The sequence below is a fragment of the Streptomyces sp. enrichment culture genome (genome assembly GCF_964273145.1).
Lineage (GTDB): Bacteria > Actinomycetota > Actinomycetes > Streptomycetales > Streptomycetaceae > Streptomyces.
Genome location: NZ_OZ186873.1, coordinates 4,359,291 through 4,415,307 on the forward strand (window position 1 = coordinate 4,359,291; position 56,017 = coordinate 4,415,307).

A 56,017-nucleotide genomic window follows, 5' to 3' on the forward strand; every position below is an offset into this window, starting at 1 on the left:
CCCGGTCACCGAGGCCCGTACGTCGTCGATCATCGCGATGCGTACCGGCGAGGAGGACCAGGGCGTCATCGGCCTGCGGGCCACCGGCATCCCCGACGAGATCGAGCCGAGTCTGTCGGTGCGCTTCATGGGCATCAACGAACAGGCCATCATCAAGTACCTGGTGACGGCCTACTACTCGGCCGCGGTGCTGGTCCCGGACGCGCTCGGCGTGCTGGAGAACGTCGAGATCGGCCGCTGGCAGTGATCGATTCCCTCCCGTACGCCGTGTCCCCGCCCTCCGGTGCGGGTAGGTCTTCGCCGTACGTGCGCACGGGCCGCAGGAGCGCCGCGGTCCGCTCACTGCCGAAGGGGGCCCATGGGTGAACCCATGACGGAGACGAAGCAACGCACCACCGACGCGCGCCGCCCCGCCGGCGCGCGGGCCGGCCACCGGCCCGCCGGGAGGGACCGGGACGACGGGGAGGGGCCCCTCGACGAGTACGAGGCGGAGACGCTGCTGCGCCGCGCCCGGGAGGTGGTCGATCCCGAACTGCGGGCGGCGATCGTGACGCTGCCGGAGTCGATGCGCCGGGTCGCCCTGTACCACTTCGGCTGGGAGCACGCGGACGGCACCCCGGCGACGGACAACGCGGGCAAGGCGATCCGCCCCGCGCTCGTCCTCGCCGCGGCCGCCGCGCTCGGCGGGCCCGCGGCCCGGTCGGCGGCCGTACGGGCGGCCGCGGCGGTGGAGCTGATCCACAACTTCACCCTGCTCCACGACGACGTGATGGACCGCGACGCCACCCGCCGCCACCGGCCCACCGCCTGGACCGTGTTCGGTGACGCCGACGCGATTCTCGCGGGGGACGCCCTGCAGGCGCTGGCCCTGCGGCTGCTCGCCCAGGACCCGCATCCGGCCTCCGCGGCGGCGGCCGCCCGGCTCGCGCAGTGCGTCCTGGAGCTGTGCGCCGGGCAGCACGCGGACACGGCCATGGAACGGCGCGCACCGGGTGAGGTCACCCTCGACGAGGTGCTCGCCATGGCCGAGGCCAAGACCGGCGCGCTGTTGGGCTGCGCCTGCGCCCTCGGCGCGCTGTACGCGGGCGCCGAGGCCCGGGACGTCGACGCGCTGGACGCGTTCGGCCGCGAGGCCGGGCTGGCCTTCCAGCTCATCGACGACGTCATCGGCATATGGGGCGACCCGCACCGCACCGGCAAGCCGGCCGGAGCGGATCTCGCCGCCCGCAAGAAGTCCCTGCCGGTGGTCGCCGCGCTCACCTCCGGCACCCCGGCCGCCGCCGAACTGGCGGAGCTCTACGAAGCCGGCGGCGCCGGAGGGGAGAAGTACCTGGAGCGGACCGCGCTGGCCGTGGAACGGGCGGGCGGGCGCGACTGGGCGCAGGCCCAGGCGTCCGACCGGATGGCCCGCGCGATGCAGGAACTGGCCCGTGCGGTGCCCGACCCGGAGGCGGCGGGCGGACTGCTCGCGCTCGCCGAGTTCGTCACCCGGCGCAGTACCTGAGCGCCCGGCCCCAGGCCCCGGAGCCCTGCCAGGACCGTACGGCACCTGACCGGCGTACGGTCGCACCGCCCAGGGCTCCGGTCCGGCGGGTCCCGCACCGCCCCACGAAGTGCGGGGCCCGCCCCCTGCCTCCCGGCCGCACCGCGGCGGCCCCGCCACGCCCACCCGCCGGTCCTCGACGGCCATGCGCGAGAGGAGCCGGCCGGGTCCTCGACCTGCCGGACGGCCCCCGTGTGCGGCCGGTGTGGCGCGAGCCGCGCCGGCCGGCCCGCTGGTGCCCCGGCGGGGCTCGAAACGCCGGAACGGCCCGGCCGCGGGAAGCGGCCGGGCCGTTCGGTTCACTGCTCCGACCTGCGATGGTGCACCGATCGCGGGTCGCGGAGGCAGATCCCCGGGTCAGGCCTTCTTGGTCTCCCAGAAGATCTTGTCGATCTGGGCGATGTAGTCCAGCGCCTTCTGGCCGGTGGCCGGGTCGGTCGACGCCTTGGCGGCCGACAGGGCCTTCAGGGTGTCGTTGACCAGCTGGTGCAGCTCCGGGTACTTCTCGAAGTGCGGAGCCTTGAAGTAGTCGCTCCACAGCACGGAGACGTGGTGCTTGGCGAGCTCGGCGCGCTGCTCCTTGATGATCGCGGCGCGCGTCTGGAAGTGCGGGTCGTCGTTGGCGGCCATCTTCTCCTGGACGGCCTTCACCGACTCCGCCTCGATGCGGGCCTGGGCCGGGTCGTACACGCCGCAGGGCAGGTCGCAGTGCGCGCTGACCGTGACCTTGGGGGCAAACAGGCGGGAAAGCATGGAGCAATCCTTCCTCGTGATCGTCTTCTCAGGGGGGACATTACTCCCTGGGGGACGTGTTTTCGCGGGTGCCCCCGGGGGCTTAGGACAAAAGTCCGGGGTGAGACTGGGACTGGTGGAGGAAAGACAGGGGAGGTGCCGGGTGATGCCGGAACTGTCGCAGGGGACCGAACGCCCGAGGGGAGCGCTGCCGTTCGGGCCGGCCGAGGTGACGGGGCCGTCGATGGTGCCCACGCTGCACCACGGGGACCGGCTCCTGGTGCACTGGGGCGCCCGGGTCAGGCCGGGTGACGTGGTCGTGCTGCGGCACCCCTTCCAGCAGGACCTGCTCGTCGTCAAGAGGGCCGCCGAGCGGCGCGAGGGCGGCTGGTGGGTGCTCGGGGACAACGCCTACGCGGGCGGGGACAGCACCGACTACGGGGTCGTCCCCGAGGAGCTGGTCCTCGGCCGGGTCCGCTTCCGCTTCCGGCCGCGCAAGCCCGCTCAGCGCTCCCCGTTCGCGCTGGCCGGCTGGGTGCTGTCGGCCGTCAGGCCCGTGCTGTCGAGCCGGTCCGCCTCCAGGCGTTTGCGGGCGCGGTAGGCCGCCACGTTGGCGCGGGTGGCGCAGCGGTCGGAGCAGTAGCGCCGGGAGCGGTTGGTGGAGGTGTCCAGGTAGGCGTTGCGGCAGGGGGTCGCCCGGCACAGGCCGAGGCGGTCCACGCCGTACTCCGTCAGGTGGAAGGCCAGGCCCATCGCGGCGATGGCGGCGTAACCGGCGGTGGCGTTCGACGGGTGGTCCGCCAGGTGCATGTGCCACAGGGGGCGGCCGTCGTCGTCGCGAAAGTCGTGGCCGGAGATCTGCGGGCTCACCGGGAACTCCAGCAGCAGGGAGTTCAGCAGGTCAACGGCGAGGGTCTCGTCGCCGCCGTCCGCCGCCTCGAAGACCGCGCGCAGCCGTGCCCGGACCGACCGGAAGCGGGTGACGTCGGCGTCGGTGGCGCGCCGGGCCGCCGACCGGTTCTCCCCGAACAGCCCGCGGACGGCCTCGACCGAGGTCAGGGAGTCCTTGCCCCGGGCCGGTTCCTCCGTGTTCACGAGGCGTACGGCGTAATCCGAGTAATAGGCCAGTTGCACTTGTAATCCTTACGGAGGGGCTCTATGGTCGCGCCTGTGCCCGGTAACAGCCGAGCGCGCTTCCAGGGTATTACGTGACCTATGTGAGGGAGGCTCGATGACGGACGCGGACACCACCGCGGCCCCCGCCGACTGGCACGCCTGGCAGGAGAGCTGGGACCGGCAGCAGGAGTGGTACATGCCGGACCGCGAGGAACGCTTCCGGATCATGCTCGACATGGTCGAGGCACTCGTCGGCCCCGCCCCGCGCGTGCTGGACCTCGCGTGCGGCACGGGAAGCATCACGGCCCGGCTGCTCGCGCGGTTCCCGGACGCCACCAGCACCGGCGTCGACCTCGACCCGGCCCTGCTCGCCATCGCCCGGGGCACCTTCGCGGGCGATCGACGGGTCACGCTGGTCACCGCCGATCTCAAGGACCCCGACTGGACGGCGAAGCTGCCGCACGACACGTACGACGCCGTGCTGACCGCGACCGCTCTGCACTGGCTTCACCGGGAACCCCTCGCCGCCCTCTACGGCCGGGTCGCGGACCTGGTCCGCGACGGCGGTGTCTTCATGAACGCGGACCACATGATCGACGAGACGACGCCCCGCATCAACGAGGCCGAGCGCGCCCGGCGGCACGCGCGCATGGAACGGGCCAAGCGGGACGGCGCCCTGGACTGGGCCGACTGGTGGCGGCTCGCGGCCGAGGACCCGGTCCTCGCCGAACCGACGGCACGGCGCTTCGAGATCTACGGCGAGCACGCCGACGGTGACATGCCGTCCGTCGCGTGGCACGCGCGCGTACTGCGCGAAAAGGGGTTCGACGAGGTGCGGCCGGTGTGGTGCTCCCCGTCCGACACCCTGCTGCTCGCCCTCAAGTGACCCGCCCGGAGCGCCGCGGAGCCACATCGCCGGGCCCACCGGCGACAGGCGGTACCACGCGGAGCCGCTTTCGCCGAAGGCGGCTCCGCACGCCTTCGCCGAAGGCGGACGCACGGCGCCGCGGCCGAAGCCGCCGCTTCGCGCCCGAGCCGCGGGAAGGGGCGGTACGGACGTGCCGTACCGCCCCTTCCCGTCGGTGCCGTCAGAGCACCTTGGACAGGAACGCCTTCGTCCGTTCGTGCTGCGGGTCGGTCAGGACGTCGCGCGGGTTGCCGGACTCGACGACCACGCCGCCGTCCATGAAGACCAGGCTGTCGCCGACCTCCCGGGCGAAACCCATCTCGTGGGTGACGACGACCATCGTCATGCCGGTCTCGGCCAGGTCGCGCATGACGTCGAGGACGTCGCCGACCAGCTCCGGGTCCAGGGCCGAGGTCGGCTCGTCGAACAGCATCAGCTTGGGCTCCATGGCCAGCGCCCGGGCGATCGCCACGCGCTGCTGCTGGCCGCCGGAGAGCTGCGAGGGGTAGTTGCCGGCCTTGTCGGCCAGGCCCACGCGCTCCAGCAGCTGCATCGCGCGCTCCTTGGCCTGCGCCTTGCTCACGCCCTTGACCTGCACCGGCGCCTCCATGACGTTCTCGACGGCCGTCATGTGCGGGAACAGGTTGAAGCGCTGGAAGACCATGCCGATGTCCCGGCGCTTGAGGGCGACCTCGCTGTCCTTGAGTTCGTGGAGCTTGTCGCCCTTCTGGCGGTAGCCGACCAGCTCGCCGTCGACGTACAGGCGGCCGGCGTTGATCTTCTCCAGGTGGTTGATGCACCGCAGGAAGGTCGACTTGCCGGAGCCGGAGGGGCCGATGAGGCAGAACACCTCACCGGGCTTCACCTCCAGGTCGATGCCCTTGAGGACCTCGACCTGGCCGAAGGACTTGTGGACGCCCTCGGCCTTGACCATGGCGGGGGAGGACTGCGTCATGCCGTGACCCCCTTCGGGCGGCGGGTGGGAAGAACGGCGGCCTTGAAGCGCTGCAGCGGCGTCGGCGGCAGGGTGCGGCTGGAGCCGCGGGCGTAGTACCGCTCGACGTAGTACTGCCCGGTGCTCAGGACCGAGGTCATGATCAGGTACCAGACGGCGGCGAGGAAGTACATCTCCACCGTCGAGCCGGCGTTCTGGCCGATGTCCTGGGCCTGCTTGAAGAGGTCGGCGAACTGCACCGCCGAGACCAGCGAGGTGGTCTTCAGCATGTTGATGACCTCGTTGCCGGTGGGCGGCACGATCACCCGCATCGCCTGCGGGATCACGATCCGGCGCAGCGTCTTCGCGTGGCTCATGCCGAGCGCGTGCGAGGCCTCCGTCTGGCCCTCGTCGACCGAGAGCAGGCCGGCGCGGCAGATCTCGGCCATGTACGCGGCCTCGTTGAGGCCCAGGCCGAGCAACGCCGTCAGCAGCGGCGTCATGAAGGACGACCAATAGTCCTTGTAGATCGGACCCAGGTTGATGTACTCGAACACCAGGCCGAGGTTGAACCAGACGAAGAGCTGGACCAGGACCGGCGTACCGCGGAAGAACCAGATGTAGAACCAGGCGACCGACGAGGTCACCGGGTTCTTCGACAGGCGCATCACGGCGAGCAGGACGCCGCCGGCGATGCCGATCACCATCGACAGCACCGTGAGCAGCAGGGTGTTCCAGACGCCGTCGAGGATGCGGTCGTCGAAGAAGTAGTCGGGGATCGCGTCCCAGTTGATCTTGCCTTGGGCGAAGGCGTAGACGACCGCGCCCAGGAGGGCGAGTGCGACGGCCGCGGACACGTACCGCCCCGGGTGCCGGACCGGAACGGCCTTGATGGCCTCCGGTCCGGCGGGGGGCGTCGCGTCGGAGCCGTTCGTCTTGCTGACGTCGACAGTCACGGGTGGAACCTTTCGGGCCGGGTCGAACGGGGCGGGTCAGGAACCGCCGTTGATCTTGGCCTCGGTGACCGCGCCGTCCGCGACACCCCACTTGTCGAGGATCTTCTTGTACTCGCCGTTGTCGATGACCGCCTGGACGGCCGCCCGCAGCGCGTCGCGCAGCTGGGTGTTGCCCTTGGCGACGGCGATGCCGTACGGGCCCGCCTCGACCTGGTCGCCGACGATCTGGAAGTACTTGCCGCCGCCGGAGTTCTTCACGGAGTACGCGGCGATCGGGAAGTCGGCGGAGACGACGTCGGCGCCCTTGGAGCGCATCCGGGTCTCGGCCTCGGGGTTGGTCGCGAAGTCCTCGATCTTCAGGGCCTTCTTGCCGTCCTTCTCGCACTTCTCCGCCTGCTCCTTGGCGAGGTCGTGGGAGAAGGTGTTGCGCTGCACGGCCATGGTCTTGCCGCACAGGTCGTCCCAGGTCTTGATGCCCTGGTCGTCACCCTTGTTGGTGTAGAGCGAGACGCCCGCGGTGAAGTAGTCGACGAAGTCGACGCCCGTGCCGACGCTCTTGCCGGTGTTGGCGTCGATGCCCTCCTGGCGTTCCTTGGTGTCGGTCATGGCCGACATGGCGATGTCGTAGCGCTTGGAGGCGAGTCCGCCGATGAGGGTGTCGAAGGTGGCGTTCTGGAACTCGAACTTCACGCCGAGCTGCTTGCCCAGCGCCGCGGCGAGGTCCGGGTCGATGCCGACGACCTTGCCGGAGTCGTCCTTGAACTCGACCGGGGCGTAGGCGATGTCGGAACCGACCCTGATGACGCCCTTGTCGCGGATGGCCTGCGGCAGCTTGCCGGCGAGCGGAGCCGCGTCCGCCGCCGTGCCCGTGCCGCCGGAGTCCTTGCCCTTGGTCTGGTCACCGCACCCGGTGAGCAGCAGGGCGCCTGCGACCGCGATCGCACCGACCACTGCTGTCCGGGAGTGCGCTGCGGTCGTACGACGGGTGGAGCGTGCGGTCATGGTGGTTCCTCCGGCGGATGGGTGGGACGTGCCGATGGGACGGGGCGCCCGCCGAGCGGGCCCGGCGGGTGCCGTGCCGTGGGCCGACGGGAGCACACGGGGGTCGACTGGCGCACACACCTTCGAGTGTCGCGACCTCGTGTGATGACGGCATCTTGCCATTCGGACTGAGCCGTTCAGGGGGCTCGCCATGTCAAAATCGGATAACGGGTGCCACCTCGAACCCCGACAGGTCGGTACATCGCGACCGAACCCTTCCGGTGAACAATTGCTTCGGCAGGAAAATCTGCGGCGCATCTCGGAATGCGGACGCCTTCCGGTGAGCCTGCCTTTTTCTAGGTCTTCCTTTTTCGGGTTTGTCAAGAGTCTGACGGGGCCTTGTCCGGATGTCCGGGTATGAGGGATGTCACCGGCATATGACCACGTCGTGATCCCGGAGTGACCTGCGGGTGATCTTCGGGCCCGCGATGTGAGCCTGCTCCGAATGGACTCGTCGGCGGGGGCATCCGTCGGGTAAGAAGGTTCTTTACACCCCTCATCCGGGGCTCCAGGGCGCGTGTGCGGCGCGCCCGTCGCGCAGGCGCTCGCGCGCATCCAACGGTCAGGGCCTTGCGCGGTCCCGCCCGCTCCTCACCAGGAGCGGACAAACCCTCACGACAAGAAAAGCTAAGGGGTAAACGAAGTGGCAGCGGAGATCGTCAATCCTCGCAGCGCGAGCAGCCAGGACAACGACAAGGGCGACAAGGGCCAGGAGGGCGGTGCGGAGCCCCTGGATTCCTTCGACCCGGCTTTCGCGTTGCATCGCGGCGGCAAGATGGCCGTGCGGGCCACCGTGCCGATCCGCGACAAGGACGACCTGTCCCTGGCGTACACACCGGGCGTCGCGAAAGTGTGCAGCGCGATCGCCGAGCAGCCGGAGCTGGTCCACGACTACACGTGGAAGTCGTCGGTCGTGGCGGTCGTGACGGACGGTACGGCCGTCCTGGGGCTCGGGGACATCGGGCCGCGGGCCTCCCTCCCGGTGATGGAGGGCAAGGCCATCCTGTTCAAGCAGTTCGGCGGCGTGGACGCCGTTCCGATCGCGCTGGACTGCACGGACGTGGACGACATCGTCGAGACGGTGGTGCGGCTCGCGCCCTCGTTCGGCGGCGTGAACCTGGAGGACATCTCGGCGCCGCGGTGCTTCGAGATCGAGCGCAGGCTCCAGGAGCGGCTGGACATCCCGGTCTTCCACGACGACCAGCACGGTACGGCGGTCGTGACGCTGGCGGCGCTGCGCAACGCGGCGCGGCTGAGCGGGCGGTCGCTGGGCGAGCTGCGGGCGGTGATCTCGGGCGCGGGCGCGGCCGGTGTCGCCATCGCGAGGATGCTGGTGGAAGCCGGTGTCGGGGACGTGGCGGTGGCCGACCGCAAGGGCATCGTGTCGGCCGACCGGGACGACCTGACGCCGGTGAAGCGGGAGCTGGCGGAGTTCACGAACAAGGCCGGGCTCACCGGATCGCTGGAGACCGCGCTGAAGGGCGCCGACGTCTTCATCGGCGTCTCCGGCGGTACGGTGCCGGAGCCGGCGGTGGCGTCGATGGCCGAGGGCGCGTTCGTGTTCGCCATGGCCAACCCAAACCCCGAGGTCCACCCCGACGTCGCGCACAAGTACGCGGCGGTGGTGGCGACCGGGCGGTCGGACTTCCCCAACCAGATCAACAACGTGCTGGCGTTCCCCGGGATCTTCGCCGGGGCGCTGCAGGTGCGGGCGTCCCGGATCACCGAGGGCATGAAGCTCGCGGCGGCGGAGGCGCTGGCCTCGGTCGTCGGGGACGACCTCGCGGCGGACTACGTCATCCCGTCGCCGTTCGACGAGCGGGTCGCGCCGGCGGTCACGGCCGCGGTGGCGGCGGCCGCGCGGGCGGAGGGCGTCGCCCGCCGGTGAGCCGGCGTCGTGACGCGGCACCGTGAGCGGATGACGCGACGTGATGTGCCGAGGACGGCTTCGCCCGGGTGGGCGGGGCCGTTCTTCTCGTGGGGCTGGGGCCGCGAGGTGGCGCGGACGCGGCTTCCGGCGGGCCGCAACAGGGCGTGTGTCACAGGGACGGACGGTTCCGGACGGCGGGCGCGGACCCTACCGTCAAGGTCATGTTCGCTGTCTACGCCGCCCGACTCGACCGCGACCGGCCGCTGTCCGGCCTGGAACTGGGGGAGCGCCCGGCCCCCGAGGCCCGTCCCGGCTGGAGCGTCGTCCGTGTCAGGGCCGCTTCCCTCAACCATCACGACCTGTGGACCCTGCGCGGGGTCGGTATCACGGAGGACCGGCTGCCGATGATCCTCGGCTGCGACGCCGCCGGGGTCGACGAGGACGGCAACGAGGTCGTCCTGCACTCCGTCATCGGGCAGAGCGGGTACGGGGTCGGGCCCGGGGAACCCCGCTCGATCCTCACCGAGCGCTATCAGGGCACGTTCGCCGAGCAGGTCGCCGTGCCCACGTGGAACGTGCTGCCCAAGCCGAGGGAGCTGTCGTTCGAAGAGGCCGCCTGCCTGCCGACGGCGTGGCTGACGGCGTACCGCATGCTCTTCACCAACGCCGGGGTGCGTCCCGGCGACTCCGTGCTGGTGCAGGGGGCCGGCGGCGGTGTCGCCACGGCCGCGATCGTGCTCGGCCGGGCCGCGGGGCTGCGGGTCTTCGCCACCAGCCGGGACGAGGCCAAGCGGAAGCGGGCCGTGGAGCTGGGGGCGGTGGAGGCGGTGGAGCCGGGCGCCCGGCTGCCGCAGCGGGTCGACGCCGTGATCGAGACCGTGGGGGCCGCCACCTGGTCGCACTCGGTGAAGTCGCTGCGGCCCGGCGGCACGCTCGTCATCTCCGGGGCGACGAGCGGCGACCGGCCCTCGCACGCCGAGCTGACCCGGATCTTCTTCCTGGAACTGAGGGTCGTCGGGTCGACGATGGGGACCAAGGACGAGCTGGAGGACCTGCTGTCCTTCTGCGCCGCCACCGGGGTGCGTCCCGTCGTCGACGAGGTGCTCCCGATGGAGCGGGCCCGGGAGGGCTTCGAGCGGATGGAGTCCGGGGAGCACTTCGGCAAGATCGTACTGACGGCGTCTTCCTGACGGGAAGTCACCACTCGCTTGGCCTGTGGCGGTCCCGGGCGGGGTGCCCGGGACCGCTGTGCGCTTTGTTCCGCGGCGGCCCCGCCGTCCCCGGCGGGACCGCCGGCCGGCAGGCGTGCCGGGTGCGGCCGTGTCAGGCCTTCGGGGTCCGGAGGATCGCCCCGATGCGGGCCGCCGCCGCCGTCAGGTGGCGGCGGGCGTCGCGGAGCTGGTCCGGGGTGACGCCGTGGTCGCGGGCCGTGTCGCGGATGTCGTCGCGGAAGCGGTCCAGCAGGCGGTCGAGGTCGCGGGCCGGGTCGCCGGAGGAGTCGGCGGCGTTCTCGTGGGCCCAGGCCGGCAGGTAGTCGGCCGGGAAGTCCTCCGGGGTGTGGGAGTACTCAGGGGTACGGGAGTGTTCCGGCCGGGACGCCGGCGTGCCGGTGCCGCCGCCCGTGCCGGGCCGGCCGGAGGTGGACTCCTTGCCGAAGTCGCCGAATTCCCTGGCCAGTTCGGCCAATCCCTCGCGCAGCCCTGTCGGCCAGTCGCCCCGCGCGAAGTGGCTCTGCACCTGCTCCTGGACGCGCCGGGCGATGCGCTGGACCTCCTCCTGTGCCTGGGCCCGGGCCCGTTCCTGCGCCTCCTTGGCCTGGCGCCGGGCGCGTTCGGCCTCCTCGCGGGCCCGGCGGCTCTCCTCCTTGGCGCGCCGGGCCTGCTCCTTCCACTCCTGCTTGACGCGCTGCATCTCCTCCTTGGCGACCCACCAGGCCGCCTTGTCGCCGAGGTCCGCGAAGTCGCCGAAGGAGTCGCCGGACCCGCCGGAGGGCGAGCCGGCGCCCCGGCGGGCCGCGCCGGCCGCCGCCCGCATCTCCCGGCGCAGGTCGCCCGCCGCACCGCGCACCTCCGCGCGGATCTCGGCGGCGAGCTCGGCGACCGACTCGCGGATCTCCAGCTCCAGGTCGGCCAGTTCGCCGCTGCGGTCTGCCAGCTCGGCCCGGCCGGCGTCGGTGATGGAGTACACCTTGCGTCCGCCTTCGCTGGTGTGGGTGACCAGCCCCTCGGCCTCCAGCTTGGCCAGGCGGGGGTAGACCGTGCCCGCCGACGGCGCGTACAGGCCCTGGAAGCGTTCCTCCAGGAGCCTGATCACCTCGTAACCGTGACGTGGGGCCTCGTCGAGCAGCTTCAGGAGGTAGAGGCGCAGGCGGCCGTGGGCGAAGACGGGGGGCATGTCAGAGCACCTTCTTGTCGGTCGAGCCGTCGGCCGGGGCGCCGGTGGGTCCGTCGTCGCGGCCGGAGACGGAATTGTCCCCCGGGCCGCCCCGCGCGCCGTCCACCGGCCCGGCGTCCTCCGGCGCCCGGTCCCGGGGCTCCTCCCCGGCCGGCCTGCGCAGCAGGGCGATGGAGCCGGTGACCGTCGTCACCTTCAGCCGGCCGTTGCCCGCGCCGAGCCGGCCGGTGATCCGCTTGGCGCCCCACCGGCCGGTGACCCGCAGGTCCTCGAAGGCGTTGGAGACCGTCCCGCCGGTCGTGCCGGCCTCCACCTCCGCGTCGGCCGGGTGGGGCAGCCGGATGGCGATCTCACCCGAGACGCCGGCCAGGGAGACGTCGGTGGGGCGGCTCGCCGGGGCCAGGTCGAGGATCATCGAGCCGCTCACCGATTCGGCCCTGACCGAGGAGCCAGCCCCCACCACGGTCAGGTCCCCGGAGACGGAGTGGAAGCGCAGGTCCCCGGTGAGGGCCTGGGCCTCCAGGTCCCCGGAGACGGTGTCGGCCCGCACGGGGCCGGTGAGGCCCACCAGCGTGGTGTCCCCGCAGACCCCCCTCACCTCGGTCCGCCCCCGCGTCCCGGAGACCACGGCCGTGGCGTCGACCACGCCCACCTCCACGTCCGTGTGCACCGGAACGGCCAGGGAGACCACCGCGCTGCGGCGCCGGATCCCGCGGTCCGGCCGTGCGAGGAAGTCCTTCCAGGTGAGGTCCTCGTAGGCCACCGTGAGCGTGCCGCCCCGCCGGGTCACGATCAGGGGCGGGCCCTCGACCCTGGAGACCTCCAGGCGGGCGGAACCCTCCTCCGTCCCCACCACGTTCACCGTTCCGCCGACGACGCGGACCCGGAGCTCGCTCACGGGCTCCGTGAAGGCGAGTCGCCGCGGCTCCGCGACGGACCACTCGGACATGGCGCAGACCTCCTGGAAGCAGAACGGGCCGGGCCGGACCGCGCCGGGCCAGGTGAGCGGATATGACACGACGAGCCATATCGCGTCTTACAGCAATACGATATATCGCGGAAGGGGGTTGTCAAGGCACCCGTTCGGGTGAGTAGTGATCGGTTCGGCCGGATGGATTGCCCTAGTTTGTGGGCATGTCGTCGACGCAAGAGCCCTCGGTCGGCCGTCCCGCCGGGCCCGCACCGGGCGCGCTGCTGCTGTGCCGGGCGGCACCGGGCTCCGTCGCCCCCGTCGCCCCGCTGCTGCGCGAGCCCATGCTGCTCACGGCCGCCGGCGAGGGGTGGAGCGTGCTCGTCCCGGAGGGCACGCCGTGGCGGCACGGGGGCGAACCGGTCGACCGTGTCCTCGCCGGCTGGGCCGCCGCCCTCGCCGTCGGCGCGCCCTGGCCCGCCCTGGCCCTGTGGTGGGACGCCGACCGGGCCGGCTTCACCCTCGCCTCCGGTTTCCGCCGCCCCGTCGGCTACGTGTGGCTCGCGAACGGCACCCCGGCCGGCGAGGAGGAGGCGATGCGCACGTTCGCCGCGTGGCTCGGCCTCGACCCGGTGCCGGACGTGCGGGCCCTCGACCGGCTCGCGGCGCCCGATCCCGCCTCCGACGCCCGGGCCCGTCTGCGCGGCCTGCTGGCCGTCCTCACGCGCGTGGGCGTCGCCCTGCCCGACGGGCTGGAGGCCGGTGAGCCCGCCGACCGTCTGTGCGCGGCGGCCCGGGCCCGGCCGGGCGTCCTGGAGGCCGGGGGAGACGGGGGGACGGCACGGCGCGCCGCGGTCGGCGCCGGCCCTCCCGGCCCCTGGACGCCCCGGGCGGACGACCCCGGGGCCCGCGCCCTGGCCCTGGCCCAGCTGGCCGCGGGCGCCCCGCTCCTGGCGTGGGGCGTACGGCACCGCAGCGGCGGTTGGACCACCGCCGGGGCGCTGCTGCTGGTCCACGGCGTACTGGGCCTGGTCCACGGCTTCGCGCGCGGGAAGGCCGGAGCACCCCGCTCCGGACCGAGCGGGGACCACCGGGTTCCGTCCTGAACGGCGCGCGTGTCCACCCGCCCCGTGCGGGCACCGTTCCCGGGCGCCGCACGTGCCCCGAGGCCCGCTCCGGCGCCCCGCGTCCCGCGGAGCGGACGGTTGCATAGGCTGTGGGACGGAAGTCGGACACGGACGCACGCAGGAGAACAGCCCCATGTACTTCACCGACCGCGGCATCGAGGAACTGGAGAAGCGGCGCGGCGAGGAGGAGATCACCTTCGAGTGGCTTGCCGAGCAGCTGCGTACGTTCGTGGACCTCAACCCGGACTTCGAGGTGCCCGTCGAGCGGCTCGCCACCTGGCTGGCGCGGCTGGACGACGAGGACGAGGACTGAGCCGAACGGGCCGCCCGGGCCGCGCGGGCCGCCGTCCGCGCGGGAGACGGCCGGAGGCGCCGCGCGGCCCGTTCGTGGGTCCTCGCGTCCGCCTGCACCCGGCGTCGGCCTTCCGCTCCCACGGGACGGGGGGTTCCCTCCGAGAGCGGGGAGCCGCAGTGGACGACGCCCGCTGCGTCCGGCGGAGCGATCGCCCCGACGCCCCCGCCCCGGCCGGCCCGTACGGCCGGTCGCGGCGGACCGGCGCCCTCGGCGCGCGGCACCGGCGAGGCGGGCGCCCGGACGGCAAGGCGTCACCGCTCAGCGGCAGCCTCCCGGTCGAGGGCGTCCGGGGCGGCCCCGTCGTGCCCTGTCTCGAACGGGGGGAACGCGAACGGGCCCGGCCCCGAGTCCGAGGGACTCGGGGCCGGGCCCGTTCGCGCGGTGGGGAGCCGGGTTCAGCGGCTCACGCCTCGAACACCTCGCGCACGAGCTGCTCCTGCTCGGCCTGGTGCCGCTTCGCGGAACCGACCGCCGGGGACGAGCTGTGCGGGCGCGAGATGCGGCGCAGGCGCTCTCCGGGCGGGATGTCGGCGCCGACGGCCAGGTCGAGGTGGTCGATCAGGTTGAGCGCGATGAACGGCCAGGCACCCTGGTTGGCCGGCTCCTCCTGGGCCCACAGGTACTTCTCGGCGTTCGGGTACTTGGCGATCTCCGCCTGGAGCTCGGCACCCGGCAGCGGGTACAGGCGCTCGATGCGGATGATGGCCGTGTCCGTCACGCCGCGCTTCTTCCGCTCGGCGTCGAGGTCGTAGTAGACCTTGCCGGAGCAGAAGACGACCTTCTTCACCGCGGACGCCTCGACCGAGGTGTCGCCGACGACCGGGCGGAACTGGCCCGTGGTGAAGTCCTCCGCCTTCGAGGCCGCCGCCTTCAGGCGCAGCATCGACTTCGGGGTGAAGACGACCAGCGGCTTGTGGTGCGGGTTGTGCACCTGCCACCGCAGGAGGTGGAAGTAGTTCGCCGGCGACGTCGGCATGGCGACGGTCATGTTGTTCTGGGCGCAGAGCTGGAGGAACCGCTCCGGGCGGGCCGAGGAGTGGTCCGGGCCCTGGCCCTCGTAGCCGTGGGGCAGCAGCAGGACGACGCCGGAGGTCTGGCCCCACTTCTGCTCCGCGGAGGAGATGAACTCGTCCACGACCGTCTGCGCGCCGTTGACGAAGTCGCCGAACTGCGCCTCCCACAGCACGAGCGCATCCGGGCGGGCCAGCGAGTAGCCGTACTCGAAGCCCATGGCCGCGTACTCGGACAGCAGGGAGTTGTAGACGTTCAGCCGCGCCTGGTCCTCGGAGAGGTACTGCAGCGGCGTGTACTCCTCGCCGGTGTTGCGGTCGATGATGACCGCGTGGCGCTGGCCGAAGGTGCCGCGCTGGGAGTCCTGGCCGGCCAGGCGGACCGGGACGCCCTCCAGCAGGAGGGAGCCGAAGGCGAGGGTCTCGCCCATGCCCCAGTCGATCGTGCCGTCCTCGACCATCGTCGCCCGGCGCTGCAGCTGCGGCAGCAGACGCGGGTGGACGGTGATGTGGTCGGGGATGTTGACCTGGGACTCGGCGATCCGCTTGACGACCTCCGTGGACACCGCGGTGTTCACGGCGACCGGGAACTCGGCCTGCGGGTCGGGGGGAGCGGCGGCCGACGGCTGCGAAGTGGCCTCGCGGACCTCGGTGAAGACCTTCTCCAGCTGGCCCTGGTAGTCCTGCAGGGCCTGCTCGGCCTCTTCCAGGGTGATGTCGCCGCGACCGATCAGGGACTCGGTGTACAGCTTGCGCACCGAGCGCTTCTTGTCGATCAGGTCGTACATCAGCGGCTGGGTGAAGGCCGGGTTGTCCGACTCGTTGTGACCGCGGCGGCGGTAGCAGATGAGGTCGATCACCACGTCCTTGTTGAACGCCTGGCGGAACTCGAAGGCCAGCCGCGCCACGCGGACGCAGGCCTCCGGGTCGTCGCCGTTCACGTGGAAGATCGGGGCCTCGATCATGCGGGCCACGTCCGTGGCGTACATGGAGGAGCGCGAGGACTCGGGGGCCGCGGTGAAGCCGACCTGGTTGTTGATGACGATGTGGACCGTGCCGCCGGTGCGGTAGCCGCGCAGCTGCGACATGTTCAGGGTCTCGGCCACCACGCCCTGGCCCGCGAAGGCCGCGTCGCCGTGGATCGCCACCGGCAGGACGGTGAAGTCCGTGCCGCCCTTGTTGATGATGTCCTGCTTGGCGCGGGCGACGCCCTCCAGGACCGGGTCGACGGCCTCCAGGTGGGAGGGGTTGGCGACCAGGGAGACCTTGATCTGCTCGCCGTCCAGGCCGGTGAAGGTGCCCTCGGCGCCCAGGTGGTACTTCACGTCGCCGGAGCCGTGCATCGACTTCGGGTCGAGGTTGCCCTCGAACTCGCGGAAGATCTGCGCGTAGGACTTGCCGACGATGTTGGCGAGCACGTTCAGGCGGCCGCGGTGGGCCATGCCGATGACGACCTCGTCCAGGCGGGACTCGGCGGCCGAGTCCAGGACGGCGTCCAGCAGCGGGATGACCGACTCGCCGCCTTCGAGGCTGAAGCGCTTCTGGCCGACGTACTTCGTCTGCAGGAAGGTCTCGAACGCCTCGGCCGCGTTCAGGCGGCGCAGGATGCGCAGCTGCTCCTCGCGCTCCGGCTTGGCGTGCGGGCGCTCCACGCGGTCCTGGATCCACTTGCGCTGCTTGGGGTCCTGGATGTGCATGAACTCGATGCCGGTGGTGCGGCAGTACGAGTCGCGCAGCACGCCGAGGATGTCGCGCAGCTTCATCATCGACTTGCCGGCGAAACCGCCGACGGCGAACTCGCGCTCCAGGTCCCACAGGGTGAGCCCGTGCTCGGTGATGTCCAGGTCGGGGTGCTTGCGCTGCTGGTACTCCAGCGGGTCGGTGTCGGCCATGACGTGGCCGCGGACCCGGTAGGAGTGGATCAGCTCGAAGACGCGGGCGGCCTTGGTGACGTCGTCGTCGTGGGAGGCGTCGATGTCCTTGAGCCAGCGGACCGGCTCGTAGGGGATGCGCAGCGCCTCGAAGATGTCGTCGTAGAAGCCGTTCTCGCCGAGCAGCAGGTTGGCGACGACGCGCAGGAACTCGCCGGAGGCGGCGCCCTGGATGACCCGGTGGTCGTAGGTGGAGGTCAGGGTCATGACCTTGGAGATGCCCAGCTTGTTCAGGGTGTCCTGGGAGGTGCCCTGGAACTCGGCCGGGTAGTCCATGGAACCGACACCCATGATCACCGACTGGCCGGGCATCAGGCGCGGCACGGAGTGCACGGTGCCCAGGCCGCCGGGGTTGGTCAGGGAGACGGTGACGCCGGTGAAGTCGTCCATCGTCAGCTTGCCCTCGCGGGCGCGGCGGACGATGTCCTCGTAGGCCTGCCAGAACTCGAAGAAGTTCAGCGTCTCGGCCTTCTTGATCGCCGCGACGACGAGCTGGCGGTCGCCGTTGGGCTTGACCAGGTCGATGGCGAGGCCGAGGTTGACGTGCTCCGGCTTGATCAGGGTCGGCTTGCCGTCCTTGACCCCGTAGGACCAGTTCATGGACGGCATCGCCTTGATGGCCTGCACCATCGCGTACCCGATGATGTGCGTGAAGGAGATCTTCCCGCCGCGGGCGCGCTTGAGGTGGTTGTTGATGACGATGCGGTTGTCGAACAGCAGCTTCACCGGGACGGCGCGGACCGAGGTGGCCGTCGGCATCTCCAGCGAGGCGTCCATGTTCTTCGCGACGGCCGCGGCGGGGCCGCGCAGGGTGACCAGCTCGGGACCCTCGCCGGCCTCCTTGGCGGGCGTGGCCTTGGCCTGCGGCTTGGCCGCCGGCTTCGCGGCGGGCGCGGCCGGAGCGGCGGCGGGCTGGGCGGCGGCCGGCTGGGCGGCGGCGGGCTTGGCCGGAGCCTGGGGGGCCTGAGCCTGGGGGGCCGGAGCCTGGGCCTGAGCCTGGGGGGCCGGAGCCTGCGTCTGGGGGGCCGGGGTGGACTGAGCCGTGCCGGGGGTCTGCGCGGCCCCCGTGGCCGCGGCGCCCGACGCAGCCTGGGCGGCGGCCGCCCCCGGCTTGTAGTCGGTGAAGAAGTCCCACCAGGCTCGGTCCACCGAGTTCGGGTCCTGGAGGTACTGCTGATAGATCTCGTCGACGAGCCACTCGTTGGCACCGAACGCGGCGGCGGGGTCCTTGCCCGCTCGGTCGGTGTCGGGCGTGGGGGTACCACCCGGCCGGAGGCTGGGGGAGCTCGGGTTACTGGGGGACTGTGGCGACACGGCGGCAACCGCCCTCTTCCGCTTCACAAGGTGATGGACAGCGGGAATAAAGGCTACGCCTCCAAGAGCGGGAAGGTCAGACCGGGCCCGTTCATCGTCGCGTAAGTCACATCTCGGAGCGTGTTTCGGCGCTTGAAATGGCGGGAAACAAGCGGGGTTCCGCTTCTGCGGGCAAGGGGGAACCGCCACCCGGCGCCCTCACGGCGCGGGCCCGTGCCCGATCGCGGGGGTCCCCGCCGCCGATCGGCGGGGACGCTTGCGGATCTTGAGGCTCCGCTTCGAACTGTACGTCAGCTCGGCGGAGATGAGGGGCCCGGAAGGGTGACGAGGATCCGGCAGCCCCGCTCGGATTCGGCCACACCGATCCGGCCGCCGTGCAGATCCACCGCCCAGCGGGCGATCGCCAGGCCCAGTCCCGTGCCGCCGTCGCTGCCGGGACCGTGCGGCCGGGAGACGGCACCGCGGTTGAACCGCTCGAAGACCCGGTGCCACTCCGACCGCGGAATGCCCGGACCCTCGTCCAGGACCTCCAGTTCCAGCGACTCCGGCCCCGGCCCGCGCCGCGCCTTGACCGTCACCCGGCCGTGCGGCGGGCTGTGCTTGACCGCGTTGTCGATGAGGTTGGCGACGACCTGGTGGATGCGCTCGGGGTCCGCGTGCGCGGTCAGCCCGGGCGGGGAGACGTCGAGGTGCAGGTGCACGTCCGTGCGGGTGTGCCCGCCGGAGCCCGACGCGATGCCCGCCCGCACGGAGGCGACCATGTTGGCCTCCTTCAGCACCCCGGACAGGTACGGCCACACCTCGAAACGCCGCCTCTTCAGCGGCACGACGCCGTTGTCGAGGCGGGAGAGGTCCAGCAGCGTCTCCACCAGCCGGCCGAGCCGCTCCGTCTGCCCGAGGGCCGTCCGCATGGTCTCGGGATCGGCCTCCGTGACCCCGTCGACGATGTTCTCCAGCACCGCCCGCAGGCCCGCGATGGGCGTGCGCAGCTCGTGCGAGACGTTGGCCACCAGCTCCTTGCGCTGGCGGTCCTGGGCCTCCAGCTCGTCGGCCATGCGGTTGATGGTGACGGCCAGGTCGCCCAGCTCGTCACGGCGGTTCTCCCGCACCCGGCGGCTGTAGTCGCCGTGCGAGATCGACCGCGCCACCGCGTTCATCTCGTCCAGCGGCGCGGTGAGCGAGTGCGCCACGAACTGCGTGATCAGCAGGGTGGCGATCATCGAGAAGACCGTGATGAAGCGCAGCTCGGTCTCGGTGCGCATCGCCACCAGCATCAGGCCGGTGGTGATGAACACCGAGATGACGACCAGCGCACCCAGCTTGGTCTTGATCGAGAACGGGCGTACGCCGCCCCAGGGGTCCCCGGGGCTCCTCCGTGCGGCCTGACGCCCCTCACTCATGGCGTCGGGGTCTCCAGGGCGTAGCCCACGCCGTGCACGGTGCGGATGCGCTCGGCGCCGATCTTCCGGCGCAGCGCCTTGATGTGGCTGTCGACGGTGCGGGTGCCGGAGGCGTCCGCCCAGTCCCACACCTCCGCCAGCAGCTGCTCGCGGGAGAGCACCGCGCGCGGCGTGTTCGCCAGGCAGACCAGCAGGTCGAACTCGGTCGGCGTCAGGTGCACGTCCTCGGACCTGACCCGCACCCGGCGCTGCGCGTGGTCGATCTCCAGTTCGCCCAGGCGGAGGATGCCGCTGCGCGGGGTGGCGGCGGCCAGCGCCGCCCGCTCCACCCGGCGCAGCAGCACGTGCACGCGCGCGGCCAGTTCCCGCATGGAGAAGGGCTTGGTCATGTAGTCGTCGGCGCCGACGCCGAGCCCGACCAGCATGTCGGTCTCGTCGTCGCGGGCGGTGAGCATCAGCACCGGCACCGGGCGCTGGGCCTGAACGCGCCGGCAGACCTCCAGGCCGTCGAAGCCCGGCAGCATGATGTCGAGGATCAGCAGGTCGGGCTGCCAGGCCTCGGCGGTGTCCACGGCCGCCGGCCCGTCACCCGCCGTTTGCACCAGGAATCCCTCGGCGCGCAGACGGGTCGCGATGGCGTCCACGATCGTCTGGTCGTCCTCGACCACCAGCACCCGGCGCTGTGCGCCCGGGGTAGCCGCCGTCGTGCCGTTGTGGGAGGTGTGTGTCTGCTCCATCGCCCGCCCCTGAGGTGTGCTTACCGGAATCAGTGGGGTGATCCCTCGTCTGCGCATGACTGCGATTGACGCTTGAATGATCGACGTCAGAGCAGCAGCGTACGGGGATCCGCGGGGCCTTTGCTATCCAGGTCGGACGCCGATGTGGACGACGTCCGGCACGCCTCGGGCAACGGGGATCTCTTCGGTATGCACCTGTTGGAACCCGGCATTACGCAAGGTTTCTTCGAATTCCGGAGAGGGTTGCGCCGACCACACCGCGAGCACTCCGCCGGGCCTCAACACCCTTGCGCAGCTTGCGATTCCGGACTCTGCGTACAGTGCGCCGTTGCCCTCGGTGACCGTCCAGCCGGGTCCGTTGTCGATGTCGAGGCACAGGGCGTCGAATGTGGTGCAAGTCTCATTGACGAAATCGGTGAGGTCCGCCGCGACGACCTCGGTCCGCGGGTCGGCCAGGGCCTCGCGGGTCAGCTCCGCCAGGGGGCCGGAGCGGTGCCAGTCGATGACGGCCCGCTCGCGTTCGACGACCGTGATCCGGCCCCAGCGGGAATTCGCGGCCGCGTGTGCGAGTGAGAAGCCCACGCCGAGGCCGCCGATCAGCACGTGCGGCGCCGGGTGTCCGCCGGAGGCGTCCAGTGCGGCGAGGGCCGCGTCGATGAGGCGGCGCTCGGAACGGCCGTCGGAGGTGTCCATCAGGAAGCAGCCGTTCGCGATGATCTGCAGCAGCCCGCCGTGCCGGCGCAGCACCACCTCGCCGTAGGGGCCCTCGCGGCGGTCCAGCACTTCGGGGAGGTCGGGTACTTCGGGAAGGTCGTACGCCATGGACATTCCGCCATCCTGGCACTTCGCCTGCGGCTCGGGACGGAATTTCGCGGGCGGGTGACAGGGGGACGGGCGGTGGACGCGGAGGTCCCGGTCCGGCCGGCGACCGCGGTCGCGCCGGTCGGGGTGTTGCGGCCGTCCACTCGGGCTGCACGACGTCCGGCGCGGCACCCTCCCCACTGGGTAATGGTTGGTTATTGATTCCGACCATTACACAAGCAGCGCATGAGTGTCCTCTTGGCTTCGGCAGTCCTGATCGCCCAGAGCGAACAGGGCTGGGGGAACAATCACCGGCTCATGAGCATTGAGTCGGCATAACTCAACTTGACTGCCGAAGGGGAGATCATGGCTGTTGACTCCGCAGCGTCCGCACCGCTCACCCTGCCCGTGCTGCCGCTGGACGACGAGGTGGTGCTGCCCGGGATGGTGGTCCCGCTGGACCTGAGCGACTCCGAGGTGCGCGCCGCGGTGGAGGCCGCGCAGGCCGCCGCCAAGTCCGACCCCGGAAAGCCCAGGGTCCTCCTGGTGCCGCGCATCGACGGGACGTACGCCGCCACCGGCGTGCTGGGCACGGTCGAGCAGGTCGGCCGGCTCGCCGACGGCGACCCCGGCGCCCTCATCCGGGGCCGGAGCCGCGTGAGGATCGGCGCCGGCACCACCGGCCCGGGCGCGGCGCTGTGGGTCGAGGGCACCCGGATCGACGAGAGCGTGCCGGACCCGCTGCCCGGCCACGTCACCGAACTGGTCAAGGAGTACAAGGCCCTCGCCACCGCGTGGCTGAAGAAGCGCGGCGCCTGGCAGGTCGTCGACCGCGTCCAGGCCATCGACGACGTCTCCGCGCTCGCCGACAACTCCGGCTACTCGCCGTTCCTTTCCACCGAGCAGAAGGTGGAGCTGCTGGAGACCGCCGACCCGATCGCCCGCCTGAGGCTCGCCACCCAGCAGCTGCGCGACCACCTCGCCGAGCAGGACGTCGCCGAGACCATCGCCAAGGACGTCCAGGAGGGTGTCGACAAGCAGCAGCGCGAGTTCCTGCTGCGCCGCCAGCTCGAGGCCGTCCGCAAGGAGCTGCGCGAGCTCAACGGCGAGAAGGAGGGCGAGGAGTCCGACGACTACCGCGCCCGCGTCGAGGCCGCCGACCTGCCCGAGAAGGTCCGCGAGGCCGCGCTGAAGGAGGTCGACAAGCTGGAGCGGGCCTCCGACCAGTCCCCCGAGGGCTCGTGGATCCGCACCTGGCTCGACACGGTCCTGGAGATGCCGTGGAACGAGCGCACCGAGGACGCGTACGACATCCAGGGCGCCAAGGAGGTCCTCGACGCCGAGCACGCCGGGCTGGAGGACGTCAAGGAGCGGATCACGGAGTACCTGGCGGTGCGCAAGCGGCGCGCGGAGCGGGGACTCGGCGTCGTCGGCGGGCGGCGCGGCGGCGCCGTGCTGGCGCTGGTCGGCCCGCCCGGCGTCGGCAAGACCTCCCTCGGCGAGTCGGTGGCCCACGCCATGGGGCGGAAGTTCGTCCGGGTCGCCCTCGGCGGCGTCCGCGACGAGGCCGAGATCCGCGGCCACCGCCGGACCTACGTCGGCGCCCTGCCCGGCCGGATCGTGCGGGCGGTCAAGGAGGCCGGGTCGATGAACCCGGTGATCCTCCTGGACGAGATCGACAAGGTGGGCTCCGACTTCCGTGGCGACCCGGCCGCGGCCCTGCTGGAGGTCCTGGACCCGGCGCAGAACCACACCTTCCGGGACCACTACCTGGAGGTCGAACTGGACCTGTCGGACGTGGTCTTCCTGGCCACCGCCAACGTCCTGGAGGCCATCCCGGAGGCGCTCGCCGACCGCATGGACATCGTCCGCCTGGACGGCTACACCGAGGACGAGAAGGTCGTCATCGCCCGCGACCACCTCCTCCCGCGCCAGCTGGAGCGGGCCGGGCTGGACAAGGACGAGGTCACCGTCGACGAGAGCGCCCTGCGCAAGCTGGCCGGCGAGTACACGCGCGAGGCCGGCGTGCGCAACCTGGAGCGGTACGTCGCCCGGCTGCTGCGCAAGATCGCGGCCCAGCACGAGCTGGGCGACCGCGAGCTGCCCTTCACCGTCACCGACGCCGAGCTGCGCGACCTGGTCGGCCGGCCGCACCACGTCCCCGAGTCCGCGCAGGAACCGGCCGAGCGGCGCACCTCCGTCCCCGGCGTGGCGACGGGGCTGGCGGTCACCGGCGCGGGCGGCGACGTGCTGTACGTCGAGGCGTCCCTCGCCGACCCCGAGACGGGCGCGGCGGGCCTGACCCTGACCGGTCAGCTGGGCGACGTGATGAAGGAGTCCGCGCAGATCGCCCTGAGCTTCCTGCGCTCCCACGGCGCCGAGCTGGAGCTGCCGGTGGGCGACCTGAAGGACCGGGGCGTGCACATCCACTTCCCGGCCGGCGCGGTCCCCAAGGACGGTCCGAGCGCCGGCATCACGATGACCACGGCCCTGGCCTCCCTCCTCTCCGGCCGCCTGGTCCGCACGGACGTGGCGATGACCGGCGAGGTCTCGCTGACCGGCCGGGTGCTGCCGATCGGCGGGGTGAAGCAGAAGCTGCTCGCGGCGCACCGGGCGGGCATCACCACGGTGATCATCCCCAAGCGCAACGAGCCGGACCTGGACGACGTCCCGGCCGAGGTGCTGGACAGGCTCGACGTCCACGCCGTGACCGACGTCCGCCAGGTGCTGGAGCTGGCGCTGACGCCGGCCACCAGCGGCGCGGAGCCGGAGGTCCCGGTCGCGGTGTGACGGATGCGGCGGGACGAGCGAGGACCCGGGCCCCGCGAGGGAGCCCGGGCCTTCGCCGTGCGCGCGGGAGGGCCGGTCAGCCGTTGGCGAGCGCGACCACCCGGTCCAGCGCCCCGTTGAACCGGTTGTGGTCCCCGACGATCGGGCCGGAGGACGTGTACTGCCACATGGTGTAGTAGCTCCAGCCCGCCGGCAGCGTCCCCACCGTGGAGGCGTAGCGGGCGATCCACAGCGGGTTGGCGGTGGCGAAGCCGCCGTAGTCGCCGGTGCACTGGGTCCACCAGCTGGTGGCCGTGTAGATCACGGCGTCGCGGCCGGTGCGCGCCTTGTAGGTGTTCAGGAAGTCGCGGATCCAGGAGACCATCTGGCTCTGCGTCTTGCCGTAGCAGGCGGCCCCGTAGGGGTTCCACTCGATGTCGAGGGCGCCCGGCAGCGTCCTGCCGTCGCGGGACCAGCCGCCGCCGTGGTCGACGAAGTAGTTGGCCTGGGCGGCGCCGCCGGCGGTGTCCGGGGTGGCGAAGTGGTACGCGCCGCGGATCATGCCGACGTTGTACGAGCCGTTGTACTGCTGGGCGAAGTAGGGGTTGGTGTAGTACGTGCCCTCGGTGGCCTTGACGTAGGCCCACTTCACGCCGCTGCTCCACAGGCTGGACCAGGCGACGTTGCCCTGGTGGCTGGAGACGTCGACGCCCTCGGTCTGGGTGGCGTCGCCGGGGACGGGAGTGCCGTGCTGCCCGTCGTGGGCCAGGACGCCCATGCCCATGTGGGCGGAGCCGCGGGGCGGGGTGGCGGCGTCCGGCGCGGACCGGGCGGGCGTGGTGAGGAGCAGCGAGAGGGCGGCGAGCAGGATTCCGGCGGCGGTCAGACGCCGGGTGCGGGCCGTTCCGGATCTGTGCACGGGCATGGACGTGCCTCCGAAGGCTCGGTGGTGCTCGATGGGGAGTGCGGGCCTGCCGGGATCGCGGCGGGGGGAGGACGGGGCGTCGTCGGCCCGTCCGCCACCCGGTGGCGTGGGCATGCCGGTCGTTGCCTGACGAAGAAGCTACGCACGTAGACGACCCGGGGGAAGGGGGCCGGGAGCCGCCGTTGGTCTACGCCTGCGAAATACTTGCGGAGCTGCGGTGCAGACGGCGTGCGGCGGAAACTTTCAGGAACGGAACCACCGAGGCGGGGACCGACGTGCGGGAAGACGGAAACGACGGCGGACACAGGGGTGAACCCGGGGCCGCCCCCTCCGGAAGGGCGTCCGGCAGTGGTGTGAACCAGCCCGAGTTCCTGGCGCTGGAGCGCGAACTGACGGTGCTGCTGCGGCGCGCCCGGGCCAGCCAGGGCGAGATGGCGCGGCAGGTCCACCCGGACCTGGAGCCGGCCGCGTACGGCATCCTCGTGCGGCTGGACGAGTGCGGCCGGCAGCGGGCCACGGATCTCGCCGGTTACATCGGCGTCGGCAAGGCCACGATCTCCCGCCAGCTGCGCGCCCTGGAGGAGCTGGGCCTGGTCGCCCGCGAGCCCGACCCCGCCGACGGCCGCGCCTGGCTGGTCGCCCTCACCCCGGAGGGCCACGACCGGGTCTCCCGGGTGCGGCAGGCGCGCCGCGCCCGGTACGCCGGCCGGCTCGCCGACTGGGAGCCGCGCGAGGTCGGGGAGCTGGCCCGGCTGCTGCACCGGCTGAACCGGGGGATGGAGAAGTAGCCCCGGCCGGGGACCCGCCGGGCGGCCTCCCCGCCCTCGGCGGCTACAGCTCCACGTACACCACCGTCGCGTCGTCGTGGGTCTTGCCCCGGCCGAGGAAGACCCGCTCCGCGTCGGCGCGCTCCAGCTCCCGCACCCGGTCCACCAGGGCCTGCGCCCCCGCCTTGCGCACGAACCGGAAGCAGTCCGTCCAGTCGCCCTCCCGGAACGTCTCCACCCAACGGGCCGCCCCGTCGGTCAGCGCGGCCAGGGCGTTCACCTCCCCGCGCGGCAGGACCCCCGTCACCGCGCGCGCCGCCACCGACGGATCGGCGGCGGCCGTGAAGAAGCCGCCCTCCCTGTTGCGCAGGGTGGCGTCGATCAGCGCGTCCGTGGCCAGGGCGGCGCGGGGCAGGCGGGCCAGCCGGTCGTCCAGGAGCGGGGTGACCGCGCCGTCGGGGGACCCGGCCAGCAGGACCGAGTCGGACAGCACCAGGTACTCCACCGCCTCCGCCGACCAGCGCGCCAGGACGACCGTCGCCTGCGGGGTCCGGGGGTGAGAAAGGTCACAGGATGCGGCGTGTGTCTCCGCGGTACGCGCGATCGCGCGGGACAGGGCGTCGGCGAGGGGAACATCCGGGAGTGAAACGGTCAGTTCGGTCAGGGCTCCGCCGAGGCGCGCGGTGAACCAGGGGACCGTGTGCGAACAGCCGGTGTCGCCCCGGGGCGGCGTGACCCCGTCCAGCACGACGAGCGAACCGCCCTGTCCGCAAGCCGGTAGTCCGACACCGGCGAAGTCCTCGTTGGGCCGATCGGGGTCACCCGGCCGCGTGATGAGTTCCGTACGCACCGGGCCAGTCTGCACGAGGTCTTCACGCTGTCCGCGAAAGGCCCGCGACGGTTGTGCGAACGACATGGAAGCGCAGGTCAGGTGCCGGATTTGGGCTGGAACGCGATACTCTGGCAAGACGTGGCGGCAAATATTGCCACCGCCCGCCGTGGACGTCCAACCGGCGTACCGCGCAAGGCCGTCGCGTCGGCCGGGGAAACTTGCTCCCCAACTCGCCTCCGATGTTCACTCCTTCGGGTGGCGGGACAGGCGATGCGTGTGCAGCGCCCACCGGCACTGGGAGGGTCGGGGACCGGTTGGGGGGCCGCCCCGCTCCTGCCGAGAGCTTGGGGGAGGGTGTACGCGCCGACCGGTCGGTTGACGGAGCGCCACCCGGGTCCACGGGTACACGAGTTCAGGAATGCGAGCACCGGTGCAGAAGACGCGGCCTCGTCGCACAGGCAAGCAAACGGCCCCCGCGCAGGGGGCGGAGCAGACCTCCGGCAGCCACGGCCCCGGCATCCCGAGCGCTCCCGTCGGCAAGGGTCGCCCGACACACGTGCGCAACCGCCTCATCGTCGCCGTCGCGGTGGTGGCCGCCGCGATCGCCGGGGCCGGCGTGCCGTCGGTGGTGGCCGCCTCGGGGCAACTGAGCGACAGCCAGGACCTGGTGACCCTGGCCGAGCGGACCGAGGACGCCCTCGCGCTCGCCCACTCCCTCGCCGACGAGCGGGACGAGGTCACCCCGTACATCGCCGCCGGCCGCCCCCGGTCCAAGGCGCCCTCGGAGCAGCACAGCGCCCGCGTGGATCGGCAGGTGGAGGAGTTGCGCGCCGACTCCGGCACGCCCGCCTCCCTGCGCGAGGAACTCGACGGCATCGCCGCCCTGCGCCGGTCCGCGCTCACCGGCAAGAGCACCGCGCTCCAGGCGCACGAGGCGTACTCCGCCGTCATCACCGACCTGCACCGGCTCGCCGAGCGGCTGGCGGAGCGGATGCCACCCCGGGCGGGTGCCGGAGCCCACGCCCTGGCCGAGCTGGACTCCGCCGTCCAGCAGGCAGCCGCCGCCCGCGGTCTGCTCCTGGCCGCCCTCGACGTGCCGCACAGCACCCAGACCGTCATCGACCCGATGACGGGACTGCCCACGACCACCGGCGCGTCCTCCGACGCCGACACCGAGCTGCGCGCCGCCCTGGCCGCCGCCGCGCAGCAGGCCCGGGTGCGCTCCGACGCCGCCCTCGCCGCCTTCCGCGAGGCCGCGCCCAAGCCGGCCCGGGAGAGCTTCGACTCCACGGTCACCGGCCCCGAGGTCAACTCCGCCGAGAAGTACCTGGACGCCCTCACCGACGCCCCCACCCTCTCCGACGACGACCTCGGTACCAGCGTCAAGCGGCTGGACGCGGCGCTGTCCGCCCGCATCGACGCGATGCGCGGCGCCGAGGCCGCTCTGTACGACCGCCGCACCAAGGACCTGGAGCGGCTGCGCGACGACGACGTCACCGCGCTGGAGATCCGCATCGCCGTCCTCGGCGCCCTGATGCTGCTCGCCGTCGGTGTCGCCACCGGCATGGCCCGCTCGCTCACCCGGCCGCTGGCGGTGCTGCGCCGCGGCTCGGCCCGGCTCGCCCAGGCCGAGAACCCCGCCACCCAGGAGCCCGTCGCCTTCACCGGCCGCAACGACGAGTTCGCCCAGGTCGTCCGCTCGGTCAACGCCCTGCACGCGCACGCCGCCGCCCTGGCCGAGCGCGTCACCACGCTGGAGGCCGACCGCAAGCACCTGGTCGGCCAGCGGCAGAAGATGGCCGACGCCCGCGAGGAGCTGCGCGCCGAGCTCGCCGAATCCACCGCGCGGCTGGAGACCCTGCGCAAGAGCATCGGTTCCACCTTCGTCAGCCTCGCCCTGCGCACCCTGGGCCTGGTGGAGCGCCAGCTCGCCGTGATCGAGGGCCTGGAGGAGCGCGAACACGACCCGGAGCGCCTGTCCGTCCTGTTCAAGCTCGACCACTTCGCCACGGTCATGCGCCGGCACAACGAGAACCTGCTCGTCCTCGCCGGCACCGAGCACATCCAGCACACCGCCCACCCGGTTCCGCTCGTCGACGTCGTCCGCGCCGCGGTCAGCGAGATCGAGCGCTACGAGCGCGTCCGCATCGCCTCCCTGCCGCCGCACGCGCACGTCGCCGGATTCGCCGCCGACGACCTGTCCCACCTGCTGGCCGAGCTCATGGAGAACGCCACCTCGTTCTCCCCGCCCGACGTGCCCGTCGAGGTCTCCGGCTGGCTGCTGGAGAACGGCGAGGTCATGCTCTCCGTCCAGGACGAGGGCATCGGCATGACCGGCGAGCGGCTGGAGCGCCTCAACGCGCGCCTGAGCGACTTCGACCCGGAGGCCCCCTACGACCAGGACGGCGAGGACGGGCTCGGGCTCGGCCTGTACGTCGTGGCCCGCCTGGCCCACCGGCACGGCGCCCGGGTGCAGCTGCGGGAGCAGAAGCAGGGCGGTGTCGCCGCGGTCGTCGTCCTGCCGACGGCGCTGCTGGCCGCCGAGCCGGCCTCCCCGAAGCTGCCGACGCCGGAGCGGACCGGTGTCGACACCACCCAGACGGTCTCCCTGCCGGGCGCCGCCGCCGAGGTCAACTCCAACGTCCTGCACGGGCGCTCGGAGGACGGCGACCCGCTGGTGTCGCTGGCGGAGCGGGCGGTACGGCGCTCGGAGGCCGCGGAGCAGGCCGCCGAGCAGGCGGCCGGCACGGCGGCGGAGCGGGAGACCGCCGTAGCGGAACCGGAGCCCGCGGCTTCCCCCTCGGAAGGCGCCGGGCGGCAGCCGGCCGAGGGCCTGGAGACTCCCTCCGAGACCACCATGGAGCTCCTGCTCCCGGCGTCCGCGCGCGCCCCGCAGGCGCCGCGCCCCGCGGCCGCCGACCACGCCTCCGAGACGGAACCGGCGCACGACCGCGTTCCCGACGGGCCGAACAAGCCGAACGATTCGAGCGATCCGGGTGAGCCGAACGACCCGGACGCGCCGGGCGAGCCGGACGAACCGGACGAGCCCGTCACCGACAAGGGTCTGCCCAAGCGGACCCCGAAGATCACTACCCCCGCCTCGGCCCCGCACCCGCGCACGGGGTCCGTCGACGCCGAGGCCCTGCGCCGCCGGCTGGGCGGCTTCCATCGGGGAGCGGAGGCCGGCCGGCGCGACGTGGAGGCGGAGATCGCCGAACAGACCGCACAGAACCGGGTACCGACCACCCAGACAGCTCGGCCGGCCACATCCGAAGAAGCCACGGGGGGCACCGTCGAGGAGGCAACCAGTTGACCGCGCCCAGTACCTTCGGACTGAGCAGTGAAGCCCGCAATCTCCACTGGCTGCTGACCAATTTCGTCGAGGAGGTGCCCGGCATCCTCTCGGTCGCGGTGGTCTCCTCCGACGGCCTGCTGCTGCTCTCCTCCGACCAGGGACAGCAGAACGCGGCCCGCCAGGCACAGGGGGAGCGGCGCACCGGACCGCGCGGCTCCTCCGCGGACCTCGCCACCATCGTCTCCGGCATCGGCAGCCTGACCGTCGGTGCCGCCCGCCTGATGGACTACGGCGGGGTCAAGCACACGATGGTCGCCATGGAGGAGGGAAGCCTGTTCGTCATGTCGATCAGCGACGGTTCGCTGCTCGGCGTCCACGGCTCCGCGGACTGCGACATGAGCGTCGTCGCCTACCACATGGCGCTGTTCGTCGGCCGCGCCGGCCACGTCCTGACGCCCGAACTCCGCAACGAGCTCCGCAAGTCCCTGGAGGCAGAGCCGACGGAGGCCGCCCGATGAGCAGCGTGCAGAAGAAACAACAGCTCCCGGTGCGCGGCGCGGACCGCAAGCCCGCCCGCGTGCGCCCCTACTCGCTCACCGGCGGCCGGACCCGCTTCGGCCACGTCCTGCTCGTCGAGACGTTCGTGGGGACGACCGCCGCCCTCGAGGCCGCCGACGAGCGCAAGGAACTGACGAACGGTTCGCTCTCCTCCCGCGTGATGCCGGAGATGCAGGCCATCGTCGAACTGTGCCGCCGTATGCGTACGGTGGCCGAGATCGCCGCGCTGCTGAAGATGCCGCTCGGTGTGGTCCGCGTCCTCCTCAGCGATCTCGCGGACCAGGGAAAGATCCGTGTGTACGGAACCGGGACCGGCCACGGGACGGGCCGCCCCAACCGTGCGCTGCTGGAAAGGGTGCTGGGTGGACTCCGCCGTCTCTGATGCCGCCTCCTTCGGCGTCTCCCCGCTCGTCGAGGACGAGCCGTCACAGCCCTGGCAGACGGACCGCACGCGCGCTCCGATCGCCACGAAGATCGTGGTGGCGGGCGGCTTCGGCGTCGGCAAGACCACGCTGGTCACCTCCGTCTCGGAGATCACGCCCCTGCAGACCGAGGCGCTGATGACCGAGGCGAGCGAGGACCACGACGACCTCACCGCCACGCCGGACAAGCTGACCACCACGGTGGCCATGGACTTCGGCCGCATCACGCTCGACGACGACCTGGTGCTGTACCTGTTCGGCACGCCGGGCCAGCAGCGGTTCTGGTTCATGTGGGACGACCTGGTGCGCGGCGCGATCGGTGCCGTCGTCATGGCCGACACCCGCCGTCTGAAGGACTGCTTCCCGGTCCTGGACTACTTCGAGAGCTGCGGTCTGCCGTACGTCGTGGCGGTGAACCACTTCGACGGCAGCGAGCTGTTCGAGCCGGAGGACGTGCGGGAGGCGCTGACGATCCCGCGGCACATACCCGTGCTGATCATGGACGCGCGGCGCCGCATCTCGGTGATCGAGACCCTCCTGGCCCTCGTCGGCCACGCGCTCGACGAGACCCCCGAATAGCCCCGGGCCCTCCCCGGCCCTCCGGGACCTCCCCGCGGTCCCGGACCGGCCCGTGGCAGTTCCCCGTCCCGTCCCCCTAGGAGACAAACCCCGCATGCGGAAGATACTCGTCGTCGGAGCCGGCCAGTCCGGCCTCCAGCTCGCCCTCGGCCTCCAGTCGCACGGGTACGAGGTCACCCTGATGTCCAACCGGACCGCGGACGAGATCCGCGCGGGCCGGGTCATGTCGACGCAGTGCATGTTCCACACCGCCCTCCAGCACGAGCGCGACCTGAAGCTGAACTTCTGGGAGCCCCGGGCCCCGAAGATCGAGGGGCTCGGCGTCTCGGTCGCCGCCCCCGGCTCCTGGGCCGAGGGCCCCGCGGCCCGCGCGATCGACTGGGTGGGCCGGCTCGACGGGTTCGCCCAGTCGGTGGACCAGCGGGTGAAGATGGCGGGCTGGATGGAGACCTTCGCCCAGCGCGGCGGCCAGCTGGTCATCCACGGCGCGGCCGTCGGCGACCTGGACTACTTCTCCCGCGCCTACGACCTCGTCCTGGTCTCGGCCGGCAAGGGCGAGCTGGTGCGGATGTTCGCCCGCGACCCCGAGCGCTCGCCCTACAGCGAGCCGCAGCGCGCCCTCGCGGTGGCGTACGTCCACGGACTGGCTCCGCGCCCGGAGCACCCGGACTTCGACGCGGTCCGCTGCAACCTCGTCCCCGGCGTCGGCGAACTGTTCGTCATGCCGACCTACACCCTCTCCGGCCGCGCCGACATCCTGTTCTGGGAGGGCGTACCGGGCGGTCCGCTCGACGTCTTCAAGGACGTCAAGGACCCCTCGGAGCACCTCTCCCTGACCCTGGAGCTCATGGAGCGGTACGTCCCCTGGGAGTACGCGCGGGCCACCAAGGTCGAACTGACCGACGCCGGCGGCACCCTCGCCGGCCGCTACGCCCCCACCGTCCGCAAGCCGGTCGGCCGCCTGCCCGGCGGCGGCCTGGTCCTCGGCGTCGCCGACGTGGTCGTGGCCAACGACCCGGTCACCGGCCAGGGCTCCAACTCGGCGTCCAAGTGCGCCGCCTCCTACCTCGCCTCCATCCTGGAGCACGGCGACAAGCCGTTCGACGAGGAGTGGATGCAGCAGACCTTCGACCGCTACTGGGAGACGGCCCGGCACGTCACCAAGTGGACGAACACCATGCTCGCCCCGCCGCCGGAGCACGTCCTGAACCTGATCGGCGCCGCCGGTCAGCTCCAGCCGGTGGCGGATCGTTTCGCCAACGGCTTCAACAACCCGGCCGACTTCGAGAACTTCTTCTACGACCCGCAGAAGACCGAGGCCTACCTGATGGAGGTCTCCGGCGCCGCGGGCGCGTGACCGGAGGCGTACCCCTCGTCGGACCCCCGGGCCGCCCCGGCGGGGAGCCTCGGCGGCGTGTACCGCCGCACAGGCTCCCCGCCGGGGTCGGGCCGGACCGCCCCCAGGATCGGGTTGGCCGCGATCGGCGACACCTTGACCCGGGCACCGGGCCGCGGCGCCTGCACCACCATCCCGCCGCCCAGGTACAGCGCCACGTGGGTGGCCTCGGGGAAGTAGACGACCAGGTCGCCGGGGCGCAGCTCGCCGAGCCCGACCCGCTCCAGCCGCGCCCACTGCTCCTGGCTGGTCCGCGGGATCGCCGCCCCGGCCCGCTCCCACGCCTGGGACGTCAGCCCCGAGCAGTCGTAGGCGCCCGGCCCCTCCGCTCCCCACGCGTACGGCTTGCCGAGCTGCTCCACCGCGAAGCGCACCGCGCTCGCACCCGCCGCGGACGGCTTGCCGTCGTCGCCGAGCGCCCCGGACGCCAGGAACCGCTCCTGCGCCCGCGCGATCCCCTTCCTCTCCAGCTCGGCGAGCGCGGCCAGCTGCCGGGCGCTGAGCGAGGCGAGCAGCTCCTCGACCTTGCGCAGCCGCTCGCGGACCGCGTCGCGCTCCTTCCTGCGCCGCTCGGCGAGGGCCAGCCGCTCGTCGAGGGCCTCGCGGGCCCGGCGGGCCAGGTCACCGGCCCTGCGCTCGCTGCCGGTCAGCCGTGCCACGGCCTCGGCCCGCTCCCGCGCGAGCTGCCCGATCACCTGCCCCTGGTCGACCGCGCGCTGCGGGTCGCGGGCGAACAGCAGCCGTACGTAAGGGGAGATGTCGCTGCGGCTCTGGTACTGGCGGCGGGCCAGCAGTCCCGCCGCCTCGCGGCGCTCGCGCAGGGACAGCCGGGTCCGGGCCAGCGCGGCGTCCAGCCGCTCGGCCCGGGCGCGCTGCCTCCCCAGCTCCTCCTCGGTCGCGTTGTAGGCCTCGGTAGCCTTCTCGGCCTCCCGGTACAGTCTCTGAAGATCCGTCAGCAGCTCGGCGACAGACCGTTCCGCGGGCCGTGGTCCGGCCGAGGCGGGCACGGGCGCGGGGGGCGCGAGGACGATCCCGGCCGCCACCGCCGCCGTACAGGCCAGACGCAGGAGCTTCCCTGACACCTCATCACCTCCGGTGCGCAGCGGGCCGTCCGCTCCGCACCGCGAGCATCAGGCGCTCACGCGCCGTCCGCGCGCCGAGTGTGCGCGGTTCGGCGCAACGGGGTCACCCGTCGGTGTCCTCCGGTTTGCCGCCCGGCGCGGCGTCCGGCTTCGACCAGGGCCAACGGCGCCGGGAGCCCCGCTCCCCCTCGGGGTCGTACCGGTACTTCCAGCGGGCGAACCCGATCCGGCCCCCCTCCCGCGGCACCCGCCGGTAGACGAGCACCGTGGGCGGGCCGCCGTCCGGGGCCGGCACGGGGATGCGGTAGGTCTTCGGCGGATGGCCGGTCATCCCCACCAGCACGGGCAGCACCCGCCCGTCCATGGGCCCGCCCTCGAAGGGGGTGTCTTCGCTCTTCACGGCACCAGTGTCGGGCATCCCCCGGCGCCGGGGCGGCCGGACGTCCGGCACCCGGCACCGGGACGGTCAGGTGTCCGCCGCGAGGGCCCGCACCAGCGCGTCCGTCTGCGGGTCGCGCCGGGCGGTGACCGACAGCGCCGCCGCGAACTGCTCCACCAGCCAGTCCCGCAGCTCCTCGGCGGGCGGCTGCTTGCCCTCGTCCAGCCAGATCAGCGAGGCCGCCTCCACCGCCGTGATCCACATGCGGACGGTCATCCGCAGCCGGGGACCGGGGTCGGCGACCCCCAGGTGGCGCGTGATGTGCGCGGCGGCGGCCCGGCGCACGCCGTCCACGATCGCCGACGTCCGCGAGGTCTCGGCGACGCTGCCGCCGCGCAGCAGGGCGCTGAAGCCGGCGTCGTGCCGGCCGACGAAGGCCAGGTAGCGGTCCAGGGCGCGGGAGAGCCGGGCCGGCAGCGGCCCCTCGGGGGGCTCGTCGAAGCACAACCGCAGCTCGTCGGCGGCCGAGCGCAGGGCGGCCTCGTACAGCTGCTGCTTGCCGCCGGGGAAGTACCGGTACACCAGGGGCCGCGAGACCCCGGCCCGCTCCGCCACGTCGTCCAGCGAGACCTCCTCGGGCGGCCGGTGGGCGAAGAGGGACAGCGCGGCGTCGAGGAGCTGGCTGCGGCGCTCCTCGACGCTGAGCCTGCGGTAGGCGGGGGTGGGGGCCTGCGGGGTCATGGCCCGCAGGGTAACCGCTGCCCCTGGGCGGGGCCTCCTACGCGAGCAGCCCCGACGACCGCCACAGCCGCCGCCCCACGCCCCGCAGGACGCCTATGTCGTCCAGGAAGTCCGTCAGCCGCCTCGCGCCGGTCCGCATGACCTCCCGGCGGTGGGCGCTGGCCTTCACCTGGGCCATGGCCTCCCGCTTGTCGAGCCCCACGTTCGTGTACACCTCGGGGTTGACGAAGGCGACGGAGAAGACGCGGGCGAACTCGCCGGAGGTGACGCGGGTGAACTCCCGCGACCACCTCGGGGCCGTCACCATCTGGCGGCGCAGCTCCTCACGCGCGTACCGCACGTGCCGGGCCTCCTCCACCACGTGGATCCGCGTGATGCCCCGGATCAGCGGCTGCACCCGCTCGTCGGGGAAGGTCAGCCGCTGCATCCAGTCCAGGACCTCCTCGCCGAGCAGCGTGGCCGTGAAGGAGCCGGGCGTGGTGGAGACGGTCTTGAACACCCGCCCCAGGTGCTGGTGGACGCGGCTGACGGGGTACCACGGCGTGTCGCCGCGCTGGATCAGCCGGGCGAACATCTTCGAGTGCCGGCACTCGTCCTCGATCTCGGTCAGCGCGTACCGGACGTGGGCGCTCGTCGCCGCCTTGTCGTAGACGTGCCGCACCAGAAGCTGCATCAGGATCAGCTCGAACCAGATGCCGAGCGAGGCGAGCGCCGCCGCCTCGTGCCGGGACAGCAGGACGCGCTGCTCCTCGCTCATCCGCTTCCACAGCGGGGTGTCGTACAGCGACACCAGCTCCGGCGGCCAGAACCACTTGCCCTCCTCGAAGGGCGCGTCCCAGTCCAGTTCCCTGTCCGGGTCGAAGGAGTGCTTGGCGGAAGAGTCGAGCAGCCGCTCGGCCACCTGCTCGCGGTCCTTGAGCAGGCCGAGCGCGTCGCGCAGCCCTTCGAGCGCCTCGGCTTCCGTCAGGGTCGTCATGACTGTCCCACCTCGTCGTACGGGATCGCGTCGGGGACCGCGTGGTGTTACCCGCGGTCACTCACTGGTCTTATGAGACTGTGTGTCAGCAAGTGCGTCAATCCCCTGGGCGGGACTTGTTTACCGCGAGTAAAGACGGGAGGGGGGCCGACGGCGCGGCCCGTGACGGCCCGGCCGCGCCGGACGGGCCGGACGCCGTCCGGGAGGTGGCCATCGGGCTCGGCGAGCGCGCTCGCGCCGCGGTCCGGCGGCCCGGTGTTCCGCGCCGGCGCCGGTCCGGGGCAGGGCCCGGTATCGCCCGAAGGGCGCCGGGACGGGGCTCAGGGGGCGAGCACCGCCTCCATCACCGCCCGCGCGATCGGCGCCGCCACCCCGCCGCCCGTGATGTCCGCCCGGTCGGCCGCCGCGTCCTCCACCACCACCGCGACCGCCACCTTCGGCTCCAGGTCCCGTTCACCTTGCGCCCAGGAGACGAACCAGGCGTACGGCAGGCCGGAGTTGCCGACGCCGTGCTGGGCGGTGCCGGTCTTGCCGCCCACCCGGGCCCCGCGGATCGCGGCCCTGGCGCCGGTGCCGTTCTCCACCACGTCGGTCATCAGCTCCTTCAGGCGCATCGCGGTCGACGGGTGCATCACCTGCCGCGCGGGACGGGACCCGGCCGTCGCCACCGTGCCGCCGCCCGCCCGCACCGTCCGCTCCACCAGGTACGGCTCCCGCACCTGCCCCCCGCCCGCCACGGCCGCCGCCACCATCGCCATCTGCAGCGGCGTGGCCCGCGTGTTGTACTGCCCGATCGACGACAGCGCCAGCTGCGCCTGGTTCATCGACGTCTCGAAGGTGCTGCGCGCGACGGAGTAGGGGATCCTCAGGTCGCCGTCGTTGAAGCCGAAGCCCTGCGCGGTCGACGCCATGCGCGCCACGCCCACGTCCACGCCCAGCTTGGCGAAGACCGTGTTGCAGGACCACTCGAACGCCTCCCGCAGCGAGGCGTTCGCGCATCCGCGCGCCGCGTTCGTCAGCCTGGTCCGCGTCCCGGGCAGGGTGTACGGGTCGGGGGAGCGGGTCGGCGCGTCCAGGTCCCGCACCACGCCCGCGTCCAGCGCCGCCGCCGCGGTGACCACCTTGAACGTCGAACCCGGCGGATACGTCTGCCGCGCCGCCCGGTTCAGCATCGGCCGGTCCGGGTCGCGGTTGAGCCGGGACCAGGAGCGGGTGGCGGCCGCGCCGTTGCCGGACAGCTCCCCGGGGTCGTACGACGGTGTCGACACCAGTGCCAGGATCCGGCCGGTGGACGGCTCGATCGCGGCCACCGCCCCCTTGCGCCGGCCCAGCCCCCGGTACGCCGCCCGCTGCGCGGCCGGGTCGACGGTGGTCACCACGTTCCCGCCGGGGCTGCGGTCCCGGGCGCCGTCCCTCCACAGCGGGAACGGCGCGAGCATCGGGTCCGTGCCCGACAGCACCCCGTCCTCCGCGTGCTCCAGCAGCGTCGTGCCGTACTCCTGCGAGGCGAAGCCGGTGACCGGCGCGTACAGCGGGCCGTCGGCGTACGTCCGTTCGTAGCGCAGGTGCTCGCCGGTGTCGCGGGAGCCGGTGACGGGCTCGCCGCCGACCAGGATGTCGCCGCGCGGCTGCTGGTAGCGCGCGATCTCCGGGCGGCGGTTGGCGGGGTTGGACTCGTAGGAGGGGGCCTGCACGATCTGGACGCGGGCGGCGTTCACCAGCAGGGCGGCCAGCAGCAGGACGCAGAAGGCGGCGGCGTGCCGGATGTACCGGGTCACAGGGCCTCCCCGCCGCTCACGGCGCCACCCGTCCGTCGTACGGGCGGCGGGCGGAGTCGCTGACGCGGATCAGCAGCGCCACGATCGCCCAGTTGGTGACCACCGACGACCCGCCCTGCGCCAGGAACGGCATCGCCATGCCGGTCAGCGGGATCAGTCCCGTGACCCCGCCGGCGATCACGAACACCTGGAGCGCCACGATCGAGGCGAGCCCCACCGCCAGCAGCCGGCCGAAGGGGTCGCGCAGCAGCAGGCCGGCCCGGTAGCCGCGCTCCACCAGCAGCGCGTACAGCAGGAAGATCGCCGTCAGTCCGGCGAAGCCCAGTTCCTCCCCGGCGGTGGCCAGGATGAAGTCCGACTTGGTGGCGAAGCCGATGAGGGAGGAGTGGCCGAGCCCGAGCCCCGTGCCGGCCACCCCGCCCGCCGCGAACGAGAACAGCGACTGGGCCAGCTGGTTGGGGCCCTGCCCCGCCTCGATCGAGGCGAACGGGTGCAGCCAGTCCTCGATCCTGCCGTGCACGTGCGGCTCCAGCCGGCCCACCGCCACCGCCCCCAGCGAGGCCAGCAGCAGCCCGACGGCGATCCAGCCGGTGCGGCCGGTGGCCACGTACAGCAGGACGACGAACAGGCCGAAGAACAGCAGCGAGGTACCCAGGTCCCGCTCCAGGACCAGCACCCCCACGCTCACCAGCCACACCGCGACGATCGGTCCGAGCACCCGCCCGGTGGGCAGTTGCAGCCCCCACACCCGGCGGCCCGCGTACGCCAGCGCGCTGCGGTTGGCGGCCAGGTACGCGGCGAAGAACACCGCCAGCAGCACCTTCGCGAACTCGCCCGGCTGGATGGAGAAACCGGCGATCCGGATCCAGATGCGGGCCCCGTTCACGGCCGGGAACAGGATCGGCACCGTCAGCAGGGCCAGGGCGGCGGCGACGCAGACGTACGCGTAGCGCTGGAGCAGCCGGTGGTCGCGCAGGAGGAGGACGACGACGGTGAACAGCGCCACCCCCAGCGTGGACCACACCAGCTGGGTGGGGGCCGCCCGGTCGCCCGGCGTCTCCAGGTCGAGCCGGTAGATCAGCACCAGGCCCAGGCCGTTGAGCAGGACGCCGATGGGCAGCAGCAGCGGATCGGCGTACGGCGCCCGCAACCGCACCGCGAGGTGGGCGAGCAGGGCCAGCACGCCGAGCCCGGCGCCGTAACCGGCGGCGCCGGGCGGGACCGTGCCGTGCCGGGCGAGGCCCACGCCGCAGTAGCCGAACACGCAGAGCAGGACGGCCAGGACGAGGAGGGCCAGCTCGACGCCGCGGCGCCGGGGGAGGCGGGCGGCGCGCACGGGTGCGTCCGCCGCCGCCACGGTGATTCCGGTTCCGGCCTTCGTCATGTCCGGAACTTACCCAAATGACGCGTTGTGTGCTCCGTGGGCATCAGCACCAGCGCGGCGCGGGGCCGATGTTGTCGATGTGGCGGGCGGAGCCCCACGCCCAGGTGCCGTCCGCGAGGAGGTACCACAGCGGGTTGCCCTGCACGGAATCGCCTCCGGCCTTGCAGTCGATGGAGACGGTCTCGCCCCGGTGGGCGTACCGGATGACCTGGGAACCGCGGTCCGGCGCGCTGCGCAGGGCGAGGCGGTCGGCCGTGACGACCCCCTTGTACCGGCCAGGATCATGATGACCGCCGCGGCCGTTCCCACCGCTGTGACCGCCGGTGCCGGGGTCGTCCCCCGGGCCGTCGTGTGCGGCGGCGGGGGCGACGGCGGCCGCGGCGGCGAGCGCGCCGGCGGCTGCGGTTATGGCGAGACGGCGGACGGCGGCGCGGGAGGGGTGCGTGGACATCGGAGTACCTCCTGAAGGGCGAAAGGGCCGGAACGGGCTTGCGGTCACATGAAGTGACCAATCGCCACATTAGGAGCGGGAGGCGGGGTGCGCCCGCCGCAGTGCGCCATCGGGGAGGGGACCACCGGGCTGAGGGCCTGTCAGGTAGCGGTGGGGATTCCCGGGGTTCGGTGGCGGGCGGTCAGGAAGGCGGCAGCGTCAGCGTCGCCACCGCCCCGCCGTCCGGCGCGTTCGCGAACCCCAGCCGCGCGCCCAGCGCCTCCGCCCGGCCGGCCGCGATCGTCAGCCCCGGTCCGTGCCCCTTCGCCCCGCCCCCCCGTACGGAACCGCCGGGGCCCGCGCGCGAGGAGGTGCTCCGGGCAGCCGTCCCCGTGGTCCCGCACGGTGACGACCGGCCCGCCCACGGTCAGCGCCACCGGCACCCGACCGTGCCGGTGCGCGTTGGCGACCAGGTCGCCGAGCACCCGCTCCAGCCGCCGCCGGTCCGTCTCGGCCGGCACGTCCGGGACGATCCCGGCCTCGGTGGGCCCGGCGCCCGCGGCCCGCGCCGCCCGGACCGCCCGCTCGGCCAGCGGCCCGAGCCGCTCGGTGCCCGCGTCCAGCCGCTCCCACCCGCCCCCCCACCACCGTCCTCCGCAGCGGCTCGGGCGGCCCCGGCGGGTCCAGCCCCGCGCCCCGCCGGAGCGTCTCCCCGGCCTCGTAGGCCTCCGTCGCCTCCTCCAGCCGCTGCAGCGCCCGCTCCCGGGCTCGGCCGACGGTCTGATGCGTCACGGAGGCGGGGCCGTGCCCGCCCGCGAGTGCCCGTGAGCGCCCGTGAGGCGCCCGAACCCTGGATTCGTGAGCGCTCCGGGGCGAGCGAGGGCCGCGAGACCTCGTGGGGCCCGAGAGTCCCTGCGAGCGCCCGCGGGAACCCGTGGAGCCCCGCGGAGGGGGCGAGGCCCCGCGGAAGGGGCGAGGCCCCACGGAAGGGGCGAGGCCCCACGGAAGGCGCGGGCAGGCACCGGTCCGCACCCGCGCGGTCACTCGGTCAGGTCCTCCAGCAGCCGGGCCGTGGACAGCCCCGCCCGCAGGTACTCCACGAACCGTTCGTTGTGCAGCGCCCAGGGCGAGCGGCGGGCCCGGACCAGCCGGATCGCCTCCTCGGCGGACCGGCCCCGCCGGATCAGCACCTGCGCGACGACCAGACCGGACCGGTTGTACCCGTGGTAACAGCGGACGAGGACCTTCCGGCCCGCGCCCAGGGCCGTGTCCGCCGCCTCGGCCAGCCGCATCACCCCGGCGAGCTGGGTCCCGTCCAGGGGGCCGTCGGGGATCGGCCAGACATGGTGCTCGACGCCCGGATCCGGCCCGTGCCCGGGCAGGCACAGCAAGGTCTGCACGAGATCGAACTCGTTCCGCACCACGGCGGACTCCAGTCGCCCCGCGCCCCTCCGGAACTCGTGCCCGCCCATCCACAGCCCGGGCGCGATCTCGCTCCACGGACTGTCCGGGGCCGGTACGTCGGGCCGCTTCCCAGGCGTCCGCAACGGCGCCTCCCCGTTCCCTCGCCGGTTCCTGCCGGCCCCTGCCGGTCCCCGTCAACGGTAGCCGGGTTCTTGCCCGCGGAGCACCCCGCCTGTTCCCATGGTCATGGGGTGATGGTGCATGAGCGGAGCGCGCGTCATACCGGCCTGGCGGCACGGACGGGAACGCCTCTACGTCCGCCTCCCGGACGGCAGGAACATCGCCTGGTACGACCGTGACGCCGCCCGGGTCAACCTGCTCGCCGACGACCACCGGGCGGACGCCCTGGAAGCCCTGGGCCCCTTCCTCACCGGCCCGGTCACGGTGGGCCCGCCCCCGGTGCCCACCCCCGCCGAGCTGGCCCGCCTCTCCCTCCACCCGGACGACGACCTCGCCCCCAACCGCCCCGGCGAGGCCCATCTGATCGCCCTGGACCGCGACCCCGGCCCGGCGCACCGCCTGCGCCCCGACCCGCGCCGCCGGGCACTGGCCGCGGAAGAGGCGGTGGGGGAGGCCCTGGACCGCCTCGACGGTGCCGGCTGGCGCACCCTGCACTCCATCCCGCTGCCCGGCGGCGACCGCATCCACCACCTGCTGACCGGCCCCGGCGGCCTCTTCGCCGTCCACGCGCTGTACGCCCGCAGGCGGCGGGTCGAGATCGCCGACCCGTTCGTCGCGCTGGGCCGCCACGCGCCACAGCCGCTGCTGCGCCGGGTCCGCGCCGACGCCGACCGGGCGTCCCACGCCCTGACCGCCGAGGTCCGCGCCGTGCTGGTCCTCGTCGGACCGGCGGAGGTGTCGGTCACGGTCCCGCCGCGCGCGGTCCGCGTCCTTCGCGACGACGAGCTGGCCGGCCTGGCCCGCCGGGGCGGGGTGCTCAAGCCGGCCGACGTCGAGGCCCTGCACGCGATGGCCCGGGACCGCTCCACGTGGGCGCGGGTGTGAGGCGCCGGAGGCGGTAGCACCCGGCGTCCCCGTCCCACCCGCGTTGCCCGTTCCACCCGCGTCGCCCGTCCTGCCCGCGTCGCCCGTCCCCGCTCATCGCGGACCGCCGCTCCCGCGGCCGCGGCGGCTCCTTCGAAGCGCCGGACGCGCTCCCCACCCTCCGTCCCGGCGGCGGGCGCCCTACGATGAGAATCGCCCGAAACGCGACAAACCCCCCGATGTGGACATGCGGGGCGGAGTGACGCGGTCACCGATCGGAAGGGTGCTGAACGTGAGATCCATCTGGAACGGGGCCATCTCGTTCGGCCTGGTGAGGATCCCGATCAAGCTGGTGAACGCCACCGAGAGCCGTACGGTCCTCTTCCGCCAGATCCACGCGGAGGACGGCGGGCGGATCCGCCACCGCAAGGTGTGCGAGCTGGAGGACCGCGAGGTCGCCCAGGCGGAGATCATCAGGGGGTACGAGGACGCGGACGGCTCGATCATCCCGATCACGGACGAGGACCTGGCCCACCTGCCGATCCCGACCGTGAAGACGATCGAGATCGTGGCCTTCGTGCCGGCCGACCGCATCGACCCGCTCCAGCTGGACGCCGCGTACTACCTCGCGGCGAACGGGGCCCGTGCCGCCAAGCCGTACACGCTGCTGCGCGAGGCCCTCAAGCGCAGCAACCGGGTCGCGATCGCGAAGTTCGCGCTGTACGGCCGGGAACGTCTGGGCATGCTGCGGGTGGTCGGCGACGCGATCGTGATGCACGGCCTGCTGTGGCCGGACGAGGTCCGCGCTCCCGAGGGCGTCGCCCCGGCCGCGAACGTCACGGTCCGCGACAAGGAGCTGGACCTCGCGGACGTCCTCATGGACACCCTCGGCGAGATCGACCTCGGCGAGCTGCACGACGAGTACCGCAGGGCCCTGGAGGAGGTCATCCTCGCCAAGGCCACCGGCGAGCCGCTCCCGCAGACCCCCGAACCGGCGGCCCCGGGCCACGTCCCGGACCTGATGACGGCCCTGGAGGAGAGCGTGCGCGCGGCGCACGAGTCCCGGGAGGGGAAGGGGCCGGCGCCCGCGACAAGGAAGACGACCGCGAAGAAGACGACCGCGAAGAAGACGACCGCGAAGAAGACGGCCGCGGGCGAGGCGAAGGGGAGGGAGACGCCGGCGGGGAAGAAGACGGCGCCCTCGGCGAAGCCGTCGTCATCCGCGGGGAGGGCGACGGCCGGGAGCGCCGCGAAGGACGCGAAGGAGGCGGTACCCGGCGAGGGGAGGACGGCGACGGCGGAGAACACGGCCTCCCGCGACCGCGACCGCGGCGCCTGACGCCCACGGTCCGGTCCCGAACGGCCGCCCGCCCGGGACCACCCGCCGGCACGAGGGCCGGCCGTCACCGCCCGCCCCCGGCTCCACCGGCTCGTCCGGCCGGGAGGTCCCGTCAGCCGCAACTCCACGGCTCCGGCTGCCGCGGCGGCGGCGACCAGGAAGCGGACGGCGCGCAGCGCCCGTCCGGGCCGGCGGGGCGGGCCTCCCCCGCCCCGCCGGCCGGGACGCCGAGCGGACGCGCGGTCGCCGTCGGCAACTCCTCGGGAGCGTCCTCCAGTTGCTGTACGGTCGCCGACCCCGGCCCGCTGCCGGGCACGCCCGAACCGGCCGTCAGCCAGGACCAGGCCGCCAAGGCCAGGGCGACCGCGGCGGCCGTACCGGCCGCCCGGCCCACCCGGCGGAGCCGGGCACTCCGGTCCAGGTTCCGCCAGATCGGGCCGCCCCGCGGTTCCTCCGGCTGCCACAGGTCGCCGACGGCGCCCGCCACGGCGTTCCCCCGGTCGTCGTACGGACGTCCCGCCCGCCGCTTCGCCCCGGCCGTCTCCGGCGGCCCGGGGAACCAGCCCGGCACCCGCTCCCGCGCGGAGGGCTCCCGGGGAGCGGAACCCCGGATGGCGTCCTCGCTGTCGGCCAGGAACTTCTGCCAGACCTCCTCGGGAACGCCCGGCGCCCCTTCCGGTTCTCCAGGCGTGTCACCGCTGCCGGGCCCCAGCGTGGTCACGGTCCCCTTCTCCTCCTCGTACAGGGTCGCGGGCGACGGCCGGGTGGGGAAGCGGGTCGGGGAGCCGTCCTCCGCCCGATCCTCGCAAGGCGCGGGAGCCGACCACCAGCGGCCGAGCCCATTCTCCCGGACTTTCCGGATCCCACGGCCGGGAGGTCGGCGCCCTGGACTTCCTCATCGTCCACGCGGGCGGACCCCGCATCCTCGACGACCTGTGCCCCTACCTCGAAGGGGACGACCACCTCTTCCGCCTCAGCCGCGCCCCCCTCACCGAGTGCGGCAACATCGCCAGCTCCGTCGTCCTCGACGCCCTCGACCGCTTCCTCACGGCCGGCGGCACGCACCACGACGCCCGCGGCCTCCTGGCGGGCTTCGGCCCCGGCAGCACCGCGGAGACGACCCTGGGCCGCTGGTTCCACCACCCCCCCCGCCCGGCCCCCAACGCGGCGAACCGGTGAGGGGAACGACGCCGGCGCCCTCGTGACCTCGGGCCCCGCCGTCCCGGGGCGACTGCCCGGCGCGATCTGCGCCGCACGCGGGCCCCGCCGGGAGCCGCGGATGCCGGGCCGGCCCGTTCACCGCCCGTGGCGCCCCGGCCCCGTCGGCCCGTCGACCAGGGCGCCGACGGTTCCCTGCCGCCGGGACGGCCCGCCGACGGCGAGCGGCGGTACGGCGATCACCCGGAGCCCGGCCGCCGCCGGCCCGGCGCTCCGGTGGCGCCGGAACACCCCCCAGCGCCGCCGCCGGCCCTCATGACCGCCGCAAGCTCCTCCAAAGGTGCCTCCGATCCCAAGTACCAGGCCGTACCCGGAGCCTGGGGACCACCGGTACGAACGGACCCACTCCGACCATGACCTGCGGAAAACCGCCCGGTTCACCGGGGGAGGGGCGGCGGACCGACCGCTGTTCACCTCGGTTCCCCGCTTGCTCCGGAACGCATCCGGAACATCCTGTGAGTATGGCCGGATCGCGACGCCGGGTCATATTGGTTCTGTACAGAAGAAAGGGGTGTCGCTAAAGTGATGCGACATCATTTCTTCCAAGGGAAAGGGGAGGTGGGAATTCGTGCCGAACCACGTGAACAGCTGTGAAACGGGGCGCCCCGCGCCGGGCCGCGTCAGCCGTAAGGGGCGGGAAGTCGTTGGAAGGGCCGGATCCTCCGTCTTCCCCGCTTCAGGGAACCTTGTTCCATTGTTGTGATTCGTTTGGTGCGCGCCCGGCCCGCGTGCGGGGAGGCGGGCGTGATGTTCCTCGAATTCCTTCAAGCCCTCGGTACCTTTCTCGGCGGTCTCGGCGCCCTCATCGGGGGCACTGCCCAATTCCTCGGGGTCCTGCGGAAGAGGGGCGACGAGCGGGAGGGTGGTCATGGCGGCGACGAGCCGAGCGTTCGGATGATTCCCCCGGGGCCGGCCCCGTGCCCGGCCGCAGCGGCCTGACGTCATTCGCCGAAGGACGCCGCCCCCGGAGAACGTGTTCCTCCGCCGGTCCATCACCCCGCTCTGAGAATGCGTGGTTCCACGGGGAGGGGAGACGGAGGGAATACGACCGCTCCTCCGCCTGCTTGCGGGCCGATCACCAGCGGCAGGCACAACCGGCACCTCCTCCGGGAATCCGATCGCGGATCCGCCCAGCAACGGAGCCGCGTGGGCGTCCCGGTCAAGCAGGGCCGTGCGGGTGCGGTGGTGTACGGGGCCGCGAAAGCTGGCCGGGTGCCCACCCCACCCCACCTCGGCGCCGCGTTCCGCGAGCACCCGGCTGTCCTCCGCACGGCGGGCGGCGGGCGGTTGTTCCCCGGCGAAAGGTGCGCGGCCGTCCCCTCCTCGCCCTCCTACCGCGTGTGCCGGAAGGCAGACCCGGCTTCCTCGCGCCGCCACCCGCCGGCCGGCTGTACGGCCTCCGGTACCCGGCGCTGTCGACGCGGCTCGACCCCGGAGCGGACCCGACGGAGGCCACCGAACGGATCGGCAACGGTGTGGAGATCCCGCCGAGCCGCCACACCGAGTGCATCGCGACGGCCGGCAGGAGATCGCCAACCGCGAGATCGAGGAACTGCTGCGCGAGTACGAGTGATCCCGTCCGGCGCTAGGCTTCGAGCCCCGGACCCGTCCGGGGACTTTCACCGATCAGGGACTGACAGGAACCGGTGCGGCGCACCTTGTGATCTCCGGGAGTCGTTCATGGGCTTGCTCGCGGTCCTCGACGAAGCGGTGGCCGCTCTCAAGGCCCCTCTGGGCGAGGACGACCGGGCGCAGGGCTGGACCGATGACCTCCGAAGAGAGGTACAGGAAGAGATCTCGACCAGTCTCTCGGCGCTGCGTCGCCACGGGACGGGCACGGCGCGGCACCTGCGTCCCCGCTTCGGGGAGTGGATGGAACACGAGGGCGTACAACCCGGACGCCTCCGGGCTTTGGTGGACGACGTGCAGCGGTCGCTCGTGGAGGCTCGGGCCACGGCGTGAAAAACGCCCACCCGGCCGGGCGTTCGTCGCCCGCCGCCGGTCCGCGAACAGACCACGGCCCTCGACACACGCCCGTTCCGGCCCGCACGCCTGCACATACGCGAAGACCCCGCCCTCAGCGTTTCCGCTGGTGGCGGGGTCTTTGGGCACCTCATGCTGGGTGCCCCCGGCAGGATTCGAACCTGCGCACACGGCTCCGGAGGGCGCTTCATGCTCCTACGTTTACGCAGGTTACGGGTTGATGATCGGCCACTGGAGCGCGACCCGTCCACAGGTAGTCCACGACGGTCAAAGAGGCTGTGAGGTAGAGCCCACGTCGTATCGGATGCGTCCCGGACCCGCGTGGCGCGAACGGTGACCGTAGTGGAATACCGTCCACCGCCTTCCGTAGCCCGGCCGTCGTCTACCGGGTGCAGTCGGCGGCCAGAGACTACGGCCGGGCTTCGAGGGACCGTCTGGGCTTCCACCCAGTGTGCCGAGGCAGAGGCGGCAAGCAGAATCCGTGTCACTCCAGGGCATGACGGTGCCCCCAGAAGGCACGGTTGCGAGGCGGTGAGACCGGAGTCCAGCAGTGCGTGGGCTTGACGGGTGACCAGATGCGGTAGTTCGCCACCGAACAGAGGTGCTGAGGGCGTACCCCGCCAAGCGGCCGCTTGAGTCCTGCCCAAGGCCTGAGCAAAGGCGATTGCGGTGCGGTTTCCTGCCATGCGTGGATGGCAGGCTGGCCTTCAGGCGATAACGCGGTAACGGCGGCGCAGTAGCGCCAGGACTATGACGGCCGCGAGGGTCATCCACGTTTTGCCGAGGATTTGTCCAGGCAGGTAATTGAGGGAGCCGAAGGCGAGGTGGAGGAACAGGAGGCTGTCGACGAGAAGCCCGACGGCGTTCGAGGCGAGTATCGCAACCAGAAGTCCTCGGCGGCGCAGGGGTTCGTAGACGACGAAGTCCATGGTTTCGGCGACTGCGAAGGCAACCGCTGAGGCAGTGGCGAGGCTGGGGCCCGCGAGAAGGTAGGAGAGGACGGTGCCGATGGCTATGGCGGCGAGGATGGTGCCACGGCCGGTCGCCTCGCGTGCAAGGTCGCGGAGGACGAGCGTCAGGCCGACGAAGTAGACGCCGGCGGGTGCCACGTAACCGAGGCCGACGGGTACCGCGCCGAAGTGGGTGACGGCCAAGTTGGCGGCCGGGATGGTGGCGATGTACGCAATGACTGTGACAATACCGGCAGGAGCGGGGGTCTTCACGATCTACTTTCTGTTCTCGGTGGTGGGTTGCTGCGCTCGGCTCCAGTGGCGGATGGGCGGTGGGACGAACGTGCAGACATACAGCGCACGACACTGACATCCTTAAGGCGTCGGTCCGCGCTGCAGTGCTGAGAGAAATGCCTGCTACCGGGGGTGAGTAAGGTCCCGGTGGGTTTAGGCGATGCCGCGCTGAGGGCCTCGGGTGGGCCCCTGAATGGCGAACGCGCTAGTCAGCGGCGCGGGCGCCGACCCGCTGTACGGGCCCACGTGACGCGTGCATAGGCGCCAGTGGACGCTTCCCGCGGGCTCGGGCAAAGCCGCGCATCTTGCCGCCGCAGGCACAGTGTAGGGAAGGGGTTGGCACCCCCCTTTCCGACCCAGGGCGTGTGAGGGGCTTCAACCGGTGTAGGTCAGGCTGGCGATGGCGTCGTGGCTGTGAATACTTTCTAGATTCTTCACCCGGATCGCATGTTTCAGCCCCTTTTCGCGGCATGCAAGGCTTATATCGCGGATGATGTCTTCGACGAAGACGGGATGGTCGTAGGCCTGCATGGTGACGACGCGTTCGTCGGGCCGCTTGATGAGGGGAAGGACAGGGGCCGAGCCGACGCTGCGCAGCAGGCCAACGATTTCGTGGACCCCCAGGGGGTAGGGCGCGTCGGCGGTCCCGGTGACCGTGAGGGTGACCTCGCTGCGCTGATTGTGGGCACCGTAGTCGGAGATGGCCTTGGAGCACGGGCATAGACTGGTGACGTCGGTGGTCACCGTGGTGGCGACGGTGCAGGTGTCGGGGGTGATACAACCGGTGATGGTGACGTCGTGGGTTTGCCACGACTGCCGCTTACTGGCGGGCGCAGTCACAGTTGTAGCGATGGGCAGGGACAACGTCACGGCCAGGCTGGGCGCTTCGAGCAGGGCGAGCCCTCGTTTGAGGGCGATGGGCAAGTCCTGCGGTACGAGGGTGGCCACTTCCTCATGCACCAGGGCGATCATGCGGCTCATGTGGGTGCCGCGCCGGTCGGCCTGTAGGCCGACGGTGACGCTGATGTCGGCGATGCCATGCTGGCGCGTGTGACCGTCATCGAACGTGACGGGATAGCGCAGGCCGCTGATCCCTACTTCGTCGATGGCGATGCCGCGGGAGTCGGCCTCGTTTTGGATGTCATGCATGCCGCTACTCGCCTCGGTAGGTGCAACCGGAGGTGCAGGTCTCGCGCACGGTAATCGCCGACAGGCCGGGAAGCTCGGTGACCATCCGGTCCCAGATCCAGCGGGCCAGGTTCTCACTCGTGGGGTTGTCGAGTCCTTCGATATCGTTCAGGTAGTAATGGTCGAGTTGTGCATCAATGGGCTTAAAAGCCTGTTTGATGTCGCCGAAGTCCATCACCCAGCCCGCCTCCGGATCAACAGGTGCCTCCACATGCACGGTGACCTTGTAGGAGTGGCCGTGCAGGCGGGCGCACTTGTGACCCTCGGGCACGCGCGGCAGGCGGTGAGCCGCTTCGAAGGTGAACTCGCGAAAGATTTCCATTACTGAATTCCCAGATACTTGTGCGTCTGGAGGGAGAGTGTCCAGCGCGGGTTCTTCATGCAGTACTCGACGGCGGCACGGGTGTGGGCCTCGCGGTCGGCGTCATCCAGCGGCTGTAGGCGGAAGTGGCGAAAGTGGAGGTGTTCGAACTGGGCGGGGTCTCCACCGGCCTGCGGGTAGACCAGTTTGAGCTCGTCGCCGCTGGTGAGGACCAGGGTGGAGCCGATCTTCGGACTCACACACAGCCAGTCGATACCGCGGGGAGCGGGCCGGGTGCCGTTGGTTTCCACCGCGATCTCGAAGCCGCGGCTGTGCAGGGCCTCGATGGCAGCCTCGTCCAACTGCAGCAGGGGCTCTCCGCCGGTGCACACCACGAACCGGTGCGCACGGTCGGTGGTGGGCCAGGCGGCCTCGACGGCGTCGGCCAACTCCTCGGCGGTGCGAAAGCGACCACCGCCTTCGCCGTCGGTGCCCACGAAATCGGTGTCGCAGAACTGGCAGATCGCGCGGGCGCGATCCTGTTCACGGCCGGTCCACAGGTTGCAGCGGGAAAACCGGCAAAACACCGCCGGGCGGCCGGCGTGGCCGCCTTCACCCTGCAGCGTGTAGAAGATTTCCTTGATCAGGTAGGTCATGCTCAGGCGCTCTGGTACCGGACGGGGTCGGTGACGCCAGCTTCGGCGAACCCCTTCAAACGCAGCAGGCAGGTGTCGCACTTGCCGCAGGCCCGGCCCTGCTCGTCGGGGTCGTAGCAGGAGGAGGTCAGGGAGTAGTCCACGCCCAGGCGCAGGCCCTCGCGGACGATGTCGGCCTTGGAGAGAGCGATCAGGGGGGAGTGCAGCGTGATCTTGGAGGTGCCCTCGACGCCGGCCTTGGTCGCCAGGTTGGCCATAGTGGCGAACGCCTCCATGTACTCGGGGCGGCAGTCAGGGTAGCCGCTGTAGTCCACGGCCGTGACCCCCGTGAAGATGTCGCTGGCGCCGACGGTCTCGGCAAACGCGAGCGCGAAGGACAAAAAGATCGTGTTGCGGGCCGGCACGTAGGTGATCGGTACCCCTGCCTCTTCCACGTCCGCGAGCGACTCGTGCTTGGGCACCTCGATGTCGGCCGTCAGAGCAGAGCCGCCGAAGACCCGCAGATCGATGTCGGCGATGACGTGCCGGGCCACGCCCTGAGCCTGGGCGACCCGCTGGGCCGCCTCCAACTCGATGGAGTGCCGCTGCCCGTAGCGGAAGCTGAGCGCGTAGGGAGTGAATCCCTGGTCCTTAGCGATGGCCAGCACCGTGGTCGAGTCCAGGCCGCCGCTCAGCAACACGATCGCGGGACGGTCCATGCTGTCACTCCCTTACCTGAGGTCCAGTTGCCTCCGTTGAGGCAGTGGCAGCCTACCGTCTTAACTACCGGCTACAGTAACCACAACAAGATACGAGTTACGGAAGCTAGAGGTCGAACCGCAGTGATCGAGTTGCCCATAGTGGTCACGTGCACGGACCGGAAGACCTGGCCTCCCGAGGCCCCCCTGCAGGTCCGCGCCCTGCCCAAGGTGGGCCTGGCGGAGCGGGCCGTGGAATGGGCCCGCCGCCTGCACGCCGTGCCAGGGCCGCGCATCGCGCTGGAGGACCTCTATCAGGGCGACCAGTGGCGGCGCGCCCAAGCCCTCACAAAAGCCGCATCTCGGGCTGGTTTTGTTCCCCGGCTCTACGTGGCCTCGGCAGGTCTGGGCCTGCGGCCAGTCTCTAGCCTCGCACCCTCCTATGCGGCGACTTTCCTGCCCCGACACGCAGATTCCGTGGCTTCCTCCAGCGCGCAGGCCACTGACTGGTGGGATCACCTGCAACGCATGGACGCCAGCTGCCATCTGCCCCAGATCGCAGCCGCCGCTGGCCGGGCGCTGGTGGTGCTGTCCGAGACCTACGCAGGGGCCATGCACCGCGACCTTGCCGCGCTGGCGGCCACGGGAGCCGAGGTGGTGCTGATCGGGGGCGCCTGCGAGCTGGACGGCATCATGCGCGTGCCGGCCAACGCCGCCCTGCGCCACGCCCTGGGCGGCACCCGCACCAGCTTGAACGTCCGCATGGCGGCTTCCTGGCTCGAGCACTGCGCGCCCGGCCGCCTCATCACCCCCAGCGCACGCAAGCGCTGGAACGACTGGGTCAACCAGGTCGCCCGCCCTGAACGCTACGAGCGCCGGCCGATGACGGACGAAGCCGTGATCGACTTCATCAAACAGTCGAAGGACAGCCACCCCGGTTACTCCCGCACCCGCCTGCTGCGCCTGCTGCGAGACCAGGGGATGGCCTGTGAACAAAAGCGCTTCGCCGACCTGTACACCGCGACGATTGGCCCTCGATGACCTCCCTTGTGCTTAAGCGCCGGGCTCTGCGGATCGAGCAGCACCCCACGATTCCCCTGTACGTGTTCACCCTGGCGGCAGAAGAGGTGCGCCAAGTCGCCGACGTGGCACGCATTTCGAGGGACGAGGCTGGCAAACTGATTGGCTACCAACGCCCTGAGAAGAAGCAGCACGTGAAGCAGATCCTTGAGTACCTCGACGGCGAGAAGGTCCTGTTTCCCAACGGGCTGATCATGGCGCTGCCCTCCAGCGTGCGGTTCAAGTCCAGCCCGGGCCCGGGCAGCAGCGACGGCCTGTGCACCTCGGGCACGCTGGAGATCCCCCTGCCCGACGCCCCCGATGCCCCGCGGCCGGCCTGGATCGTCGACGGCCAGCAGCGCAGCCTCGCCCTGGCCCGCACCCGCAACACCCGCCTGGCCGTGACCATCGCGGGGTTCGTCGCCGAAGACCTGGAAACCCAGCGCGACCAGTTCCTGCGCGTGAACACGGTCTCCCCGCTGCCCACCAACCTGGTCACCGAACTCCTCCCGGAAGTCGGCACCCTCCTACCGACCAAGCTTTCCGCCCGTAAGCTCCCCTCCGTCCTGGTCGAGGCCCTAAACCACGACAAGGACTCACCGTTTAGGGGCCTGGTGCGCCGCCCCTCCACCACGGCGGAGCAGAAAGCGGACGCCGTCGTCACGGACAACAGCCTCACCACCGCGATTCAGGAATCCCTCAACTCCCCTTCAGGGGCCTTCTTTCCCTACAAGAACCTGTCCAACGGCACGGTCGACACCGCCACCATCCGCCAGATCCTCGTCGTCTACTGGACCGCGGTGCGCGACACCTTCCCCGACGCGTGGGGCCTGCCGCCGACCCGGTCCCGACTGATGCACGGCGTGGGCATCCGCTCCATGGGGCGCCTGATGGACCGCGTCATGATGGCCATCGACCCCGCCTCACCCCATGCCGTGGAGTTGGCGCGGGCCGAACTCGCGCTGATCGCCCCCCATTGCCGCTGGACCCAGGGACGCTGGCCCGACCTGAACACCCCCTGGAACGAACTCCAGAACAACCCCCGCCACATCAGCACCCTATCGAACTACCTCCTCCGTATCTATGTGCAGGAAAAGGCAAAAGCCGCGTGAAATTCTATTTCCCTGACAGCCAGGACCTGGTGAGCCCCACCTACGACTTCATCAATGACGAGTACTCGCCTTACCGAGTCCGTCAGCGCGATGACATCTACGCCCACCAGGCCGTGACGCCGATCCCGTATGACGGGATCCTCGTCAGCAAGGCGGTTGTCGACGGATCCATGAAGGGCGCAGGAAAATACTCCGCCCCGCAACGCGAGCGCCTCTACCGTCTGGGCGTGAGGAAATTCTTCCGCCTCCCCGACACCTGCTCCACCATCGGCGACTGCGGCGCCTTCAACTACATCGACGAAGAACGCCCCCCGTACGAAGTCGACGAAGTCATCGACTTCTATGGCCGTTGCGGATTCGACGCCGGCATCAGCATCGACCACATCATCTTCGGCTACATCCCCCAAGAATCCGATACGGAGCCCGAAGCGGCTTGGGTGGAACGCCAGCAGATCTCCCTCGAACTTGCCGAAAACTTCCTCGCCGCCACAAATAAACACGGCGCCCGCTTCCAACCCGTCGGCGCCGCCCAGGGATGGGGACCCGACAGCTACGCCCATTCCGTCGCCCAACTACAGAAAATGGGATACCGGCGCATCGCCCTCGGCGGCATGGTCCCTCTCAAGTCCCACGAAATCCTCGCCTGCCTGCGCGCCATCGACGCCGTACGCAACCATGACACCGAACTCCACCTGCTCGGCATCAACCGCGTCGACAGCATGGAACAGTTCGCCCGCCACGGCGTGACCAGTTTCGACAGCACCAGCGCCTTCCGCCAGGCCTTCATGGATGACCGCAACAACTACCACACCGTCACCGACTCCTACACCGCCATCCGCGTCCCCCAAGTCGACGGCAACCCCGCCCTCAAACGCCTCATCCTCTCCGGCCACGTCTCCCAAGCCGAAGCCATCATCGCCGAACGAAACTGCCTGCGCGCCCTCCGCGCATTCGACCAAGCAGAAACAGCACTCGAAGAAGTCATGAGTGCCCTCGCCACCTACGAAAACCTCATTCTCGGCTCAAAAAAGAAAAGCTACCTCGAGTACTACGAACGCACCCTCAGTGATGCACCCTGGCGCACCTGCCCCTGCGCCCTGTGTAAGAAGCACGGAATTGAAATCGCCATATTCCGCGGCAGTGAACGCAACAAGCGCCGCGGATTTCACAATCTCACCGTGCTCGAGGCGAAGATGAGGCAACTCACTTTCGGATAGACTCCAGCACCAACCCCGGCTTTTTTAAAAACCCTGTCAGGAGATATAAATGGCCGACCGATATGAGCTGAGGCTTCCCGCCCTCGAAGTACGCCAAGGCAACCGAAAAATCTACTGCTTTGCGATCGACGGGAAGAAACTTCACAGCTTTGCCGCCGTCTCCCGCGTCCGCCGCGACAACGCAAGCAACCTGAAGGGTTACCAGCGCCCCGAGGTCCTCAGCCATATTCGGGGCATCCGCCGCTACCTCGAATCCGAGGACGCCATGCTCCCCAACGCCCTCGTCCTCGCCTTCGACGACACCGTCCGCTTCGAAACCGGAGTCCGCCCCAACGCCGGCGTGAACTACTCTGTCCCCGGCGTCCTCGTCATCCCCGTCGACGAATCCCTCACCGACCAGGACAAGCCCGCCCTCATCGTGGACGGCCAGCAGCGCAGCGCCGCCATCCGCGACGCCGACCTCGTCGAATTCCCCGTCGCCGCCGTCGGCTTCATCGCCGACAACCAAGAAGACCAGCGCTCCCAGTTCATCCTGGTCAACTCCACCAAGCCGCTGCCCAAGGGCCTCATCCACGAACTGCTGCCCGAAACCAGCGGACACCTGCCCCCCGCCTACGCCCGCAAGCGCCTGCCGGCGCAGTTGATGACCCGCCTCAACACCGACGGCCAAGGCCCCTTCTATGGCCGGGTAGCCAGCCCCACCTCACCCGACGGCAACATCAAGGACACCAGCCTGCTGCGCATGCTGGAGCACAGCCTCTTCGAAGGCGCCCTTTACCAGTACCGCAACCCCGAAGACGGCTCCGGCGACGTCGAACGCATGCTGCTGCATCTGCGCAACTTTTGGACCATCGTGAAGGAGACCTTCAGCGACGCCTGGAAGCTCCCGCCCCGACAATCCCGCCTCACTCATGGCGTTGGCATCCAGGCCATGGGCTTCGTCATGGACACCCTCACCGACGGCATGCCCGCCGAAGAGGTCGACTGCGACCAGGTCCGCAACGCCGTTCTTGGCCTGATGCCGGTGACCGCCTGGACCTCGGGCATGTGGCGCTTCGCCGACGGCGAGCAGCGCCGCTGGAATGGCTTGCAAAACACCCCCAACGACATCCGCCTACTCACCGACCTCCTGGTACGCACCGTACGGGGTTGACCTGATGGCCGTGTTCATCGTGCCCTTTTGGGGTGCGGTGAACTGGCCAGATCATTTTCTGCGCCTGTGCCAACTTCGATGACGGCGAGTTTAGGCGGAGCGATACTGGGGCGCATCCATCTCATGGGATGTCGAAGTCAAAGAGGGAGTCACCCGCTTAAGAGGCTCTGCAGAACATCCCATACGATGTGCGTCTGCTGGCCGAAGTGCGCACCATCCGCAGATGGTCAGTTCATCGGATTCCCGGCTCATCTATTTACTGAACGTCTTTCATCCTGGCGCTTGAGGAGTAGAACGACCTGGCCAGGTGGGGTGGTGACGTGGCGAAGCCCCTCGTCGTTGGTGTGGTGATCTCACTCATCACGCCGACGCCGGGGGGCTTCGTTGGTTCCGTATCCTTCCATGCTTGACGTCCCGCACGAGCTGGTCGAGCACGTCTCGTGGCTCATCTACGCCCGAAGGCGTGAACTGCGTTCGCCCTGGCGACGGTTGAGCTGCTTCAAGCAGGCCCTTCTGACGCTGGCCCACCTGCGCAAGAACGAGACCTTCGCCCGGGTCGGAGCCGGGTTCGGCGTGTCCGAAGCGACCGCCTGGCGGTACGTGGACGAGACCCTCGAGGTTCTGGCCGCCTGGGCGCCCGGCCTGCATGAGGCCCTCGTCGGCCTGGGCGAGGGAGACTTCGTCATCGTCGACGGCACGTTGATCCCCATCGACCGCGTCGCCGCGGACCAGCCGTACTACTCCCAGAAACACCGCAAGCACGGCATGAACGTCCAGGTCATCGCACGGCCGGACGGCACCCCGCTCTGGTTCTCCCGCGCGACTCCAGGTCGCACCCACGACCTCACTGCGGCCCGCGCCCACGGCATCGTCCAAGCCTGCCTCACCCGGCAGATCCTCGTCCTCGCCGACCGCGCCTACCAGGGCGCCGGCGCCACCTTCCGCACCCCCTACTACCACCACAGCGAACAACCCGAGCACTACCAGCAGTTCAACCGCGACCACGCCCGACTCCGGGCCCCCGGAGAACG

49 protein-coding genes and 3 pseudogenes (2 of these 52 only partly in view) are annotated in these 56,017 nt (G+C 71.6%); 24 read left to right on the plus strand and 28 right to left on the minus strand.

Annotated features, from left to right (window positions below):
• Nucleotides 1–247 carry the end of a family 2B encapsulin nanocompartment shell protein gene (locus ACSU6Z_RS19820; protein ID WP_437047434.1) on the plus strand. Its footprint begins 1,160 nt before the window's first position, so 247 of the gene's 1,407 nt are visible here — the last part of the coding sequence; its start codon lies off the left edge, out of view; it ends in the stop codon at nt 245–247.
• Between the two features lie 123 nt (nt 248–370).
• Nucleotides 371–1,504, plus strand: a complete 1,134-nt coding sequence (locus tag ACSU6Z_RS19825) for a family 2 encapsulin nanocompartment cargo protein polyprenyl transferase (protein ID WP_437047435.1) — start codon at nt 371–373, stop codon at nt 1,502–1,504.
• Nucleotides 1,505–1,900: 396 nt separating this feature from the next.
• On the opposite strand, the gene sodN is transcribed toward ACSU6Z_RS19825, so the two are convergent.
• Nucleotides 1,901–2,296, minus strand: coding sequence for a superoxide dismutase, Ni (gene sodN / locus ACSU6Z_RS19830; protein ID WP_437016380.1), 396 nt, complete (start codon nt 2,294–2,296; stop codon nt 1,901–1,903).
• 145 nt (nt 2,297–2,441) lie between these two features.
• Here sodN and sodX point away from each other — a divergent pair, with 145 nt between their 5' ends.
• Complete coding sequence (gene sodX / locus ACSU6Z_RS19835) at nt 2,442–2,876, plus strand: nickel-type superoxide dismutase maturation protease (protein ID WP_437047436.1); 435 nt, start codon at nt 2,442–2,444, stop codon at nt 2,874–2,876.
• On the opposite strand, the gene ACSU6Z_RS19840 is transcribed toward sodX, so the two are convergent.
• Nucleotides 2,780–3,409 carry a CGNR zinc finger domain-containing protein gene (locus ACSU6Z_RS19840; protein ID WP_437047438.1) on the minus strand — a complete coding sequence of 210 codons (630 nt, stop codon included), beginning with the start codon at nt 3,407–3,409 and terminating at the stop codon, nt 2,780–2,782. The two genes, sodX and ACSU6Z_RS19840, sit on opposite strands and share 97 nt — an antisense overlap.
• A gap of 97 nt (nt 3,410–3,506) precedes the next feature.
• Here ACSU6Z_RS19840 and ACSU6Z_RS19845 point away from each other — a divergent pair, with 97 nt between their 5' ends.
• A complete protein-coding gene (locus ACSU6Z_RS19845) occupies nt 3,507–4,277 on the plus strand; it encodes a class I SAM-dependent methyltransferase (protein ID WP_437047440.1) in 771 nt (256 codons plus the stop codon).
• Nucleotides 4,278–4,479: 202 nt separating this feature from the next.
• On the opposite strand, the gene ACSU6Z_RS19850 is transcribed toward ACSU6Z_RS19845, so the two are convergent.
• The 3 genes from ACSU6Z_RS19850 to ACSU6Z_RS19860 are packed head-to-tail and all read right to left on the minus strand — an operon-like array spanning nt 4,480 to nt 7,190.
• Nucleotides 4,480–5,232 (minus strand): amino acid ABC transporter ATP-binding protein, encoded by a 753-nt coding sequence (locus ACSU6Z_RS19850; protein WP_437050397.1) that lies wholly within the window; start codon nt 5,230–5,232, stop codon nt 4,480–4,482.
• A 17-nt stretch (nt 5,233–5,249) separates the two neighbouring features.
• On the minus strand, nt 5,250–6,188 hold the full coding sequence (locus ACSU6Z_RS19855) for an amino acid ABC transporter permease (RefSeq protein WP_437047441.1): 939 nt from the start codon (nt 6,186–6,188) through the stop codon (nt 5,250–5,252).
• Between the two features lie 36 nt (nt 6,189–6,224).
• Nucleotides 6,225–7,190 (minus strand): ABC transporter substrate-binding protein, encoded by a 966-nt coding sequence (locus ACSU6Z_RS19860; RefSeq protein WP_437047443.1) that lies wholly within the window; start codon nt 7,188–7,190, stop codon nt 6,225–6,227.
• A gap of 682 nt (nt 7,191–7,872) precedes the next feature.
• Here ACSU6Z_RS19860 and ACSU6Z_RS19865 point away from each other — a divergent pair.
• Nucleotides 7,873–9,117 carry an NAD(P)-dependent malic enzyme gene (locus ACSU6Z_RS19865; protein WP_437047444.1) on the plus strand — a complete coding sequence of 415 codons (1,245 nt, stop codon included), beginning with the start codon at nt 7,873–7,875 and terminating at the stop codon, nt 9,115–9,117.
• 203 nt (nt 9,118–9,320) lie between these two features.
• Nucleotides 9,321–10,289 (plus strand): zinc-binding dehydrogenase, encoded by a 969-nt coding sequence (locus ACSU6Z_RS19870; RefSeq protein WP_437047445.1) that lies wholly within the window; start codon nt 9,321–9,323, stop codon nt 10,287–10,289.
• A 133-nt stretch (nt 10,290–10,422) separates the two neighbouring features.
• Here the strand turns inward: ACSU6Z_RS19870 and ACSU6Z_RS19875 are convergent, their stop codons facing one another.
• Both ACSU6Z_RS19875 and ACSU6Z_RS19880 read right to left on the minus strand, forming a co-directional pair.
• Complete coding sequence (locus tag ACSU6Z_RS19875; protein ID WP_437047446.1) at nt 10,423–11,493, minus strand: PadR family transcriptional regulator; 1,071 nt, start codon at nt 11,491–11,493, stop codon at nt 10,423–10,425.
• 1 nt (nt 11,494) lies between these two features.
• Nucleotides 11,495–12,442: a DUF4097 family beta strand repeat-containing protein gene (locus ACSU6Z_RS19880; RefSeq protein WP_437047447.1), complete on the minus strand. Its 948-nt coding sequence runs from the start codon at nt 12,440–12,442 to the stop codon at nt 11,495–11,497.
• A gap of 185 nt (nt 12,443–12,627) precedes the next feature.
• Here ACSU6Z_RS19880 and ACSU6Z_RS19885 point away from each other — a divergent pair, with 185 nt between their 5' ends.
• The gene (locus ACSU6Z_RS19885; protein ID WP_437047449.1) at nt 12,628–13,509 is read left to right on the plus strand and encodes a hypothetical protein; all 882 of its coding nucleotides are present in this window, start codon (nt 12,628–12,630) and stop codon (nt 13,507–13,509) included.
• 154 nt (nt 13,510–13,663) lie between these two features.
• Nucleotides 13,664–13,843, plus strand: coding sequence for a DUF6104 family protein (locus tag ACSU6Z_RS19890; protein WP_240118762.1), 180 nt, complete (start codon nt 13,664–13,666; stop codon nt 13,841–13,843).
• Nucleotides 13,844–14,288: 445 nt separating this feature from the next.
• Here ACSU6Z_RS19890 and ACSU6Z_RS19895 read toward each other — a convergent pair whose 3' ends face one another.
• The 4 genes from ACSU6Z_RS19895 to ACSU6Z_RS19910 all read right to left on the minus strand — a co-directional run bounded on the left by ACSU6Z_RS19895 (nt 14,289) and on the right by ACSU6Z_RS19910 (nt 21,105).
• The gene (locus ACSU6Z_RS19895) at nt 14,289–18,140 is read right to left on the minus strand and encodes a multifunctional oxoglutarate decarboxylase/oxoglutarate dehydrogenase thiamine pyrophosphate-binding subunit/dihydrolipoyllysine-residue succinyltransferase subunit (RefSeq protein WP_437047450.1); all 3,852 of its coding nucleotides are present in this window, start codon (nt 18,138–18,140) and stop codon (nt 14,289–14,291) included.
• A 290-nt stretch (nt 18,141–18,430) separates the two neighbouring features.
• Nucleotides 18,431–19,540 carry a HAMP domain-containing sensor histidine kinase gene (locus ACSU6Z_RS19900; RefSeq protein ID WP_437047452.1) on the minus strand — a complete coding sequence of 370 codons (1,110 nt, stop codon included), beginning with the start codon at nt 19,538–19,540 and terminating at the stop codon, nt 18,431–18,433.
• The gene (locus tag ACSU6Z_RS19905) at nt 19,537–20,277 is read right to left on the minus strand and encodes a response regulator transcription factor (RefSeq protein ID WP_358783939.1); all 741 of its coding nucleotides are present in this window, start codon (nt 20,275–20,277) and stop codon (nt 19,537–19,539) included. Before ACSU6Z_RS19905 ends, ACSU6Z_RS19900 begins: the two co-directional genes overlap by 4 nt.
• Nucleotides 20,278–20,400: 123 nt before the next feature.
• Complete coding sequence (locus tag ACSU6Z_RS19910) at nt 20,401–21,105, minus strand: spermidine synthase (protein ID WP_437047454.1); 705 nt, start codon at nt 21,103–21,105, stop codon at nt 20,401–20,403.
• Nucleotides 21,106–21,444: 339 nt separating this feature from the next.
• Here ACSU6Z_RS19910 and lon point away from each other — a divergent pair, with 339 nt between their 5' ends.
• A complete protein-coding gene (lon, locus tag ACSU6Z_RS19915; protein ID WP_437047455.1) occupies nt 21,445–23,868 on the plus strand; it encodes an endopeptidase La in 2,424 nt (807 codons plus the stop codon).
• Between the two features lie 76 nt (nt 23,869–23,944).
• On the opposite strand, the gene ACSU6Z_RS19920 is transcribed toward lon, so the two are convergent.
• Nucleotides 23,945–24,772 (minus strand): lysozyme, encoded by an 828-nt coding sequence (locus ACSU6Z_RS19920; protein ID WP_437047457.1) that lies wholly within the window; start codon nt 24,770–24,772, stop codon nt 23,945–23,947.
• Nucleotides 24,773–25,047: 275 nt separating this feature from the next.
• On the opposite strand from ACSU6Z_RS19920, the gene ACSU6Z_RS19925 reads away from it, so the two are divergent.
• A complete protein-coding gene (locus ACSU6Z_RS19925) occupies nt 25,048–25,560 on the plus strand; it encodes a MarR family winged helix-turn-helix transcriptional regulator (protein ID WP_437047458.1) in 513 nt (170 codons plus the stop codon).
• A 43-nt stretch (nt 25,561–25,603) separates the two neighbouring features.
• Here the strand turns inward: ACSU6Z_RS19925 and ACSU6Z_RS19930 are convergent, their stop codons facing one another.
• Complete coding sequence (locus tag ACSU6Z_RS19930; protein ID WP_437047460.1) at nt 25,604–26,389, minus strand: protein phosphatase 2C domain-containing protein; 786 nt, start codon at nt 26,387–26,389, stop codon at nt 25,604–25,606.
• 400 nt (nt 26,390–26,789) lie between these two features.
• Here ACSU6Z_RS19930 and ACSU6Z_RS19935 point away from each other — a divergent pair, with 400 nt between their 5' ends.
• From ACSU6Z_RS19935 to ACSU6Z_RS19955, 5 genes are all read left to right on the plus strand, one after another.
• Nucleotides 26,790–29,684, plus strand: a complete 2,895-nt coding sequence (locus tag ACSU6Z_RS19935; RefSeq protein ID WP_437047462.1) for a nitrate- and nitrite sensing domain-containing protein — start codon at nt 26,790–26,792, stop codon at nt 29,682–29,684.
• Nucleotides 29,681–30,184, plus strand: a complete 504-nt coding sequence (locus ACSU6Z_RS19940) for a roadblock/LC7 domain-containing protein (protein ID WP_437016346.1) — start codon at nt 29,681–29,683, stop codon at nt 30,182–30,184. The genes ACSU6Z_RS19935 and ACSU6Z_RS19940 overlap by 4 nt, the downstream gene beginning before the upstream one ends.
• Nucleotides 30,181–30,606: a DUF742 domain-containing protein gene (locus tag ACSU6Z_RS19945; RefSeq protein ID WP_437047464.1), complete on the plus strand. Its 426-nt coding sequence runs from the start codon at nt 30,181–30,183 to the stop codon at nt 30,604–30,606. Before ACSU6Z_RS19940 ends, ACSU6Z_RS19945 begins: the two co-directional genes overlap by 4 nt.
• Nucleotides 30,587–31,225, plus strand: coding sequence for a GTP-binding protein (locus tag ACSU6Z_RS19950; protein WP_437047466.1), 639 nt, complete (start codon nt 30,587–30,589; stop codon nt 31,223–31,225). The genes ACSU6Z_RS19945 and ACSU6Z_RS19950 overlap by 20 nt, the downstream gene beginning before the upstream one ends.
• 94 nt (nt 31,226–31,319) lie before the next feature.
• On the plus strand, nt 31,320–32,582 hold the full coding sequence (locus tag ACSU6Z_RS19955) for a styrene monooxygenase/indole monooxygenase family protein (protein WP_437047468.1): 1,263 nt from the start codon (nt 31,320–31,322) through the stop codon (nt 32,580–32,582).
• Here ACSU6Z_RS19955 and ACSU6Z_RS19960 read toward each other — a convergent pair.
• From ACSU6Z_RS19960 to ACSU6Z_RS20000, 9 genes and pseudogenes are all read right to left on the minus strand, one after another.
• A complete protein-coding gene (locus tag ACSU6Z_RS19960; RefSeq protein WP_437047470.1) occupies nt 32,546–33,703 on the minus strand; it encodes an NlpC/P60 family protein in 1,158 nt (385 codons plus the stop codon). The genes ACSU6Z_RS19955 and ACSU6Z_RS19960 overlap by 37 nt on opposite strands.
• 103 nt (nt 33,704–33,806) lie before the next feature.
• Nucleotides 33,807–34,103, minus strand: a complete 297-nt coding sequence (locus ACSU6Z_RS19965; protein WP_437047472.1) for a hypothetical protein — start codon at nt 34,101–34,103, stop codon at nt 33,807–33,809.
• Between the two features lie 66 nt (nt 34,104–34,169).
• On the minus strand, nt 34,170–34,823 hold the full coding sequence (locus ACSU6Z_RS19970) for a TetR/AcrR family transcriptional regulator (RefSeq protein ID WP_437047474.1): 654 nt from the start codon (nt 34,821–34,823) through the stop codon (nt 34,170–34,172).
• 37 nt (nt 34,824–34,860) lie between these two features.
• Nucleotides 34,861–35,799 (minus strand): AurF N-oxygenase family protein, encoded by a 939-nt coding sequence (locus ACSU6Z_RS19975; protein ID WP_437047476.1) that lies wholly within the window; start codon nt 35,797–35,799, stop codon nt 34,861–34,863.
• 320 nt (nt 35,800–36,119) lie between these two features.
• Nucleotides 36,120–37,577: a penicillin-binding transpeptidase domain-containing protein gene (locus tag ACSU6Z_RS19980; RefSeq protein WP_437047478.1), complete on the minus strand. Its 1,458-nt coding sequence runs from the start codon at nt 37,575–37,577 to the stop codon at nt 36,120–36,122.
• Between the two features lie 16 nt (nt 37,578–37,593).
• The gene (locus ACSU6Z_RS19985; protein ID WP_437047480.1) at nt 37,594–38,961 is read right to left on the minus strand and encodes an FtsW/RodA/SpoVE family cell cycle protein; all 1,368 of its coding nucleotides are present in this window, start codon (nt 38,959–38,961) and stop codon (nt 37,594–37,596) included.
• A gap of 43 nt (nt 38,962–39,004) precedes the next feature.
• A complete protein-coding gene (locus ACSU6Z_RS19990) occupies nt 39,005–39,412 on the minus strand; it encodes an SH3 domain-containing protein (protein ID WP_437047482.1) in 408 nt (135 codons plus the stop codon).
• A gap of 181 nt (nt 39,413–39,593) precedes the next feature.
• Nucleotides 39,594–40,026 (minus strand): annotated as a pseudogene (locus ACSU6Z_RS19995) (ATP-binding protein); the annotation flags it as partial.
• A 405-nt stretch (nt 40,027–40,431) separates the two neighbouring features.
• Complete coding sequence (locus tag ACSU6Z_RS20000) at nt 40,432–40,938, minus strand: protein-tyrosine phosphatase family protein (protein WP_437047484.1); 507 nt, start codon at nt 40,936–40,938, stop codon at nt 40,432–40,434.
• Nucleotides 40,939–41,056: 118 nt separating this feature from the next.
• Between ACSU6Z_RS20000 and ACSU6Z_RS20005 the strand changes: the two genes are divergently transcribed.
• Together ACSU6Z_RS20005 and ACSU6Z_RS20010 are read left to right on the plus strand one after the other, a co-directional pair.
• Nucleotides 41,057–41,860, plus strand: coding sequence for a nuclease-related domain-containing protein (locus ACSU6Z_RS20005; RefSeq protein WP_437047486.1), 804 nt, complete (start codon nt 41,057–41,059; stop codon nt 41,858–41,860).
• A gap of 262 nt (nt 41,861–42,122) precedes the next feature.
• The gene (locus ACSU6Z_RS20010) at nt 42,123–43,178 is read left to right on the plus strand and encodes a Ku protein (protein ID WP_437047488.1); all 1,056 of its coding nucleotides are present in this window, start codon (nt 42,123–42,125) and stop codon (nt 43,176–43,178) included.
• A 112-nt stretch (nt 43,179–43,290) separates the two neighbouring features.
• Here ACSU6Z_RS20010 and ACSU6Z_RS20015 read toward each other — a convergent pair whose 3' ends face one another.
• Nucleotides 43,291–43,899, minus strand: a complete 609-nt coding sequence (locus ACSU6Z_RS20015; protein ID WP_437047490.1) for a hypothetical protein — start codon at nt 43,897–43,899, stop codon at nt 43,291–43,293.
• 131 nt (nt 43,900–44,030) lie between these two features.
• Between ACSU6Z_RS20015 and ACSU6Z_RS20020 the strand changes: the two are divergent.
• Both ACSU6Z_RS20020 and ACSU6Z_RS20025 read left to right on the plus strand, forming a co-directional pair.
• A pseudogene (locus ACSU6Z_RS20020) lies at nt 44,031–44,357 on the plus strand (type III polyketide synthase); the annotation flags it as partial.
• Between the two features lie 1,719 nt (nt 44,358–46,076).
• Nucleotides 46,077–46,358, plus strand: a complete 282-nt coding sequence (locus tag ACSU6Z_RS20025; protein ID WP_437047492.1) for a hypothetical protein — start codon at nt 46,077–46,079, stop codon at nt 46,356–46,358.
• 728 nt (nt 46,359–47,086) lie between these two features.
• Here the strand turns inward: ACSU6Z_RS20025 and ACSU6Z_RS20030 are convergent.
• The 5 genes from ACSU6Z_RS20030 to queC all read right to left on the minus strand — a co-directional run bounded on the left by ACSU6Z_RS20030 (nt 47,087) and on the right by queC (nt 50,466).
• Nucleotides 47,087–47,602: a VUT family protein gene (locus ACSU6Z_RS20030; protein ID WP_437047494.1), complete on the minus strand. Its 516-nt coding sequence runs from the start codon at nt 47,600–47,602 to the stop codon at nt 47,087–47,089.
• A gap of 396 nt (nt 47,603–47,998) precedes the next feature.
• Complete coding sequence (locus ACSU6Z_RS20035) at nt 47,999–48,772, minus strand: GTP cyclohydrolase I FolE2 (protein ID WP_437047496.1); 774 nt, start codon at nt 48,770–48,772, stop codon at nt 47,999–48,001.
• Nucleotides 48,773–48,776: 4 nt separating this feature from the next.
• A complete protein-coding gene (queD, locus tag ACSU6Z_RS20040) occupies nt 48,777–49,133 on the minus strand; it encodes a 6-carboxytetrahydropterin synthase QueD (RefSeq protein WP_031117444.1) in 357 nt (118 codons plus the stop codon).
• A complete protein-coding gene (gene queE / locus ACSU6Z_RS20045; RefSeq protein WP_369158498.1) occupies nt 49,133–49,768 on the minus strand; it encodes a 7-carboxy-7-deazaguanine synthase in 636 nt (211 codons plus the stop codon). Before queE ends, queD begins: the two co-directional genes overlap by 1 nt.
• 2 nt (nt 49,769–49,770) lie before the next feature.
• Complete coding sequence (gene queC / locus ACSU6Z_RS20050; RefSeq protein WP_010040261.1) at nt 49,771–50,466, minus strand: 7-cyano-7-deazaguanine synthase QueC; 696 nt, start codon at nt 50,464–50,466, stop codon at nt 49,771–49,773.
• 123 nt (nt 50,467–50,589) lie between these two features.
• Between queC and ACSU6Z_RS20055 the strand changes: the two genes are divergently transcribed.
• From ACSU6Z_RS20055 to ACSU6Z_RS20075, 5 genes and pseudogenes are all read left to right on the plus strand, one after another.
• Nucleotides 50,590–51,486 (plus strand): hypothetical protein, encoded by an 897-nt coding sequence (locus ACSU6Z_RS20055; protein WP_437047499.1) that lies wholly within the window; start codon nt 50,590–50,592, stop codon nt 51,484–51,486.
• Entirely contained in the window at nt 51,483–52,616 is a 1,134-nt protein-coding gene (gene dbpB, locus ACSU6Z_RS20060; protein WP_437047501.1) for a DGQHR domain-containing protein DpdB, read from the plus strand. Before ACSU6Z_RS20055 ends, dbpB (ACSU6Z_RS20060) begins: the two co-directional genes overlap by 4 nt.
• Nucleotides 52,613–53,833, plus strand: coding sequence for a tRNA-guanine transglycosylase DpdA (gene dpdA, locus ACSU6Z_RS20065; protein ID WP_437047503.1), 1,221 nt, complete (start codon nt 52,613–52,615; stop codon nt 53,831–53,833). Before dbpB (ACSU6Z_RS20060) ends, dpdA begins: the two co-directional genes overlap by 4 nt.
• Before the next feature lie 49 nt (nt 53,834–53,882).
• The gene (gene dbpB / locus ACSU6Z_RS20070; protein ID WP_437047505.1) at nt 53,883–54,986 is read left to right on the plus strand and encodes a DGQHR domain-containing protein DpdB; all 1,104 of its coding nucleotides are present in this window, start codon (nt 53,883–53,885) and stop codon (nt 54,984–54,986) included.
• Nucleotides 54,987–55,330: 344 nt separating this feature from the next.
• Nucleotides 55,331–56,017, plus strand: a pseudogene (locus tag ACSU6Z_RS20075) (transposase family protein) (it continues 118 nt past the right edge of the window).

Bases quoted from the DNA above. Each gene is read 5' to 3' on its own strand.
- sodN (WP_437016380.1), bottom strand. From the start codon at position 2,296: ATGCTTTCCCGCCTGTTTGCCCCCAAGGTCACGGTCAGCGCGCACTGC.
- ACSU6Z_RS19870 (WP_437047445.1), top strand. From the start codon at position 9,321: ATGTTCGCTGTCTACGCCGCCCGACTCGACCGCGACCGGCCGCTGTCC.
- ACSU6Z_RS19875 (WP_437047446.1), bottom strand. From the start codon at position 11,493: ATGCCCCCCGTCTTCGCCCACGGCCGCCTGCGCCTCTACCTCCTGAAG.
- ACSU6Z_RS19845 (WP_437047440.1), top strand. From the start codon at position 3,507: ATGACGGACGCGGACACCACCGCGGCCCCCGCCGACTGGCACGCCTGG.
- ACSU6Z_RS19955 (WP_437047468.1), top strand. From the start codon at position 31,320: ATGCGGAAGATACTCGTCGTCGGAGCCGGCCAGTCCGGCCTCCAGCTC.
- ACSU6Z_RS20005 (WP_437047486.1), top strand. From the start codon at position 41,057: ATGAGCGGAGCGCGCGTCATACCGGCCTGGCGGCACGGACGGGAACGC.
- ACSU6Z_RS19920 (WP_437047457.1), bottom strand. From the start codon at position 24,772: ATGCCCGTGCACAGATCCGGAACGGCCCGCACCCGGCGTCTGACCGCC.
- ACSU6Z_RS19990 (WP_437047482.1), bottom strand. From the start codon at position 39,412: ATGTCCACGCACCCCTCCCGCGCCGCCGTCCGCCGTCTCGCCATAACC.
- ACSU6Z_RS19890 (WP_240118762.1), top strand. From the start codon at position 13,664: ATGTACTTCACCGACCGCGGCATCGAGGAACTGGAGAAGCGGCGCGGC.
- ACSU6Z_RS19880 (WP_437047447.1), bottom strand. From the start codon at position 12,442: ATGTCCGAGTGGTCCGTCGCGGAGCCGCGGCGACTCGCCTTCACGGAG.
- ACSU6Z_RS19905 (WP_358783939.1), bottom strand. From the start codon at position 20,277: ATGGAGCAGACACACACCTCCCACAACGGCACGACGGCGGCTACCCCG.
- ACSU6Z_RS19970 (WP_437047474.1), bottom strand. From the start codon at position 34,823: ATGACCCCGCAGGCCCCCACCCCCGCCTACCGCAGGCTCAGCGTCGAG.
- ACSU6Z_RS19985 (WP_437047480.1), bottom strand. From the start codon at position 38,961: ATGACGAAGGCCGGAACCGGAATCACCGTGGCGGCGGCGGACGCACCC.
- queE (WP_369158498.1), bottom strand. From the start codon at position 49,768: ATGACCTACCTGATCAAGGAAATCTTCTACACGCTGCAGGGTGAAGGC.
- ACSU6Z_RS19975 (WP_437047476.1), bottom strand. From the start codon at position 35,799: ATGACGACCCTGACGGAAGCCGAGGCGCTCGAAGGGCTGCGCGACGCG.
- ACSU6Z_RS19945 (WP_437047464.1), top strand. From the start codon at position 30,181: ATGAGCAGCGTGCAGAAGAAACAACAGCTCCCGGTGCGCGGCGCGGAC.
- ACSU6Z_RS19900 (WP_437047452.1), bottom strand. From the start codon at position 19,540: ATGAGTGAGGGGCGTCAGGCCGCACGGAGGAGCCCCGGGGACCCCTGG.
- ACSU6Z_RS19825 (WP_437047435.1), top strand. From the start codon at position 371: ATGACGGAGACGAAGCAACGCACCACCGACGCGCGCCGCCCCGCCGGC.
- queD (WP_031117444.1), bottom strand. From the start codon at position 49,133: ATGGAAATCTTTCGCGAGTTCACCTTCGAAGCGGCTCACCGCCTGCCG.
- ACSU6Z_RS19935 (WP_437047462.1), top strand. From the start codon at position 26,790: ATGCGAGCACCGGTGCAGAAGACGCGGCCTCGTCGCACAGGCAAGCAA.
- queC (WP_010040261.1), bottom strand. From the start codon at position 50,466: ATGGACCGTCCCGCGATCGTGTTGCTGAGCGGCGGCCTGGACTCGACC.
- dbpB (WP_437047505.1), top strand. From the start codon at position 53,883: ATGGCCGACCGATATGAGCTGAGGCTTCCCGCCCTCGAAGTACGCCAA.
- sodX (WP_437047436.1), top strand. From the start codon at position 2,442: ATGCCGGAACTGTCGCAGGGGACCGAACGCCCGAGGGGAGCGCTGCCG.
- dbpB (WP_437047501.1), top strand. From the start codon at position 51,483: ATGACCTCCCTTGTGCTTAAGCGCCGGGCTCTGCGGATCGAGCAGCAC.
- ACSU6Z_RS19910 (WP_437047454.1), bottom strand. From the start codon at position 21,105: ATGTCCATGGCGTACGACCTTCCCGAAGTACCCGACCTCCCCGAAGTG.
- ACSU6Z_RS19850 (WP_437050397.1), bottom strand. From the start codon at position 5,232: ATGGTCAAGGCCGAGGGCGTCCACAAGTCCTTCGGCCAGGTCGAGGTC.
- lon (WP_437047455.1), top strand. From the start codon at position 21,445: ATGGCTGTTGACTCCGCAGCGTCCGCACCGCTCACCCTGCCCGTGCTG.
- ACSU6Z_RS20025 (WP_437047492.1), top strand. From the start codon at position 46,077: ATGGGCTTGCTCGCGGTCCTCGACGAAGCGGTGGCCGCTCTCAAGGCC.
- ACSU6Z_RS20035 (WP_437047496.1), bottom strand. From the start codon at position 48,772: ATGCATGACATCCAAAACGAGGCCGACTCCCGCGGCATCGCCATCGAC.
- ACSU6Z_RS19885 (WP_437047449.1), top strand. From the start codon at position 12,628: ATGTCGTCGACGCAAGAGCCCTCGGTCGGCCGTCCCGCCGGGCCCGCA.
- ACSU6Z_RS19860 (WP_437047443.1), bottom strand. From the start codon at position 7,190: ATGACCGCACGCTCCACCCGTCGTACGACCGCAGCGCACTCCCGGACA.